This window comes from Clostridium mucosae (genome assembly GCF_024622765.1).
GTDB lineage: Bacteria > Bacillota > Clostridia > Clostridiales > Clostridiaceae > Clostridium.
In genome coordinates, this window is record NZ_JANKAF010000018.1 from 1 (window position 1) to 57671 (window position 57671).

Annotated in this window: 55 protein-coding genes, 1 tRNA gene, 1 other RNA gene, 2 riboswitches and 1 other annotated feature (1 of these 60 running past the window's edge); of the genes, 43 read left to right on the forward strand and 14 right to left on the reverse strand. The window is 27.6% G+C overall.

Features of this window, described 5'->3' with window-relative positions:
- Positions 1-253: 253 nt before the first annotated feature.
- The 10 genes from yqfC to ppdK all read left to right on the forward strand — a co-directional run bounded on the left by yqfC (position 254) and on the right by ppdK (position 11118).
- On the forward strand, positions 254-532 hold the full coding sequence (yqfC, locus tag NSA50_RS15875) for a sporulation protein YqfC (RefSeq protein WP_195263268.1): 279 nt from the start codon (positions 254-256) through the stop codon (positions 530-532).
- Between the two features lies 1 nt (position 533).
- Positions 534-1673, forward strand: a complete 1140-nt coding sequence (yqfD, locus tag NSA50_RS15880; RefSeq protein ID WP_195263269.1) for a sporulation protein YqfD — start codon at positions 534-536, stop codon at positions 1671-1673.
- Positions 1674-1695: 22 nt separating this feature from the next.
- Positions 1696-3762, forward strand: coding sequence for an HD family phosphohydrolase (locus tag NSA50_RS15885; RefSeq protein WP_195263383.1), 2067 nt, complete (start codon positions 1696-1698; stop codon positions 3760-3762).
- Between the two features lie 87 nt (positions 3763-3849).
- Complete coding sequence (gene ybeY / locus NSA50_RS15890; protein WP_195263270.1) at positions 3850-4350, forward strand: rRNA maturation RNase YbeY; 501 nt, start codon at positions 3850-3852, stop codon at positions 4348-4350.
- Positions 4351-4371: 21 nt separating this feature from the next.
- Positions 4372-5073 (forward strand): diacylglycerol kinase, encoded by a 702-nt coding sequence (locus NSA50_RS15895; RefSeq protein ID WP_195263271.1) that lies wholly within the window; start codon positions 4372-4374, stop codon positions 5071-5073.
- 200 nt (positions 5074-5273) lie between these two features.
- Positions 5274-6164 carry a GTPase Era gene (era, locus tag NSA50_RS15900; RefSeq protein ID WP_195263272.1) on the forward strand — a complete coding sequence of 297 codons (891 nt, stop codon included), beginning with the start codon at positions 5274-5276 and terminating at the stop codon, positions 6162-6164.
- 9 nt (positions 6165-6173) lie between these two features.
- A complete protein-coding gene (recO, locus tag NSA50_RS15905) occupies positions 6174-6923 on the forward strand; it encodes a DNA repair protein RecO (RefSeq protein ID WP_195263273.1) in 750 nt (249 codons plus the stop codon).
- A 6-nt stretch (positions 6924-6929) separates the two neighbouring features.
- A complete protein-coding gene (locus NSA50_RS15910) occupies positions 6930-7553 on the forward strand; it encodes a DUF4342 domain-containing protein (protein ID WP_195263274.1) in 624 nt (207 codons plus the stop codon).
- 204 nt (positions 7554-7757) lie between these two features.
- Positions 7758-8396, forward strand: coding sequence for a helix-turn-helix transcriptional regulator (locus NSA50_RS15915; protein ID WP_195263275.1), 639 nt, complete (start codon positions 7758-7760; stop codon positions 8394-8396).
- Positions 8397-8487: 91 nt separating this feature from the next.
- Positions 8488-11118: a pyruvate, phosphate dikinase gene (gene ppdK, locus NSA50_RS15920; RefSeq protein WP_195263276.1), complete on the forward strand. Its 2631-nt coding sequence runs from the start codon at positions 8488-8490 to the stop codon at positions 11116-11118.
- Between the two features lie 31 nt (positions 11119-11149).
- On the opposite strand, the gene NSA50_RS15925 is transcribed toward ppdK, so the two are convergent.
- On the reverse strand, positions 11150-12211 hold the full coding sequence (locus NSA50_RS15925) for a CotS family spore coat protein (protein ID WP_257446628.1): 1062 nt from the start codon (positions 12209-12211) through the stop codon (positions 11150-11152).
- Between the two features lie 165 nt (positions 12212-12376).
- Here NSA50_RS15925 and NSA50_RS15930 point away from each other — a divergent pair, with 165 nt between their 5' ends.
- From NSA50_RS15930 to NSA50_RS15990, 13 genes are all read left to right on the forward strand, one after another.
- Positions 12377-13405 (forward strand): deoxyguanosinetriphosphate triphosphohydrolase, encoded by a 1029-nt coding sequence (locus NSA50_RS15930; RefSeq protein WP_257446630.1) that lies wholly within the window; start codon positions 12377-12379, stop codon positions 13403-13405.
- A 176-nt stretch (positions 13406-13581) separates the two neighbouring features.
- Positions 13582-15360 carry a DNA primase gene (gene dnaG, locus NSA50_RS15935; protein WP_195263279.1) on the forward strand — a complete coding sequence of 593 codons (1779 nt, stop codon included), beginning with the start codon at positions 13582-13584 and terminating at the stop codon, positions 15358-15360.
- Positions 15361-15390: 30 nt separating this feature from the next.
- The gene (gene rpoD, locus NSA50_RS15940) at positions 15391-16503 is read left to right on the forward strand and encodes an RNA polymerase sigma factor RpoD (RefSeq protein WP_195263280.1); all 1113 of its coding nucleotides are present in this window, start codon (positions 15391-15393) and stop codon (positions 16501-16503) included.
- Between the two features lie 41 nt (positions 16504-16544).
- Positions 16545-17237: a tRNA (adenine(22)-N(1))-methyltransferase gene (locus tag NSA50_RS15945; protein ID WP_257446634.1), complete on the forward strand. Its 693-nt coding sequence runs from the start codon at positions 16545-16547 to the stop codon at positions 17235-17237.
- An 11-nt stretch (positions 17238-17248) separates the two neighbouring features.
- A complete protein-coding gene (locus tag NSA50_RS15950; RefSeq protein ID WP_195263282.1) occupies positions 17249-18040 on the forward strand; it encodes a Nif3-like dinuclear metal center hexameric protein in 792 nt (263 codons plus the stop codon).
- A 73-nt stretch (positions 18041-18113) separates the two neighbouring features.
- Positions 18114-18362, forward strand: a complete 249-nt coding sequence (locus tag NSA50_RS15955) for a hypothetical protein (RefSeq protein ID WP_195263283.1) — start codon at positions 18114-18116, stop codon at positions 18360-18362.
- Between the two features lie 54 nt (positions 18363-18416).
- Positions 18417-18759, forward strand: an RNA gene (gene rnpB / locus NSA50_RS15960) — RNase P RNA component class A.
- 145 nt (positions 18760-18904) lie between these two features.
- Positions 18905-19306, forward strand: coding sequence for a DUF1259 domain-containing protein (locus NSA50_RS15965; RefSeq protein WP_195263284.1), 402 nt, complete (start codon positions 18905-18907; stop codon positions 19304-19306).
- A 259-nt stretch (positions 19307-19565) separates the two neighbouring features.
- Entirely contained in the window at positions 19566-19760 is a 195-nt protein-coding gene (locus tag NSA50_RS15970; protein WP_195429425.1) for a hypothetical protein, read from the forward strand.
- Between the two features lie 381 nt (positions 19761-20141).
- Positions 20142-20438, forward strand: a complete 297-nt coding sequence (locus NSA50_RS15975) for a hypothetical protein (RefSeq protein ID WP_195429427.1) — start codon at positions 20142-20144, stop codon at positions 20436-20438.
- A 225-nt stretch (positions 20439-20663) separates the two neighbouring features.
- The gene (locus NSA50_RS15980; protein WP_195263287.1) at positions 20664-21032 is read left to right on the forward strand and encodes a phage holin family protein; all 369 of its coding nucleotides are present in this window, start codon (positions 20664-20666) and stop codon (positions 21030-21032) included.
- 163 nt (positions 21033-21195) lie between these two features.
- Positions 21196-22239 carry an NADH:flavin oxidoreductase/NADH oxidase gene (locus NSA50_RS15985; protein ID WP_195263288.1) on the forward strand — a complete coding sequence of 348 codons (1044 nt, stop codon included), beginning with the start codon at positions 21196-21198 and terminating at the stop codon, positions 22237-22239.
- A 10-nt stretch (positions 22240-22249) separates the two neighbouring features.
- A complete protein-coding gene (locus tag NSA50_RS15990; RefSeq protein ID WP_195263289.1) occupies positions 22250-22588 on the forward strand; it encodes a DUF1653 domain-containing protein in 339 nt (112 codons plus the stop codon).
- A gap of 51 nt (positions 22589-22639) precedes the next feature.
- Here the strand turns inward: NSA50_RS15990 and NSA50_RS15995 are convergent, their stop codons facing one another.
- Positions 22640-23041, reverse strand: coding sequence for a bacteriohemerythrin (locus tag NSA50_RS15995; RefSeq protein WP_195429429.1), 402 nt, complete (start codon positions 23039-23041; stop codon positions 22640-22642).
- 621 nt (positions 23042-23662) lie between these two features.
- Between NSA50_RS15995 and NSA50_RS16000 the strand changes: the two genes are divergently transcribed.
- The 4 genes from NSA50_RS16000 (at position 23663) to NSA50_RS16015 (ending at position 29233) form a co-directional block, all read left to right on the forward strand.
- Positions 23663-24706 carry an aldose epimerase family protein gene (locus NSA50_RS16000; protein WP_195263291.1) on the forward strand — a complete coding sequence of 348 codons (1044 nt, stop codon included), beginning with the start codon at positions 23663-23665 and terminating at the stop codon, positions 24704-24706.
- A gap of 199 nt (positions 24707-24905) precedes the next feature.
- Complete coding sequence (locus NSA50_RS16005; RefSeq protein ID WP_195429431.1) at positions 24906-25688, forward strand: potassium channel family protein; 783 nt, start codon at positions 24906-24908, stop codon at positions 25686-25688.
- 32 nt (positions 25689-25720) lie between these two features.
- Positions 25721-26860, forward strand: a complete 1140-nt coding sequence (locus NSA50_RS16010; RefSeq protein WP_257446659.1) for a glycosyl hydrolase family 8 — start codon at positions 25721-25723, stop codon at positions 26858-26860.
- 219 nt (positions 26861-27079) lie between these two features.
- A complete protein-coding gene (locus NSA50_RS16015; protein ID WP_257446662.1) occupies positions 27080-29233 on the forward strand; it encodes a YhgE/Pip domain-containing protein in 2154 nt (717 codons plus the stop codon).
- A 138-nt stretch (positions 29234-29371) separates the two neighbouring features.
- Here the strand turns inward: NSA50_RS16015 and treR are convergent, their stop codons facing one another.
- Positions 29372-30085: a trehalose operon repressor gene (treR, locus tag NSA50_RS16020; protein ID WP_257446666.1), complete on the reverse strand. Its 714-nt coding sequence runs from the start codon at positions 30083-30085 to the stop codon at positions 29372-29374.
- 172 nt (positions 30086-30257) lie between these two features.
- Between treR and treP the strand changes: the two genes are divergently transcribed.
- The 3 genes from treP to NSA50_RS16035 all read left to right on the forward strand — a co-directional run bounded on the left by treP (position 30258) and on the right by NSA50_RS16035 (position 33757).
- Positions 30258-31694, forward strand: coding sequence for a PTS system trehalose-specific EIIBC component (treP, locus tag NSA50_RS16025; RefSeq protein ID WP_257446684.1), 1437 nt, complete (start codon positions 30258-30260; stop codon positions 31692-31694).
- Positions 31695-31771: 77 nt separating this feature from the next.
- The gene (gene treC, locus NSA50_RS16030) at positions 31772-33436 is read left to right on the forward strand and encodes an alpha,alpha-phosphotrehalase (RefSeq protein WP_257446687.1); all 1665 of its coding nucleotides are present in this window, start codon (positions 31772-31774) and stop codon (positions 33434-33436) included.
- 235 nt (positions 33437-33671) lie between these two features.
- Positions 33672-33757, forward strand: a tRNA-Leu gene (locus NSA50_RS16035).
- A gap of 84 nt (positions 33758-33841) precedes the next feature.
- Here NSA50_RS16035 and NSA50_RS16040 read toward each other — a convergent pair.
- Together NSA50_RS16040 and NSA50_RS16045 are read right to left on the reverse strand one after the other, a co-directional pair.
- Positions 33842-34339 (reverse strand): DUF3592 domain-containing protein, encoded by a 498-nt coding sequence (locus tag NSA50_RS16040; RefSeq protein WP_195263295.1) that lies wholly within the window; start codon positions 34337-34339, stop codon positions 33842-33844.
- A gap of 86 nt (positions 34340-34425) precedes the next feature.
- The gene (locus tag NSA50_RS16045; protein ID WP_257446690.1) at positions 34426-35514 is read right to left on the reverse strand and encodes a serine hydrolase domain-containing protein; all 1089 of its coding nucleotides are present in this window, start codon (positions 35512-35514) and stop codon (positions 34426-34428) included.
- A gap of 430 nt (positions 35515-35944) precedes the next feature.
- Here NSA50_RS16045 and NSA50_RS16050 point away from each other — a divergent pair, with 430 nt between their 5' ends.
- From NSA50_RS16050 to NSA50_RS16085, 8 genes are all read left to right on the forward strand, one after another.
- A complete protein-coding gene (locus NSA50_RS16050) occupies positions 35945-36841 on the forward strand; it encodes a helix-turn-helix transcriptional regulator (RefSeq protein ID WP_257446692.1) in 897 nt (298 codons plus the stop codon).
- A 112-nt stretch (positions 36842-36953) separates the two neighbouring features.
- Positions 36954-37607, forward strand: a complete 654-nt coding sequence (locus NSA50_RS16055; protein ID WP_195263297.1) for a GyrI-like domain-containing protein — start codon at positions 36954-36956, stop codon at positions 37605-37607.
- On the forward strand, positions 37607-38371 hold the full coding sequence (locus NSA50_RS16060) for an N-acetyltransferase (RefSeq protein WP_257446695.1): 765 nt from the start codon (positions 37607-37609) through the stop codon (positions 38369-38371). The genes NSA50_RS16055 and NSA50_RS16060 overlap by 1 nt, the downstream gene beginning before the upstream one ends.
- Positions 38372-38382: 11 nt before the next feature.
- Positions 38383-39273 carry an SPL family radical SAM protein gene (locus NSA50_RS16065; RefSeq protein ID WP_257446698.1) on the forward strand — a complete coding sequence of 297 codons (891 nt, stop codon included), beginning with the start codon at positions 38383-38385 and terminating at the stop codon, positions 39271-39273.
- A 237-nt stretch (positions 39274-39510) separates the two neighbouring features.
- Positions 39511-40143 (forward strand): pyrophosphatase PpaX, encoded by a 633-nt coding sequence (gene ppaX, locus NSA50_RS16070; RefSeq protein WP_195263300.1) that lies wholly within the window; start codon positions 39511-39513, stop codon positions 40141-40143.
- A 13-nt stretch (positions 40144-40156) separates the two neighbouring features.
- Positions 40157-41116 carry a D-2-hydroxyacid dehydrogenase gene (locus NSA50_RS16075; RefSeq protein ID WP_195429447.1) on the forward strand — a complete coding sequence of 320 codons (960 nt, stop codon included), beginning with the start codon at positions 40157-40159 and terminating at the stop codon, positions 41114-41116.
- 73 nt (positions 41117-41189) lie between these two features.
- Positions 41190-41387: a binding site (T-box leader), on the forward strand.
- A gap of 57 nt (positions 41388-41444) precedes the next feature.
- A complete protein-coding gene (gene leuA, locus NSA50_RS16080) occupies positions 41445-43115 on the forward strand; it encodes a 2-isopropylmalate synthase (protein WP_195429449.1) in 1671 nt (556 codons plus the stop codon).
- Between the two features lie 337 nt (positions 43116-43452).
- Positions 43453-43644 (forward strand): hypothetical protein, encoded by a 192-nt coding sequence (locus NSA50_RS16085; protein WP_195429451.1) that lies wholly within the window; start codon positions 43453-43455, stop codon positions 43642-43644.
- 151 nt (positions 43645-43795) lie between these two features.
- Here NSA50_RS16085 and aspD read toward each other — a convergent pair whose 3' ends face one another.
- Complete coding sequence (gene aspD, locus NSA50_RS16090) at positions 43796-45448, reverse strand: aspartate 4-decarboxylase (RefSeq protein WP_195429453.1); 1653 nt, start codon at positions 45446-45448, stop codon at positions 43796-43798.
- Between the two features lie 291 nt (positions 45449-45739).
- Positions 45740-45819, forward strand: a riboswitch (glycine riboswitch).
- A 2-nt stretch (positions 45820-45821) separates the two neighbouring features.
- Positions 45822-45908, forward strand: a riboswitch (glycine riboswitch).
- Positions 45909-45999: 91 nt separating this feature from the next.
- On the opposite strand from aspD, the gene NSA50_RS16095 reads away from it, so the two are divergent.
- Entirely contained in the window at positions 46000-47394 is a 1395-nt protein-coding gene (locus NSA50_RS16095; protein ID WP_195429455.1) for an alanine/glycine:cation symporter family protein, read from the forward strand.
- Between the two features lie 300 nt (positions 47395-47694).
- On the forward strand, positions 47695-48666 hold the full coding sequence (locus NSA50_RS16100) for a glycoside hydrolase family 73 protein (protein ID WP_195263307.1): 972 nt from the start codon (positions 47695-47697) through the stop codon (positions 48664-48666).
- A gap of 20 nt (positions 48667-48686) precedes the next feature.
- On the opposite strand, the gene NSA50_RS16105 is transcribed toward NSA50_RS16100, so the two are convergent.
- Positions 48687-48956: an acylphosphatase gene (locus NSA50_RS16105; protein ID WP_195429457.1), complete on the reverse strand. Its 270-nt coding sequence runs from the start codon at positions 48954-48956 to the stop codon at positions 48687-48689.
- Between the two features lie 132 nt (positions 48957-49088).
- Here NSA50_RS16105 and ndk point away from each other — a divergent pair, with 132 nt between their 5' ends.
- Positions 49089-49499, forward strand: a complete 411-nt coding sequence (gene ndk, locus NSA50_RS16110) for a nucleoside-diphosphate kinase (protein WP_257446708.1) — start codon at positions 49089-49091, stop codon at positions 49497-49499.
- Between the two features lie 122 nt (positions 49500-49621).
- Here ndk and NSA50_RS16115 read toward each other — a convergent pair whose 3' ends face one another.
- Genes NSA50_RS16115 through NSA50_RS16135 form a run of 5 tightly spaced genes read right to left on the reverse strand, consistent with a single transcriptional unit; the run spans position 49622 to position 53941 of the window.
- Positions 49622-50689 (reverse strand): ABC transporter substrate-binding protein, encoded by a 1068-nt coding sequence (locus NSA50_RS16115; protein WP_195263310.1) that lies wholly within the window; start codon positions 50687-50689, stop codon positions 49622-49624.
- Positions 50676-51488, reverse strand: a complete 813-nt coding sequence (locus tag NSA50_RS16120) for an ABC transporter permease (RefSeq protein WP_195263311.1) — start codon at positions 51486-51488, stop codon at positions 50676-50678. The genes NSA50_RS16115 and NSA50_RS16120 overlap by 14 nt, the downstream gene beginning before the upstream one ends.
- Positions 51482-52336 (reverse strand): ABC transporter permease, encoded by an 855-nt coding sequence (locus NSA50_RS16125; RefSeq protein WP_195263312.1) that lies wholly within the window; start codon positions 52334-52336, stop codon positions 51482-51484. The genes NSA50_RS16120 and NSA50_RS16125 overlap by 7 nt, the downstream gene beginning before the upstream one ends.
- The gene (gene potA / locus NSA50_RS16130; RefSeq protein WP_374940980.1) at positions 52329-53357 is read right to left on the reverse strand and encodes a spermidine/putrescine ABC transporter ATP-binding protein; all 1029 of its coding nucleotides are present in this window, start codon (positions 53355-53357) and stop codon (positions 52329-52331) included. Before potA ends, NSA50_RS16125 begins: the two co-directional genes overlap by 8 nt.
- 44 nt (positions 53358-53401) lie before the next feature.
- The gene (locus tag NSA50_RS16135) at positions 53402-53941 is read right to left on the reverse strand and encodes a helix-turn-helix domain-containing protein (protein ID WP_195263314.1); all 540 of its coding nucleotides are present in this window, start codon (positions 53939-53941) and stop codon (positions 53402-53404) included.
- Between the two features lie 467 nt (positions 53942-54408).
- On the opposite strand from NSA50_RS16135, the gene NSA50_RS16140 reads away from it, so the two are divergent.
- Together NSA50_RS16140 and pflA are read left to right on the forward strand one after the other, a co-directional pair.
- The gene (locus NSA50_RS16140; protein ID WP_195429459.1) at positions 54409-55479 is read left to right on the forward strand and encodes a GNAT family N-acetyltransferase; all 1071 of its coding nucleotides are present in this window, start codon (positions 54409-54411) and stop codon (positions 55477-55479) included.
- Positions 55480-55747: 268 nt separating this feature from the next.
- Positions 55748-56461 carry a pyruvate formate-lyase-activating protein gene (gene pflA / locus NSA50_RS16145; RefSeq protein WP_195263316.1) on the forward strand — a complete coding sequence of 238 codons (714 nt, stop codon included), beginning with the start codon at positions 55748-55750 and terminating at the stop codon, positions 56459-56461.
- A gap of 60 nt (positions 56462-56521) precedes the next feature.
- Here pflA and NSA50_RS16150 read toward each other — a convergent pair whose 3' ends face one another.
- Both NSA50_RS16150 and rocF read right to left on the reverse strand, forming a co-directional pair.
- The gene (locus tag NSA50_RS16150) at positions 56522-57151 is read right to left on the reverse strand and encodes a 3'-5' exonuclease (RefSeq protein ID WP_195263317.1); all 630 of its coding nucleotides are present in this window, start codon (positions 57149-57151) and stop codon (positions 56522-56524) included.
- A gap of 138 nt (positions 57152-57289) precedes the next feature.
- Positions 57290-57671: the 3' portion of an arginase gene (gene rocF / locus NSA50_RS16155; protein WP_195263318.1), read on the reverse strand. Its footprint extends 524 nt past the window's final position; 382 of the gene's 906 nt are visible here — the last part of the coding sequence; its start codon lies beyond the right edge, outside the window — the gene reads right to left on this strand; the stop codon is at positions 57290-57292.

The following is a 57671-nucleotide window of genomic DNA, read 5'->3' on the forward strand; positions in this document are numbered from 1 at the left end:
AATTGTTGATTAGTATTGTATAAACTGAATAGTTTCATGATTTAAGTTTATGCAAAAAAGGTGGATTCTATTGAATCCACCTTTTCCCATTTATTCGGCTAGTTGCTTTTGCAACAGCCCCTTTTTTGTTATTCAGAAATATATTTTATAAGGCATTGAAATTCTGACTTTATAAACTCAAATAAATTATAAGTAATTTTCTGTATATCTTTATCATAAAGTACTATTAGGAAAGATATAAGGAGAGAAGATTATGCAAAGAAAAATGGAGAAGAGCAGAGAAATAATAGCAGAAACTTTTGACTTACCTAAAGATATAGTTTTAAATGTTCCTAAAATAACTATTATAGGAAATGATGAAATAACAATAGAAAATCATAAAGGAATAATACTATTTGAGAGAAATATTATAAAAGTAAATACAAAAGTAAAGACAATTAATATTGAAGGAGAAAATTTTGAAATACTTTATATTGGAGACTCTACAATAACAATTAGCGGAAAATTTAAATCTATATCATACGAGGTGTAATATGGCAACAGGAGTTTTTGATAGTGGAAAAGTAGTAGTTGAAGTTAACATATTAAAACCAGAAAGACTTTTAAACATATTGTGGAGCGAAAATATAAATGTTATTAATGTTAAGAGGATAGATATAGCAACGATTAGAGTAACAATTGATTATAATGATTATAGTGTTTTAATGGATGCTGTAAAAAGACTGAATGGAAAAAGTAGAGTTGTAGGAAGTACTGGTATCTTATTTTTTATAGGAAAATTAAAGAGTAAATTGTTTTTAGCCATAGGAGGAGGAATATTTATAGTAATGTTATTATATCTTTCTACTTATGTATGGAGTATAGAAATAACTACTAAAAAGAATGTATCACCTTATGAGTTAAGACAACAATTATATGAAATAGGAATAAAGCCAGGAATAAGCAAAGATAAAATAGATGTTAAAGATGTAGAGAAGAAATTAGAGGACGTGAATTCAGATATTTTATGGTTAAGAGCCAGAATAGAAGGTTCAACACTTAAGATATTTATAGAAGAGAAGGTAAATCCGCCAGAAGTTAAAGAAGCAAAACAAGGGAATTTAGTTGCAAAGATGGATGGAGAAGTAAGTAGGGTTTACGCTTTTTCTGGTAGATCAGCAGTTCATGTTGGAGATATGGTGAAAGCTGGAGATGTCGTTATAGAAGGAATTAACGGTAAAGAGGAAGATCCATATGAAGTTGTACCAGAAGGTGTAGTTATGGCAAATACTTTTTATGAAAAGAGTATGACTACTAAAGTAGAGGGAACAGAACTAAAAAGAAGTGGTGAGAAAGATAGTGATATATATATAGAAATATTAGGAAAAAAAATTTATCTGAAAAAAGCTATAAAAGATTTTGAAGAGTATGATAAAATAGAAGAGAGTGGAAAAATTATAAAGAAGGACAATTATTTTGAAAAGAAAGAGTTTCCGGTTACATACACAAAAGAAGAGGCAATTGATAATGCAGTAAAGCAATTAGAGGAATCTCTTTATAATAATTTAACTAGAGAGGCTAAAGTGGTCGATAGAATAATAAGCACAAAGGACAGTTCTGATGGGAATATAATAGTAAATGTAGTATTTGTTGTAGAACAAAATATAGTAAATAATGAGCCAGTAGATTATTAAAAACAAAAGGGATTAGAGGGTGATGGACTTGTTTTGGAATAAAGAAAAGAGAAAAGATGATATAAAATACAAAAGAGGATTTACTTATCTAACTGTATTCTTAGCAATATACTTACTTTTATTAACAGTTATTGCACCTAAAAGGCATAATCTTTCAGTAGGAGATATAGCAACTGTAGATATAAAAGCACCTATTGATACTGTTGATGAAATTGCAACTAAGCAAAAAGAAGAAGAGGCTATGGCCAAAGCGAGAGAAGATAAGCAGTATATAGTTAAAAGTGAGGTAAAGACTCAAGCAATTGAAAATGTTAATAAACTATTCAATAAGATTGTATCTGAAAATTCTTCTAACAAGGAAGAAAAGGATAAGATAGCTGAAATAAAAAAAATCGAAGAATTTAGTTTAACTGATGATGAGTATAAAATATTAGTTGAATTAAAGGAAAAAGCATCTGAAATACAACATTTAGTAGTAGATGTACTAGAGACAGTTTATAAGGAAGAAATAGAAGAAAATAAATATGAAGATTTATTAGAAGCAAAATCAATAGCAGATAACCAATTATTTAATAGTAATATAGACAGAGAATTAGAAGATGTTTTGAAGAATATATGCCATACGCAAATAAAACCAAATAAGTTTGTTGATAATGATAAAATGGAGGAAGCTGTTAAAGAAGCTCAAAAGAGCGTTCCAAAAGAAATAATAAAGAAAAATCAAATAATAGTAAAAGAAGGTGAACCTGTAACTGAAAGACAAATAGAAGTTTTAAAAGAATTAGGTCTTTTAAATAATGGTACAACAAAAAGTTATTTATTTTCATTTATTTCTTTAGGAATATTAGTTGCTTTAGTATTAGCTATTCAGTATAGATATATCTTTAAGGAAAAGCCTGAAGTATTTAAAAATACTAAAATGATAATACTTATAAGTAGTATAAATCTTATAATAATTTTGATTTCAATTGGATTAAATGTAATTTCTCCATATTTAATACCATTAGTTTGTAGTGCTATGCTTATGACAATATTAATTGATTATAAGATATCTTTAGTTATAAACTTATTAAACATAATATTTATAGCTATAATAGTTGGATTTAATCCATCGGTAGTTGTTTTATCTATATTAAGTGTTGTTCTTGGATCAACTGGTCTTAAAAAAGTTCAACAAAGAAATGATATTATATATTCGACTGTTTATATAACTGGTATATTAGCCTTATTCTCATTTACTTTAGGGATGATTTCATCCAATAATATAAAAGAGATATTGATTCAAACTGGATATACAGCAATAGGAATTTTGCTTTCAGGAATTCTAGCAGTTGGATTATTACCTTTCTTTGAGTCAATATTTGATGTAGTTACTAATATAAAGTTATTAGAATTATCAAATCCAAATCAGCCATTAATGAAAAAACTATTAATGGAGGCACCAGGCACATATCACCATAGTATGATGGTTGCTAATTTAGCAGAAGCTGCTGCGGAGGCTGTTGGAGGAAACCCAGTTGTTGCTAGAGTAGGTGCTTATTATCATGATATTGGAAAAACGAAAAGACCATACTTTTTTGGGGAAAATCAAATGGGAAAAGAAAATCCACATAATAAGATAACACCTAATTTAAGTACATTAATTATCTTATCTCATACAAAAGATGGTTTAGAAATGGCTAGGGAGCATAAAATTCCTAAGGTAATTCAGGATATGATAGAACAGCATCATGGAACTACGTTAGTTAAATACTTTTATTATAAACTTAAGAATTCATCAGATAAGCCCGATGAGATCAAGGAAGAGGATTTTAGATATCCAGGTCCGATTCCATCTTTTAAAGAATCAGGGATTTTGATGCTTTCAGATAGTGTAGAAGCTGCTGTAAGGTCAATTAATGAGCCTACAAAGGGTAAAATAGAAGAGATGGTAAATAATATAATAAATGATAAACTTAACTCTAGACAGCTTGTGAATTGTGATTTAACATTAAAAGATATAGAGATTATAAGAAAGACTTTTCTTAAGACATTAGATGGAATATATCATCATAGAATTGAATATCCAACTGAAAAGAAAGTTAAATAACTAAGTAATTAAATTTTATAAGGGATTTGATAGGGGAGGGTATCATACCTTTCCCTTTAATTTTAGAAAATAATAAAGGAGATAAAAATGTTATATACTGAAAATAGACAAGATAAATTAGAGGTTACAGAAGATTTTATAGAAAGATTAAGTGATGTATGTGATTTTGCATTAAAAGAAGAAGGGGTAGAATGTCAATATCAAATTTCTTTATTGTTTGTTGATAATGAAGAAATAAGAGAAATTAATAATGAAACAAGAAATATTGATAGAGCAACAGATGTACTATCTTTTCCTATGTTAGATTTTGAAGATAAGAAAGTTTTTAATGAAATGTATTTAAACTATGATTTTGATGAGACTTTCAAAGATGGAGATGAATTAATTTTAGGAGATATGGTTTTATCTTTGGAAAGAGCTTTAGAACAAAGTGAGGAATATGGTCATTCATATGAAAGAGAAGTTGGCTATTTAGTAGTACATTCAATTCTTCACTTATTAGGTTATGATCATATGGAAGAGGATGATAAAAAAAGAATGAGAAAAAGAGAGGAAGAAATATTAAATAAATTGCAAATTAGAAGATAATACTATAAGTGGGGGTAGCTTATGAAAATAAAGAAGATGGTGGAGAGCTTTAACTATGCGATAAATGGGATTATAGAAACTGTGAGAACACAAAGGAATATGAAAATTCATATATTTGCAGCATTATGCGTACTTTTATCATGTTTTTTATTCGATGTATCGAAGATAGAATTTCTTATTTTAGCAATCACAATCACATTAGTACTCGGAGCTGAAATAATTAATACAGCAATAGAAGCAACTATAGATATGTCTACAAATCATTATCATCCTTTAGCAAAGATAGCAAAAAATGCATCAGCAGGAGCAGTATTAGTCACGGCTATAAATGCTTTGCTTGTAGGATATATAATATTTTGGGATAAGATATCTGATTTGTCTTATGATGTAATACACAAAGTAAAGCAATCAGAACCTTATATGATATTTATAGCATTAGTATTTGTAATTTTAGCTACTTTAATAATAAAATCTATTTTTGGAGAAGGAACGCCGTTAAGAGGTGGAATGCCTAGTGGACATAGTGCTCTTTCATTTTCAATAGCAACAGCAATTTCGTTGATAACAGAAGAACCTATATGTATAGTATTAAGTTATTTAATGGCATTAATAACAGCGCAAAGTAGAGTAGATTCTAACATTCACTCTATCTGGGAGGTTATTGTTGGTGCTCTATTTGGAACTTTATTAACATTATTGATATTTGTTATATTTAAGATATAATATAGTATCTCGGTACTTATATAAATCTTATTAACAATGCTTTAATTTTGTAAAAGTAATGATATAATAAAAGATACAATAATTTTGAAAATACAAAGAGCAAATAATATTAATAAAAATAAGGATAAATATCTAATTAAAACTTTTGAAAAGTAATGCTAAAAGCATTGATTAAAAGAATTAGATAATTAGGAGGAAAAATGTTTAAATCAGGATTTGTAACAATAGTAGGGAGACCCAATGTAGGAAAATCAACTTTATTAAATCATATAATGGGAGAAAAACTATCCATAGTATCAAATAAACCACAAACTACTAGAAATAATATACAAACAATATTAACAGGGAAAGATCATCAATTAGTATTCGTAGATACACCAGGAATACATAAACCTAAGCATAAATTAGGAGAATACATGGTTAACTCAGCAAAAGATTCTATAAAAGAAGTAGATCTTGTATTATTCTTAATAAATCCTGAAGAGGAGATAGGAAGAGGAGATAAATTTATAATAGAGACTTTAAAGAATCAAAAAGCTCCTGTATTTTTAGTAGTAAATAAAATTGATGAATTTACTCAAGAGAGAGTTGCAAAGACTCTTCAAATGTATTCATCAGAATTAGATTTTAAAGAAATAATTCCTATTTCAGCACTTAGAGGGAAAAATGTTGATAAATTAGTTGAATTAATGATTGAAACAATGCCAGAAGGACCTAAATACTATCCGGATGATATGATAACAGATGTACAAGAGAGGTTTGTTGTATCAGAGATAGTAAGAGAAAAGGCTTTAAGAACATTAAGAGAAGAAATTCCACATGGAATTGCAGTTGATATAATTCAAATGAAACAAAGTCCAAGTGGAACATGGCATATTGAAGTAGATATGCTTTGTGAGAAGGATTCACATAAAGGAATAATTATAGGTAAGAATGGTCAATGCTTAAAGAAAATAGGCGAAAGTGCAAGATATGAGATAGAGAAATTTTTAGGTGCTAAGGTTAATCTGAAAATTTGGGTAAAGGTAAGAAAAGAGTGGAGAGATAATCAAAACCTATTAAAAGAATTAGGATATAAAAAGGTTAAATAAAATAAGGGGATGGTGTTTCTGTCACTACATAAGTTAAATGCAGTAGTAATAAAAACTAAAGAATTTAAAGAAAATGATAAACTAGTATGGTTATATACAAATAAATTGGGAAAAATAACAGCTATAGCAAAAGGATCAAGAAAAAGTAAGAGTAAGCTTTTATCTCTTACTTTACCTCTATGCTATGGGGAATATGTTTTATTTAAAGGAAAAAGTTTATTTAATCTTCAAGAAGGTAAAATAATTAATTCTTTTCAAGGTTTATTAGATAATTTAGATAAATTGACTTATTCATCCTACATATGTGAGTTAATAGATATATGTGTAGAAGAAGGAGAAACTAATGAAGAGTTATTTAGAGATTTTCTAACTTGTATGTATCTACTTAATACAGATGCATTAGATTATGAAATGCTTATTAGATCCTTTGAACTTAAATTATTAAAAGCAACTGGGTATGGGTTAAACTTAGAAAGTTGTATAAGTTGTAGGAAAAAAATATCGGTATCAAATTATATATCTTTATCACATTATGGTGGGGTTTGTGAGGAATGTTCAAGAGAACATGGAATTTATATTTCAAAGCCTGCATATAATGCTATAAGGTTTTTGATGAAGACTCCTATGGATAAAATATATAAATTAAATGTAAATGCAGACGTAAAGAGGGATATAAGTAAGGTCACGACATTTATTATATCTTCAAACTATTCTAAAAAGCCAAAAAGCTTAGAAATGTTAAATTATATAAAGGAGTGAATAAATATGGGAATAACTTTAGAAAAGGTAGATCAAGTTAAAGAGAGAACTGGTGTAAGCTATGCAGAGGCAAAATATGCTCTTGAAGTAAGCAATGGAGATGTACTAGAAGCGATAATATATATTGAAGGAATAAAGGGAATTAAGCCGGATTATATAGAAGATAATCCAGGAAAAGAAAAATATGAAACTATAGATGAACTTAAAAAGTGGTTAAAAGACTTAATAAATAAGGGAAATGTCACTAGAATTAGAGTTAGCAAGGACGGAAAAGAACTTGTAGATGTTCCTGTTAATGCAGGGATAGCAGCAGGGGTAATTGCTATTATTATTCCACCTATATTAGCTTTTGTTGTTATTGCAGCAGTTGTAACGCAAATAACTATAGAAATAACTAAAGCTGATGGTAGTGTTGAAGTTGTTAATAAATATATAAGTAAGGCTGCAAATGAAATAAAGGATGCTGCTACAGATGTTGCTTGTATGGTTAAAGATAAAGTAAGTGAAGTTAAAAATGAAAAATTTAATAAGGCTAGTGACAATAATAATGAGAAAAAGCAATACGATAAAAATAAACAAGTAGATGAAAATGTATTTACATATACTGTAAATTTCGAAGATGAGGACTAAATTGAAGCAAAATTGAGATAAACAGGAGATACAGTAGAATAAAATAAACAGAAAAGGAATATTCAGCTAATATGACTAATTTTTCGGGAAATTAACTATAGTCAAAGTTTTATAAAATGTTATAATTATAGTGTAAATATCACACTAATCAAACAAATCAAAATTATCTGAATATTCCTTGTAAATGCAGAAAGAGGGATAAATTTGAAATTATCACAAAGGCAAGAGGAAATCATAAGGATAGTAAAAGAAGGACAGCCTGTTACAAGTGAATCTTTAGCAGAGCATCTTGGTGTAACTAGAGCAGCGTTAAGAGCAGATTTAGCTATTTTAACAATGATAGGGATACTTGATGCTAGACCTAAGGTTGGTTATGTATATTTAGGAGAGGCACAAAATACTAGAATATTAGAGAATATTTCTAAGGTTTTAGTTGGGGAAATTATGTCTAAACCGGTTACAGTAAGTGAAGAAACTACGGTGTATGATGCAATCGTATTCTTATTCTTAAATGATGTAGGAACATTGTTTGTAGAAAGTAACGGAGTTTTAGTTGGTGCAGTTTCTAGAAAAGATTTCTTGAAAAATGCTATAGGGGGAACCGATATTCATAAAGTTCCTGTTGGAGTTATAATGACTAGAATGCCAAATATCATATGTGGATATGCGGAAGATAGTGCTTATAGCTTAGCAAAGAAAATTATTGAGCATGAGATCGATAGTATCCCAATAGTAGAAAAAATAGAAACAACAGCTAATGAGAAAAGTCAATTTAAAATAATTGGGAAAATATCAAAAACTAACATAACAAAGCTTTTTGTTAAGCTTGGAGAAGGCAATTAAGAGAAGACTATGGGTAATTTATTAGGGTAACTACAGTGCAAAAGTACTGTTAGTATATATATTCAATTTGATTGAACGGAGGAGTATTGAGATGGAGAAAAAGAAGTACGTTTACCTTTTTAGTGAAGGAAATGGTTCAATGAAGAACCTTCTAGGAGGTAAAGGGGCAAATTTATCAGAAATGATTTTACTAGGAATTCCAGTACCACAAGGATTCACAGTTACAACAGAGGCTTGTAATAAATATTACGAGGATGGAAAAATAATATCACAAGAAGTTATTGAAGAAATCCACGAAAAAATTACAGAACTAGAAAAGCTAACAGGAAAAGAGTTTGGTAGTTTAACAAAACCATTATTAGTATCTGTAAGATCAGGTGCAAGAGTATCAATGCCAGGTATGATGGATACAGTATTAAATCTTGGACTAAATGATCAATCAGTAGTTGCAATGGCTGATTTAACTAATAACCCAAGATTTGCATATGATTCATATAGAAGATTCATTCAAATGTTCTCAGATGTTGTTATGGGTATTGAAAAGAGATTATTTGAAAATCTAATAGATGAGATAAAAGAAGAAAAAGGTGTTGAATTTGACACTGATTTAACAGCTGATGACTTAAAGGTATTGGTTGGAAGATATAAAGAGCTTTATAAAAAAGAAATGGGAGAAGAGTTCCCACAAGATCCAAAAACTCAATTAATTGAAGCTATTACAGCAGTATTTAGATCATGGGATAATCCAAGAGCGATAGTTTATAGAAGATTAAACGATATTCCAGGGGAATGGGGTACAGCAGTTAACGTACAAGAAATGGTATTTGGTAATAAAGGAGAAACTTCAGGTACAGGAGTTGTATTCTCAAGAGACCCAGCTACTGGAGAAAACAAAATATATGGTGAGTACTTAATGAACGCACAAGGTGAAGACGTTGTTGCAGGTATAAGAACACCACTTCCAATAGCTAAATTAGAAGAGCAAAATCCAGCAATATATAAACAATTTACTGATATAGTTCATACATTAGAAAATCACTATAGAGACATGCAAGACATGGAAATAACTATAGAAGAAGGAAAGTTATATTTCTTACAAACTAGAAATGGTAAGAGAACAGCTCAAGCAGCTTTAAAGATAGCTGTTGATTTAGTTGAAGAAGGAATGTTAACTAAAGAACAAGCAATATTAAAGGTTGAGCCAAATCAATTAGATTCTTTACTTCACCCAGCTTTCCATACAGAAGATTTAAAGAAAGCTACACCAATTGCAAAAGGACTTCCTGCATCTCCAGGAGCTGCTTGTGGTAAAATAGCTTTCACAGCTGAAGAAGCTAAGGAAAGAAAAGAAAAAGGTGAAAATGTTGTTTTAGTTAGATTAGAAACTTCACCAGAAGATATAGAAGGTATGATAGCAGCAGAAGGTATATTAACTGTTAGAGGTGGTATGACATCTCATGCAGCGGTTGTTGCTAGAGGAATGGGAACTTGCTGTGTTGCAGGTTGTGGAACTTTAAAAGTTGATGAAGAAGCTAAGACTTTAGAGGTTAACGGAAAAGTTTATACTGATAATGATTATATTTCAATAGATGGTTCAACAGGAAATATATATGGAGAAGCTGTTAAGACAGTTACACCAGAAATATCAGGACATTTTGCTACATTCATGGGATGGGCAGATGAAATTAGAAAATTAAAGGTTAGAACTAACGCTGATACTCCAAGAGATACTAAGCAAGCAGTAGAGTTTGGAGCAGAAGGTATAGGTTTATGTAGAACTGAGCATATGTTCTTTGCAGAAGATAGAATAATGGCAGTTAGAGAAATGATTGTTGCTAAGAATGAAGAGCAAAGAAGAAAAGCTCTTGAAAAATTACTTCCAATGCAAAGAGAAGACTTTATTGGAATATATGAAGCTTTAGGTGGAATGCCAGCAACTATAAGATTCTTAGATCCACCACTACATGAATTCTTACCACATAACGATGAAGACATAACATCATTAGCTAAGGAAATGGGATTAACATTTGAAGAGTTAAAATCAACTGTTCAAGAATTACATGAGTTTAATCCTATGATGGGTCATAGAGGATGTAGATTAGCAGTTTCTTATCCAGAAATAGCTGAAATGCAAACTAGAGCTGTAATTGAAGCAGCAATAGAAGTTAAAAACTCAAAAGGCTTTGATATTGTTCCAGAAATAATGATTCCACTTGTTGGAGAAATAAAGGAATTAAAATATGTTAAAGATATAGTTGTTAAGACAGCAAAAGAAGTTATGGCAGAAAAAGGTGTTGAATTAGAGTATAAAGTTGGTACTATGATAGAAATACCAAGAGCTGCATTAACTGCTGATTCAATTGCTAAGGAAGCAGAGTTCTTCTCATTTGGAACAAATGATTTAACTCAAATGACATTTGGATTCTCAAGAGATGATGCTGCTAAATTCTTAAAGGATTACTATGAAAAGAAAATTTACGAACAAGATCCATTTGCTAAGCTAGATCAAACTGGAGTTGGAGAATTAGTTAAGATTGCAGTTGAAAAGGGTAAATCAACTAGACCAAATATTAAACTTGGAATATGTGGAGAACATGGTGGAGATCCATCATCAGTAGAGTTCTGTCATAATATTGGATTAGATTATGTATCATGCTCACCATTTAGAGTTCCATTAGCAAGACTAGCAGCTGCACAAGCACAAGTTAGAAATAAAAGATAATTTATAAAAGAGGAGGTGTTAAACCTCCTCTTTAAAATTTTACATTATAATGTTTTTCAAATGAATTCATAAGCTCATAAATAAATTCTAATTGATTAGCTGTCCTATCTAAACCTTTTTCAAGAAGCTGAATAAAAGCATTTTTATTACATTTCCTTATATTTTTATAATAATCTCTTGATAATTTCCAAAATTTTTGAGGAAAAGCAATATAGGCTAAGATATATTTTAGGTCTGAACTAGTTAAAGTATTTTCCTCCATATATTTATCAAGAACTTCTAAAGTTAAATTTATTTGCCAATTAGTACTTTCTCTTTTCAATAATCTTCTTAAAAAATATGATATATCTCTAGAACAATAATCCATTTTACACTTATCAAAATCAATAAGAGATATTTTATTGTTGTCTATTAGTATATTTTTATTTACGTAATCTCCATGACAAAGAGATTTTGAAAGTTCATTAGGAATAATTGATGATGATACTTCAAATGAAATTTTGGCAAGTTCTAAGTTTTCATTAATATTTTCTAGGAATATTTTTGAAAATCTATCGTTGTATTTGTGAGCATTATTAATGCTTAATAGTAGTTGGTTAAAATGTTTTGATATAGTTTCGTTATAATTTTCAAAACCTTCTCTTAAGCTACTGCCAGCTATTGGAGAAAAGTTTTTAGAAGCTATATGTAGTTTGCCTAATGTTTTCGATGATAATAAAACATGGTCTAAGTTATCAAAATCACATTTTTCACCCTTAAGCCAAGGTGTCAATATAAATAGCATATCTTTATATTTAACATATCTATTTCCATCAATAGTAGGTAATAATTTAGGAACATTGATTCCATTCCTATAGCACCATTCCATAGCAGAATATACATATAAAAGATTTGCTTCATTATAATAAACTTTTTTCAAACAATAACTTTTGTTATTAAAATCTATTCTATATACAGCCCTTTGTTTTTCTGTATCTTTAAATTTAATACTGAATATAGATGCTTTCTGAAGGTTATAATGAGATAAAATATTATTCTTTATTTCATTAACAGGAAGCAGTTCATCTCTTAAATCTGATAATAGGTTTTCCATTACTATCTCCTTATATAATTATTCATTATTAAGATATTAGTAAAAAAAGGAAAATATACTTGATATAAAGAAAATATAATTGGTATTAAATATATTATTATAAAATATGTTTAAATAGAGGAAAAAAGAGAAAAATATAGAATATGTAATATAGAGGTGAGATATATGAATGTAAGAGAAAAAATAGAGAATTTCGAAAGGTTGACATTAGTTCCTCATGCTACTTTTAGTACCTCAACTTTAGGAAGAAAAAGAGATGAAAAAAGTGATGCTATAAGAACCTGCTTTATGGTTGATAGAGATAGAATCATTCATAGCAAGTCTTTTAGAAGATTGAAACACAAGACTCAGGTTTATATAAAGACTTTTGGTGATCATTATAGAACAAGGTTAACCCATACATTAGAAGTATCTCAAATTGCAAGAACAATAGGCAGTGGAATTGGCTTAAATGAATATTTGATTGAAGCTATATCATTAGGACATGATTTAGGGCATGTAGCATTTGCACACAATGGTGAAGAAGTATTGAATGAGTTTTTGGAATGTGGATTCAGACACAATGAACAAAGTGTTAGAGTAGTTGAAAAACTTGAAAAAAACGGCTTAGGATTAAATTTAACAACAGAAGTTATAGATGGAATATTACATCATAGTGGTCTTGATAATGGAAATAATAAAGCTAAAACATTAGAAGGAAGAGTAGTAAAGGTAAGTGATAAAATAGCATATCTAAATCATGATATCGATGATTCGATAAGGGCTGGACTTTTAAGTGAAGATGTATTGCCAAAGGAAGTAATAAAGGTATTAGGTAAAACTCATTCTCAAAGGATTGAAACTTTAGTTACAGACGTAATAGAAAATACTACACAGGCGTTAAATAACAATGAAGTTGATATAAAATTTAGTACTGAGGTCTGGGAGGCTATGACAGAGCTTAGAAGATTTATGTTTAAAAATATTTACTTAGGGGATATTTTAAAAGTAGAGAGAAATAAAGCAAAATTTATTTTAGAAAACATTATAAATTATTACTATACTCATGTGGATGAATTACCAACTATATATAAAGAAATAGCTAAAGAAGAAGGATTAAAAAGAGCAGTTGCAGATTATATAGCTGGAATGAGTGATGATTATTGTTTAAATAAATTTAACTCTCTATTTGTACCAAAATTAGTAATATATTAAATAAATGGGTACAATAAAAAGTGTAGATTTAAAAGGAATTTTGAATTTGATAAAGAATATAAATAAAGAAGATTTAATAAATTTTCATAAAAAATTTCCTTTAAAGAAGGAAATAGAGAAAAAATGTCGAAATGAATATAAGTTGACGAAAATTATTAGTAAGGAGGTGAATCTCCTTGCAGATTTCTGAAGAGATTCTAGAAAAGGTAAAAGAACAAAATGATATAGTAGATGTAATATCTGAGTCGGTTAGACTAAAGCGATCTGGAAGAAACTTTTCAGGACTATGTCCATTTCATAATGAAAAATCACCTTCATTTTCAGTATCACAAGATAAACAAATATATAAATGTTTTGGGTGTGGAGAATCAGGAAATGTAATTACTTTTGTTATGAAAAATAAAAATATGCCTTTTGTTGAAGCAGTTAAGTATTTAGCTGATAGAGTTAATATTACAATAGAAAGTGATAAAGGGAGAATAAGTCCGGCTGCTAAAAAGAGAGAATTACTCTATAAAGTTAATGTTGAAGCAGCAAGGTTCTTTTATTCAAACTTAAGATTAACAAAAGAAGCAAAGGAATATTTTTTAAATAGGGGTATTAAGGAAGAGACAATAAAAAGATTTGGATTAGGATTTGCAAAGGATAGTTGGAATAATTTATTGTTTCATTTAAGAAAGTTAGGTTTTAAAGATGATTTACTGCTTGAAGCTGGATTAATATCAACATCTGAGAGAACAGGCAATAAATATGATAGGTTTAGAAACCGGGTTATATTTCCCGTATTTGATTACAGGGGGAAGGTAATAGGTTTTGGAGGAAGGGTTTTAGATGATTCAAAACCTAAATATTTAAATTCTCCTGAAACCTTGGTCTTTCAAAAAGGAACTAATCTTTATGGACTAAACTTTGCAATAAAAAGCAAGATGCAAGAAAGATATTTCATTATTGTCGAAGGATATATGGACTTAATAACTTTGCATCAGTATGGAATAACAAATGTGGTGGCTTCATTAGGTACAGCTTTAACTACAAATCAAGCAAGATTATTAAGACGGTATGCAGATAAGGTAATAATCTCATATGATGCGGATATAGCAGGGCAAGCAGCAACTATGAGAGGTCTAGATATATTAAAAGAAGCAGGATTTGACGTTAGAGTTTTAAGTATTCCACAGGGAAAAGATCCAGACGAATATGTAAGAAGTAATGGAAAAGATGCATTTATAAAATTAATAAATAATGCTGAAGGCTTAATTGATTATAGGCTTAAGAAGGCAGAAGAAGGGATTAACATTAAAGATAGTAACGATTTAATTAAATATGGAAAAAGAGTTACAGAGATATTAGCAAGTGTTAATTCTATAGAAAAGGATGTTTATATTAAAAAAATATCTGAAAATACAGGTATAAGAGAGCAAACATTATATGATTTATTATCAAAAGAAATGACAAAAAATATAAAAGAAAATAATTTTATGAATAATAAGGAAGAAAATGGAACAAAATTATATTTAGAGCCAGCGTTTATAAAAGCTGAGAGATCTTTAATGAAATTATGTTTAAACGAGGAGTATTTTGATTATATTAGTCAATTAATAAGCCAAGATGAGTTAATTCTTCCAGAACATAAGGAGATTTTTTCTATTATTAAAGAAGCTAAAAAGGGAAATATAAATAATATAATTACTTTTTTAGAATCAAAATGTACAAATGTAAAGACAATCGAAGAAATTGTAAAAATAAAAGAACATCATGTACTAACAGGTAAAGATAATAAAAAATTAATACAGGATTTTATCAAGCAATTGGATAATTATAAATTGAATCAAAAACTAAATGAATTAAAACGCAAGCAAAAAGTATTGGAATCACAGGGGAAAATTGAAGAATCTATACAAATCGCAATTGAATTAAAAAGTGTTAATGATCAGTTAAAGAGAGGTGCAAAGTAGTAGGTGGCAATAACGGAAGGAGGTAACAAAATGGTAGATGAAAAAACAAAAGCTAAACAAGGCAAAAAAGAGAATGAGGACAAAAATAGCAAAATGACTATAGTTAAAAATCTACTAGATAAAGGAAGGAAAAGTGGTACTTTAACATATAAGGAAATAATGGATGAGGTTGAGCATATTGACTTAAGTCCAGAACAAATAGAAAAAATTTATGAAGTGCTAGAATCAATGGGAATTGAAGTTATAGGTGAGCCTAATGGAGCAGATGAAGTTGAAGAAGAATTAGACTTAGACTTAACTATTCCAGAAGGAATTGCAATAGATGACCCAGTAAGAATGTACTTAAAAGAAATTGGAAAAGTTCCTTTATTATCTTCTGAAGAAGAAATAGAATTAGCAAATAGAATAGAACAAGGGGACCAAAGAGCTAAGAAAAAATTAGCTGAAGCAAATTTAAGACTTGTTGTAAGTATTGCTAAAAGATATGTTGGAAGAGGAATGCTATTTTTGGACCTTATACAAGAAGGAAATCTAGGGCTTATAAAAGCAGTAGAAAAGTTCGATTATAGAAAGGGCTTTAAATTTTCTACTTATGCTACATGGTGGATAAGACAGGCAATTACAAGAGCTATTGCTGACCAAGCAAGAACTATTAGAATACCTGTACATATGGTAGAAACTATAAATAAGCTAATAAGAGTTCAAAGACAATTGTTACAAGAACTTGGAAGAGATCCATTCCCAGAAGAAATATCAAAGGTTATGGATTTACCAGTAGATAAAGTAAGAGAAATTCAAAAGATAGCTCAAGAACCAGTATCTCTAGAAACTCCTATAGGTGAGGAAGAAGATTCACATCTTGGAGACTTTATACCAGATGACGATGCTTTAGCACCAGCAGAAGCAGCTGCATTTACAATGCTTAAAGAACAATTAATAAATGTATTAGATACTTTAACTCCTAGAGAGGAGAAAGTATTAAGACTGAGATTTGGGTTAGATGATGGAAGAGCAAGAACTCTGGAAGAAGTTGGTAAAGAGTTTAATGTAACAAGAGAAAGAATAAGACAAATAGAAGCGAAAGCTCTTAGAAAGTTAAGACATCCTTCAAGAAGTAAAAAATTAAAGGATTATTTAGATTAGCACCAAAAGGTGCTAATTTTAATTTAGCAAGGAGAAGAATTATGGAACTAAGCGAAAGATTAAATTTTATAATTAAACACATTGAAAGCACATCAGTATTAGCAGATATAGGAACAGATCATGGATATATTCCTTTATATGCACTGAAAAATGGAATTTGTAGTAAAGCAATTGCAGTAGACATAAATAAGGAACCTTTAGATAAAGCAAGATTAAATGCTATATTAGAAGGCATGGGAGATGAATTAGAGTTTAGGCTAGGTGATGGGCTTAAAGCATTAGAAAAAGATGAAGTTGAAGTAACTGTAATTGCAGGTATGGGTGGGAATTTGATTAGAGATATACTTGAATCACAAATTGAAAAAGTTGACTCTATGAAATACTTAATACTTCAACCAGCACAAAATCCGGAAGTGTTGAGAGAGTATCTTTATAATAATAATTATGAAATAATAAGTGAAGATCTTTGTTTAGATGAAAATATATATTATGAACTTTTTAAGGTAAGACGAAAAGAGGGCGAAGCTACTAGTTTAGATTCAATATATTATGAAGTAAGTCCAAAACTTTTAATGCAAAAACATCCTTTAATGAAGGAATACTTAATTTCAAAAGTTGAAAACTATAAAAGAATTATTAGTTTTATTACAGAAAGTACTGTTAATGCAAGTGAAAGAAGAAAATCTATACAAGAAAAAATAGATGTTATTACTAATATGATTAATTTTCTATAAGGAAGATGCTTATGAAAAACGTTAAAGATATTATTAAGATAATGGAAGATTTTGCTCCTAAAACATTAAAAGAAGATTTTGATAACGTAGGATTAATGGTAGGGGATAAAGAAAAGAAGGTAGAAAAAATACTTTTAGCTTTAGATTGTACCTTAGATGTTATAGAAGAAGCAAAGGAAAAAAAGATAGATTTAATAATAACTCATCATCCTCTTATATTTAGAAAACCTAATAGTATAACTACTGATACTTTAATAGGTAGAAAAATAATAGAACTTATTAAAAATGATATCAGTTTATATTCTAGTCATACTAATCTAGACTCAGCTGAGAAGGGTTTGAATGAAACTATAGTAAATATATTAGGGTATGAATCTAAAGAACTTCTAGAGGTTAATAAGAGGGCTAGAAATAGTAATGAAGGTCTAGGAAGAATTATTAGATTAGAAGATTATATTCAATTGGAAGATTTAATTAAAGATATTAAAGAAAAGTTAAACATAAAATCTTTAAAGGTTGTTAGAGGTAGCGAAAAAGTAAAAAATATTGCAGTTATAAATGGAAGTGGCAGTGACTTTTTTGAAAGAGCATACCAAAAAGGAGCAGATTGCATAATAACTGGTGACACAACTTATCATTATGCATCTGATTATAAAGAAATGGGAGTATCTATAATAGATACAGGTCATTTTTCATCTGAATGGATTGTTTTTTTAGAAGTTATAAACAAAATAAAAGATAAATTACAAGACTTAGAAATATTAATATCTACTAAAAGTGAAGATCCTTACACGTTTGTGTAAGGTCTTTTTTTATACACAAAATTTTGAGGTTAAGCATAATATTAATAATAAGAATATTATTGGGAGATGAACTATGAGTAAATCATATTATAAAAAGAAAAACAAATCATGGACAAAAGTATTTCAAGATGGTTTTAAAGATATATGTGATGGTATAGGTAAAAATATTGGAAAGGGTGGAGTCTTTTTTAAAAACTGCGTAAATCCAGGCGCTAGGTTATGTATATTCATACTTATATTATTAACTTTATTACTTTCTGGAATAGGATTTTACTCTTGGGTTATATTAATTATGTTAGTATTAATACTACAATTTGTGTAAATTGTAAAAAATATCATTTGCATTATTAATTAAATTATGTTAAGATAATCTTCGCGAGTAAGACATGCAATCGCTGCTAGACTAGATCTAGGAGAGGAAAGTCGGAGCTCCATAGGGCAGGGTGCTGGATAACGTCCAGTCAAGGCGACTTGAAGGAAAGTGCAACAGAGAGATACCGCCTAAATTTTTAGGTAAGGGTGGAAAGGCGAGGTAAGAGCTCACCAGCATCATGGTGACATGATGGCTATGTAAACCCCACCTGGAGCAAGGTCGAATAGGGAAACAATTAGGAGTTGCCCGCTCCGTTTCCGGGTGTACCGCTTGAGCTTATTGGCAACAATAAGCCTAGATAGATGATTGCTTAATACAGAACTCCGCTTACGGCTTATCTCGTAACATGAAAAACACTAGGTTAATGTCTAGTGTTTTTCTTTTTTTATGCACCATAATGTTTAACAAATATAAGCATAATATCATATTATGTTTATATAGATGAATCCTTTTAGTTATTAAGGAGTTTATCTAATTATGGAGGGAAACTTATGATGAATTTTTGTAGAACTTGTAATGAATTTGCTAGGATACTTGGTGCTAATATTTTAAGTAAAGATAATAATGTCTGTACAGTAACATTTATGAGAAATATAAGAGCAGAAATATTAGGAAGAAGAACACGATCACCATTAGCTTTGTCAGCATTATTTTCTTTTGAGTCTCCAGATAATAATGGTAGAACTCTTAATTTAGGAGAAACAGTTATACTTCAAAGTGAAATAAATGATTTTATATCTGCGTTAAGAGCGAGAGGAATACTAGTAACTGCATTGCATAATCATTGGCTATTTGATAATCCTAGACTTATGTATATTCATTTTGAATCAATAGATAGACCATTGGATTTTGCTAGAAAGGTTGCAGAAGCTTTAAAGGTATTAAGGAGATAGTATAATAGTTTAAACAATTTTTATGGGATATCTATATTTTTAGATATCTCATTTTTAATAAAAATAATAGAGAAAAATAATATTTTTTTATTAAAAAAATATCAAATTACATAGGCTATATTAGGATAAGTGTTAATTCGCTTAAGAGTATTAATGAGTATATTTTTACTAGCATAATATTTATCATTATTAGAAATATATTAGTTTTGTTTAAGCATATTAAAATTGTACACGAGATATGTAAAGGAGAATGATATTTATGAAAGTAAAGATTGTATGTGATAGGGATAATGAAACAAAAGAAGTGGATTTGCCTATGAATGAAGATATATTATTAAAAATTCAAGGCAGTGTACTTGATAGAGATACAGTAGGATACATAGCAGGAGCAAATGTGAAATATTATGATGAGAATGGTAATGAGATAGAAAATATTTTTCTTTTAAATAGATAGTTGAAAAAGTGAATATTTAGCATATAAATTTAATTTTGACTTGATAAAAATAAATAGCACTTAGGATTGATATCCTAGGTGCTATTTTTAGTTGAACTTTAAGTATCTTAGAATACCAGGTAGAAAGCAGTATGAAAAAAATCTACCTGGAAAATAATTAACTACTTGATATAGATAATAAATCAAAGACAAGTTTTATGTCAATTAGAACTTTAATAAATTAAGAAATTTTAGTTTTAATAATAATAAATTATGGTTATAAAAAGTGTATTTAAATAGTATTAAATAATGTATATAAATTATAAAGGAAGGGTACCTAATATTAGAATATAACTCGCAATATTAAATAAGTTAAAGAATATAAAAAGAGGTGAGTTTAATATGGAAAATTTGATAATATTAATTTTTGTTTCTTTATTAGCAGAAAGTGTTTGGGAAACTTTAAAAATGATATGGCAAAATGGTAAATTATCCATAGATAAAATAGGAGCGCTTTGTATAGCTTTAGTAATAACTTTTTCAACTAAATTAGACTTATTAGAGCTTTTAAGTATAAAGTCAAGTATACCATTTCTGGGAATAATACTGACTGGAATATTAATAAGCAGAGGATCAAATTTTATACACGATCTTTTAGTTACTATAGGAACAGTGAAGATAAATAAAAATGGAAGCTAGTTTTATATAAGGAATAATATGAAGTTTAATAATTTTTTGTAGTAGTATCTAGAATTAAATATAGTAACAAATTTAATTATTATATTAAGTGTATTTAAATAATAAAAATATATATTAATAAATTTATATTAAAATTAGATTTTAAGTTTTTTATTTAAGAAATAATTTTTTTAATTTAGTTAATACTATAAATAACTAATAAAATCTTACGAAGGAGGAATTATTATGGGACAAAATAATAATGTAAAAGAAAAGAATAATAGTAGCATCTTGGGATGGATTGGAAGATTAATATTAGTAGCAGTTATTTTAGGAATAACATCATTTTTAACTCCTGGATTTAGTATTCATGGATTATGGTCTTATTTATTAGCAGCAGTTGTTATAACTGTGTTAGATTATTTAGTAGAGGCATTTATGGGTGTAGATGCATCTCCATTTGGAAAAGGAGTAAAAGGGTTTGTAATTGCAGCTGTGATTTTATATTTAGCACAATTTTTGGTACCAAATATGAGAGTATCAATAATTGGAGCGTTAATAGCTGCAGTAGTAATAGGAGTATTAGATGCTATATTCCCATCAAGAGTTATGTAGATTTAATTAGTTTAATTATTATAAAATTGTAAAGTAATAGAACTCTCAGTTAGAGAGTTCTATTACTTTAGAAGTATACTAACTTAAAAGTGCGTACTTGATTTGTAAAAGTATATTTCTTATACTAAATATAGATTAAACTTATAAAGAAAGGTGATTAGAGATGAAGGATTTATTTACACCCTATAAGATAATGGGTTTAGAATTAAAAAATAGAATAGTTATGCCACCAATGTGTCAATACTCAGTTGAAAAGAAAGATGGAATAGCAACAGAATGGCATTATATGCATTATGTAAGCAGAGCAATAGGTGGAACTGGTTTAATAATAGTAGAAATGACAGATGTTGAACCAGATGGACGTATTACAGATTATGATTTAGGATTATGGTGCGATGAGCAAATAGAACCATTAAAGAGAATTATAGATGAATGTCATAAATACGGAGCAAAGGTTGCAGTTCAAATTGCTCATGCTGGAAGAAAAGCAGAAGATGCTGAAATCCCTGTAGCACCTTCACCAATACCATTTGATGATACTTGTAAAACTCCAAGGGAATTATCTACAGAGGAAGTAAAGGAAATGGTAGAAAAGTTTAGACTAGCTGTTAGACGTGCTGTTAAAGCTGGATTTGATGCTATAGAAATTCATGGAGCACATGGGTACTTAATACATCAATTCCATTCTCCATTAACAAATAAAAGAAATGATGAATATGGAAAAGATTTAACAAAGTTTGGTTCAGAAGTTATAAAAGCAGCTAAAAGTGAAATGCCAGAAAACATGCCTCTAATAATGCGTATTTCAGGAAGAGAGTATGTTGAAGGTGGATATGGAATAGAAACAGGAATAGAACTTGCAAGAGCATATCAAAAAGCAGGAGCAGATATGTTCCATATAAGTGCAGGTGGAGAAGGTCCAATAGCAGCAGCAGGAAGACCAGGTACTCATGCAGCTTATCAAGTTCCATATGCAAGAGCCATAAAAGAAGCGTTAAACGCAGAAGTAATTGCAGTTGGAAAGTTAGACGAGCCAGATCTTGCAAATGCTGTAATAGGTAATGAAGAAGCAGATCTTGTAGCAGTTGGAAGAGCTATGTTTAGAAATCCATATTGGGCATTGCAAGCAGCAGTTAAACTAAATAAGAAAACTGATTTACCTAAACAATATGAGTTAGGCTTTCCAAGAAGCATTCAAAATAAATAAGGAGAATGATATGAGAGATTTAAAATATCCAGCTATTTATAAGCATTTTAAAAATAATTATTATGCCGTTATGGGAATTAGTAATATTCAAGAAGATAAAAATATTCTTAATGATAGTGAGATACTTCAAGCTTTTCATACCGAATTAAATTCAACGATAGATATTTATAAAAAAGGAAATTTATATTTTCACTTAGAAAATTACTCAAAAGAATTGGTATTATATAAAGCACTTTATGATGATAAGGGAATATATGCAAGACCTATTGAAATGTTTTTAAGTGAAGTAGATAGAAAAAAATATCCAAATGTAGATCAAGAGTATAGATTTGAATTATTTAGATATTAATTAAAAATAGCTGATAGTAATGTTATTACAAGTACTATCAGCTATTTTTTGTTACAAACTCAAATATTTATGTATATTTTTATCTGTCTCTAGTATATGTACTTTTATCCAGTTAGAAACAACATCTAGTATATTATTAATATACTGTTTTTGATCGATATCTATTGAATAAATATCAAAAGAATTAATTTGTTCTATAAATGAATCATGAGCAAATTTATGAGATAAAAATTTGGAATACCCATTTTTTAGCATAAATTCTTCCTCAGTTTTAAAATGATAAATAGTATAATCTTTTAGTTGCTCTAAAATTGCTATTATCTTATCATATTTATCATCGTCATGATTCTTAAGTAATAGTTCATAGCAATTATCAAGGATATCGAATAATTCTTTATGTTGACTATCGATAACCTCTATGTTTACAGAAAAATTTTCGGACCAAGATCCCATATTATTATACCCCCCAGTATAATATATATGATTCAATTTTAAAATGATATAAAGTTTAATTTTAAATTATAAAAAATTATAGCATTTAAATAGTGTGCAAAATTGAAACATATATTTTATTTTTTATGTTAATCATTTAAGTGTATACTAAATGTTTAGTAAAAGTTTATAATATTAGTATAGCTTAAATAATTTACAAATTTATTATAATATGTGCAAATTAAATACACAATGATAAAAGAAGAACATAACAAAGAAGTTATAAATTAGGATAAATTAGTAATATATAATAAATTTTTATATAATTTAATTTAAAATATGGATTTGATATACATAATATAAAATATAGTAATAATTTACTATATAGAAAATATATCTATAGTAGATAATTAAATTATTATGAAAGAAGTAAAAAGTAATAAGAGAATATAGTAACTTTACTGAAAAATTAATTAACTAATTGACTCTTCTATTTTATGGGTATATATTATGGATATGGTAATAAAATTAGGTATAGAAATAAATTATAAATCCTTCAAATTTAGTATTAAAGATGAAGAGTAAGAAATCGAATATAGTTTAATAAAATATTTAAAAAGTTTAAGTTTTAGGAGTGAAACTATGGAAATTTTAAAGGTATCAATTGGAGAATTTAATGGAAGAGCTGTTGAAAGCTATAATCTAAGGAACTCAAAAGGATTTGGCATAAATGTATTGAATTATGGAGCGATATTAACTGATTTATTGGTGCCAGATAAAAATGGAGTAATAGAAAATGTAGTTTTAAAATATCAAGATTTAAATAAGTATGAGGAAAATCCTTCATATTATGGAGCTTTAATAGGTAGGACTGCTGGAAGAATAGCAAATGGAAAAGTTCATCTAAATGACAACGTTTTATACTTTAATAAAAATTATGGAGTAAATCAAGGGCATGGAGGAAATATAGGATTTAGTAAGAAGTTTTTTGAAATTGAAACATATGCAAATGAAAATGAAGCATATGTTGAACTTTATTACTTAAGTCCATCTGGTGAAGAAGGGTATCCAGGAAATTTAAATTTAACTGTAAGATATACTATTACAGAAAATAATGAATTTAAAATATCATATAAAGCAAAAAGTGATGCAGATACGCTAGTTAATTTAACAAATCACAGCTATTTTAATTTAAGTGGAAATTGCAAGGAAGATATACTAAGTCATTATTTATATATAGATAGTGATTTCTTAATTGAGCTTAATAAAAATTCAGTTCCAACTGGAGAAATTATAAATATTGAAGGAACTCCATTTGACTTTACAAACCCTAAGACAATAGGAAGAGATATAGAAGATGATGATTATCAACTTGAAATTGGACAAGGATACGATCATCCATGGGTTTTAAATGGAGGAGATGATATAAAGCTTAGATTATATCATAAAGCATCTGGTAGACAAATGGACGTTTATACAAATCAAAATAGTGTAGTGCTATATTCACTTAACTTCCCTGACAATGAGCTTTTAGATTGTGGGAAAAAGCCAGGAAGAAGAGGTGCATTGGCTATAGAAACTCAATGTCCACCTATAGGAGAAGATAATACTTTTGCTAAATACTCTATTTTAAGAAAAGGTGAAGAATATAATAAAGAAACAATATATAAATTCTCTATTATATAAACTGTAATATATAATAAGATAAAAGGCAGTACTATTAAAGTATTGTCTTTTTTTATAAAGAGAAATATTTGGTATTAAGAAAAAATAATTTAATCTATAGTGGTTTACTTAATTTTTTTAGTTATATTTTTGTTAAATATCATTTTTTCTAAAGTTACTATATAAAATATAAGTATATAACTGTGGGAGAGGTATTTATATGCAAAAGAGATTAGCTTATGATATATTTATTGGTTTACTATCGCTAATGAGTGCAATAATGATAATATTAGATCTTATGTATAAGCTTCCAATTAGTGTAATAGAAACCTTTTATTATATAAATTTAATAATTTGCTGTATATTTTTTATAGATTATTTATTAAGATTAGTTTTATCTATGAATAAGACTAAGTTTATAGTTAATAATTTCATAGATTTAATTTCTATAATACCTATTATTGGAGTAGGTAAATTTATTTATGCTTTAAATATAGGAGGAGCCATAGACTTAAAATTATTATTAAAGTTATTAAAAGTTATAATGTTGATAATTCTAATAATTAAGTTTAAAAATAAAATAAGGGAATCTATAAGATTAAATAAGTTTAATCATATGTTAATTCTAACAACTATTATAATAGTACTGGCAGCTGTAATTATTTCCTTATTAGAAAATATGAGTTTTGCTGATGCTATTTGGTGGAGCTTTGTTACATTTACAACTGTTGGATATGGGGATGTTTTGCTTACAACCAATTTAGGTAGAGTAGTTGCAATTTTTTTAATGGTTTTTGGAATTGGGTTTATAGGGGTAACGACAAGTACCATAGCTGCCTATATAATAAATAATGATGGAAAAAAGAAGAGAAAAAAAGATTTTAAGACTGAAACTATAGATTTTATTAAATACAAAATAGATAACCTAGATTCTTTATCTGACTCTGAACTTGATAATATATATAAAACATTAAAGACTTTAAAATCAGATAAAAAGAACTAATTAGAATAACATTTATAAGGAGAAAAAGATATATGAAAAAAACTAACAAATTAATTAGTATAGTAGCAGTAATATTACTATTTGTAACAATCTGCATCTATTTAAGTTATATATATTTATTTAAATATATAAAAAATATTGAAATAAACTCAGTTATATCAAGAGAAGAAGTAAGTAAAGAAGAAAATATATTAAATGAGTTTATAAGCAAAAAGTTAATGAGTGAATTAGGTGGTATATACACTAATTATAATAATATTTCTACAGAAGGAGATTTAACTAAAGGCCATGATATTTTATCTGAATCTCAAGGACTTATATTAAATTATTATTTATATAAAAATAATAAAGATGAGTTTTATGATTCATTTAAATACATAAAGGAAAATATGTTTTTAAAAAATGGACTTATTAGCTGGAGAATAGAAAATAATAAAAGTTCAGAAGTATCTGCAACTATAGATGATTTAAGAATAGCAAGAGCATTAATAATTGGAGCAGAGGAGTTTGATAATTTAAAATATAGATATTATGGAATAAAAATATCAAATGGAATTTATAAAAATTTAATTCAAGAAAATAGATTAATAGATTTTCATGATGGATATGGGAAAAGTAATGTAACTACACTATGCTATTTAGATTTATATGCATTAAAGTTGTTTTCTTTATTTGATGATAAATGGAATGATGTGTACAATAAATCAATTCAGATTATAAATGAGGGATATATAAGCGATAAATTACCTCTATATAGAAAGTACTATGATGGTAATGTAGAAAGTTTTGATAATGAAGAAAATATCGATACTTTACTATCAATTTTAGTTATTCTTAATAAGGCTGAGGCTAATGAAGATATAAGTAAAAGTGTTGCTTGGATTAAAGAAAGATTGAAGCATATTGGTTATATATCAACATCTTATAATGTAAATACTATGGATGAAAGCAGAATAGAATCTACATCAATTTATGCAAATATAGCGCAAATAGCAAAAGTTATAAATGATGAAGAACTTTATGATATGGCAATTAACAAAATGAAAAATTTTCAAGTAACAAATGAAAAAAGTAATATATATGGAGCATTTGGTAATGAACAAACAGAAGATGTTTATTCTTATGATAATTTAAATGCTTTATTAGCATTTAGAAGAAAATTTAATAAATAAAAAGTAAAAAAAATTTAATTATAAATCCATAATATTATTTAATTTTTATATTATTTATTAAGAAGATAACTTTATTAATATATTATTGTCTAGAGAAATTTTTATTGTCTAAAGAAATTTTAGCAAAATAAAAAATCTTTATTTGTACTTATATAATAATTTAAATGCAAAATGAGAAAAATAGTACTGGTTGCAGATAACATTATTGGAGGATTACAAATGAAGAACATATTTAGAATATTTTCAAGAGATATAAAAAGCATAGCAACTAATTGGGTTGCATTAATAATTATTGTTGGACTTATGATATTACCATCTTTATATGCATGGTTTAATATTAGAGCTAGTTGGGATCCTTATGGAAATACAGGAGGAATAAAAGTAGCTATAGTAAATAAAGATAAAGGTGGTAGTCTTCAGGAAAAAAATTTAAATGTAGGAGATGAATTAGTAAATAAACTTAAAGAAAATGGTAGTCTTGGATGGAATTTTGTTAGCGAAGAAGAGGGGAATCAAGGCGTAGAAAAAGGAAAGTATTATGCAACGATAATAATACCTGAAAACTTTACAGAAGAAACATTATCTATAATTAGTAAAGAGATTAAAAGGCCTACTTTAATATATAAGGTAAATCAAAAAAGTAATGCTATCGCACCTAAGATAACTGATAAAGGTATAACTACAATTAAATCTCAAGTTGATAGTAATATAATTGAAACTGTAGATGGAACTATCTTTAAAATATTAAATGAAGCTGGGGTTAGTCTTGAAGGATCAAGAGATAAAATATTAAAGCTAATAAATGGTGTAATAAATATTAATAGCAGAATGCCAGAAATAGAAAATATAATAAATCAAGCTTATGATGGCAGTGCTAAAGCTGATGATTTAGTTAACAAAGTAAAGGATACTTTGCCTTTGCTACAAGATACATTAAAGACTAGTAATGATTTATTAGCTGACACTAAAAATGCATTAGAAAAGTCTAAAGAAGGTTTAAAAGAAGTTGCACCAGTAATAAAAGAAGATTTGGAATTTATAAATAATGCGTTAAGTGGAATAGAAGCTGGTATTGATGGTCTTATGAATATTAATATTGATAAGGATGCTATAATAAGGAGACTTGATAATGTGAGTCTACATATTACAGAGGTTAGCGATAAGATTAGTAATATAATAAAGGTTTTAGAGCCGTTATCAAAATTTAATGATAACTTAAAAGCTGTGATAAATGATTTAAATTTAGCAAGCTCAAAATTGCAATCAATTAATAGTATTATAGGTGAAATTCAAAACTCAGTAGGTAACAATAACCCGATTGATAAAAATAAACTTCAGCAAATTAAGGATTTAGTGACAAGCAATAAAAATATAATTTCTAATATTTTAAATAATTATGATTCACAATATATTCCTGCTATTAATAAAGCAATTGATCAAATGAATACAATTGCTGATAACAGTATTAAACTAGTTGGAGAAGCTACTACTTCTATTCCTGATATAGCAAGTTTATTAGAAAAGTTAGATAAAGGACTTAAAGTAGGAAGAGAAGATATAGGAAAGCTAAAAGAAGAAATGCCAACTATAAAATCAAGTTTAGCTAATATATCTTCAAAATTGTCTTCTATAAATAATGAGGAAGAAATAAATAAAATATTAAGTTTAATGAAGAATGATTGGCAAGCGATAAGTGATTTTTTAGGTAGTCCAGTAGAAATAAAAGAAGAAATATTATTTTCTATTCCTAATTATGGTTCTGCAATGTCTCCGTTTTACTCAACACTTGCTTTATGGGTGGGGGCCTTAATTTTAGTTTCTTTATTAACAACAAATCCGCATGGATTTAATGAAGAAATAAATTTTAAACCTTACGAAAAATATTTTGGAAAGTTTTTAACTTTTGCATTTATAGGAATATGCCAATCTTTAATATTAAGCTTAGGAGATATATATTTGTTAAAATGTTATGTGTTAAATAAGTGGTTATTTATAGGAATAAGTATTTTAAGTAGCGTAGTATTTATATTAATAGTTTATACTCTAGTTTCTATATTTGGAAATGTAGGTAAGGCAATAGCAGTTATACTATTAGTTATTCAAGTTGCTGGAGCAGGAGGAACTTTCCCAGTTGAAGTTATGCCTAGCTTTTTCAAAAAGGTAAATCCATTTTTACCATTTACATATTCAATTTCAGCTATGAGGGAGTCTGTAGCAGGAATTGTAAGGTCAAATTTAACTAGAGATATAACTATGATAGTTATTTATGGAGTAATATCTGTAATAATAGGATTATTCCTAAAGGGACCTATAAATAAGATAAGTAAAAAGTTTATTGAAAAATTAAATGAAAGTGGATTAGTAGGTCATTAATAATTAGTAATAATAAAGAAATATAAGGAATTCAGAATATCTGAATTCCTTATATTTCTATTAGAGTTTAGTAGAACATATCAATTAATAATTTTAGAAGTGATTTAATATTTTAATTTTACATTTGTACCTTAGATTTTAAAGTCTTTTTGCATAAGTAGAAAAAGTAAATTTATCTGGTCTATGGCGTGATTCAGTATATTCAAACAAAGTTCCATCTTCTAAATATACATAATTTTTTATTATAGCAACTAAATTGTAATTATTTAAATCTATAAATTGTATATCTAGCTTAGAAGCAGGTTCTACCGAAACTATTTTTTGAGCTCCAGCTATTTTTAATGAAAGATCATTTTCTATATATTCATAAATTGATTTACTTGCAATATTTTCATCTAAATCTTTAATCATGTCTTTTAAAAAGTAATTTATATCTAATATACTTTCTTCTCCATCTATATTTCTAGATCTTATTATGTAAAGAACCTTTGCTCCCAACGAAAAACCTGTTTTTTTTGAAAGTTTTTCATCTACTATTAACTCTTTAAAATTATGTACATGTGTTGAATAATCCATATTGTTAGTTATTGAAGCTTCTTTAAAACTTTGAAGTCCACCAACTAAAAACTTAAGTTGTTGTTTTTCTAAAATAAAAACTCCTTTTCCATGAACGCTTGCAACAAGGCCTTCAAAAGATAGTTGATTTATTGCACGTCTAACTGTATTTCTACTTACATTAAATAATGATGTTAATTCATTTTCAGAAGGGAGTTTTTCACCTGCTTTAAACTCATCATTTAATATTTTATTTTTTAAATACTCATATATTTCTGTATATTTTACTTGTTTCATATAAGCTAAAATCTCCTTTAGAGGTTGATATATAGTATATTATAGCACTAAGAGGCAAAAATAAAATATAAAAAGGAAAATAAACTTGTTTAAACAAGTGTTGACATACTTGTTTAAACAAGATATAATGTAATCGTAATCAAAAATAAAATATTTAAAAGGAGAGAGAGCTATGGGAAAGTTTAAACAAGAAGCATTAGACTTGTTAGAACTTATTGGAGGAAAAGACAACATTGCAAGTGCAAGTCATTGTGTAACTAGATTAAGGTTTGTATTAAAGGATGAAAAGATCGCTAAAGAAAGAGCAAAGGATATTGAAAAATTACCATCAGTTAAAGGTACTTTTATAAATGCAGGTCAATTTCAAGTTATCATAGGAAATAATGTACAAGCTTTTTATGATGATTTAATTCAAGTAACAGGATTAAAGGCACAATCAAAAGAAGAAGTTAAAAAAGCAGCTCAAAAAAATATGTCAATAGTTCAAAGAATTATAGCTGGACTTGCTGAAATATTTATTCCTATTTTACCAGCAATTATAACAGGTGGTTTAATACTAGGGTTTAGAAATATAATTGGTGACTTAGCTATTTTTGGAGATGGTACACAAACACTTACTCAATTGCATCCAGTTTTAGCCGAAATTCATAGCTTTTTATGGGTTTTAGGAGAAGCTATATTCCACTTCTTACCTGTAGCAGTAACGTGGTCAACTGTTAAAAAGTTTGGTGGTTCAGAAATATTAGGAATTGTATTAGGAATAACTTTAGTATCTCCTCAGCTTTTAAATGCTTATGGTTATGCAGAAGCAGTACAAAATGGTTCAGTTCCATTCTGGAATTTTGGATGGTTTACAATAGATAAGGTTGGCTATCAGGCTCAAGTTATACCAGCAATTTTATCAGGTATAGTTTTATCTAAAATTGAGCTTACATTACGTAAATATATACCAGATGTATTAAAGCTTATAGTAATACCATTTGTAACACTTTTAATTACAGTTTTATTATCATATATAATCATTGGACCGATTTCAAGAGAGCTTGGTAACTATATAGCAATTATCTTTAATTATTTATTAACAGGTCCATTTAAAATATTAGGTGCAATAATATTTGGGCTAGCTTATGCACCATTAGTAATAACAGGTTTACATCATACATTTATTGCGCTAGATTTACAATTAATAGCTAATGGTGGGACAATGATTTGGCCATTAATAGCATTAAGTAATATAGCTCAAGGAGCATCAGCAGTTGCAATGTTAATTATATATAGGAAAAATGCAAGAATAAAATCAATTGCAGCATCAGCTGGAATATCTGCATGGCTTGGAGTTACAGAACCAGCTATGTTTGGAATTAATCTTAAGTACAAATATCCATTTGTAGCAGCAATAATTGGTTCAGCAGCTGCAGCAGTTGTATCTATAATTTCAGGGGTGCTAGCAAATTCTATTGGAATAGGTGGACTACCAGGATTTTTGGCGATACAACCTAAGTATTGGGTGCCATTTATAATAGCAATGGGTGTAGCAATAGTAGTTCCAATAGTATTAACTTTCATATTCAATAAAAAGTTTGGAACAGATATAGAAAATTTAGAATAATAGAAATTGGAGCTGTCGCACAATTAGAATTAAATGGACGCTTGCGGTAGCCCCATAGTTATTAAGAGGTGAAATAAATGAAAAATCAAAATTGGTGGAAATCATCAGTAGTATATCAAATTTATCCTAAAAGTTTTAAGGATAGTAATGGAGATGGAATTGGAGATATAGTCGGAATAATAGAAGAGTTAGATTACTTGAAGAGTTTAGGGGTGAAGGTACTTTGGCTTACACCTATATATGTGTCACCTCAAAATGACAATGGATATGACATAGCAGATTATTATAATATAGATAAGATGTTTGGGACTCTTGAAGATTTTAAAAGATTATTAGAAGAAACTCATAAAAGGGAAATGAAATTGATATTAGATATGGTAGTGAATCATACTTCTACAGAACATTTTTGGTTTAAAGAGGCCATTAAGGGAAAAGATAATCCATATCACGATTTTTATATATGGAGAAAAAGTTCTAATAATTGGAGATCTAAATTTGGTGGATCAGCATGGCAATATGTAGAAAGTTTAGATGAATATTATCTTCATTTATTTGATGTAACTCAAGCTGATTTAAATTGGGAAAATCCGATTCTTAGAGAAGAAATATTTAAAATGATGAGATATTGGCTTGATATGGGAGTAGATGGATTTAGATTAGATGTTATAAATTTACTTTCAAAAGATACAAGATTCTTAGACGATGATTTTACATCAGCAACTAGAGACGGTAGAAGATTTTATACAGATGGGCCGAAGATTCATGAATACCTAAACCTTATGAATAAAGAGGTATTTTCAAAATACGATGAAATAATGACTGCAGGTGAAATGTCATCAACTACAATAGATAATTGTATAAAATATACTAATCCTGATAATGAAGAATTAAATATGACATTTAATTTTCATCATTTAAAAGTAGATTATCCTCAAGGAGAAAAATGGAAGTTAGCTCCGTTTGATTTTGGAAAATTAAAAGATATTTTATTTAAATGGCAAGTACAAATGGAAGAGGGAAATGGTTGGAATGCTTTATTCTGGTGCAATCATGATCAACCTAGAATAGTATCTAGATTTGGAAATGATACAGTTTATAGAGAAGAATCTTCAAAGATGTTAGCAACAGCAATACATTTAATGAGAGGAACACCATATATATATCAAGGTGAAGAAATTGGAATGACAAATCCAGGCTTTGATAGTATTGATGATTATAGAGATGTAGAATCATTAAATGCCTATAATATTCTATTAGATAAAGGAATAAATAAAGAAGAAGTTTTAAATATATTAAAAAATAGATCAAGAGATAATTCAAGAACACCAATGCAATGGAATAATGAAGAAAACTCTGGATTTACAAAGGGAACACCTTGGATAAAGGTTGCAAATAACTTTAAAGATATAAATGTAGAGCTTGAAAAGAAAAAATCGAATTCAATAATAGATTATTATAAATCTTTAATAGATTTAAGAAAGAATAATGAAATAATATCTGAAGGAAGTTTTCTCCCTGTATTAGAGGACCATTCAAAGATACTGGCTTATATTAGAGAGTATGAAGGTGAGAAAATCTTAGTTGCATGTAATTTTTATGGAGAAAAGACTATGGCATCTTTAAAGGAGATAGAAAATATAAAAACTACTGTAATGTTAAATAATTCAGACGAGAATAAAATTGTTGAAGATAAGATATTTTTAGCACCTTATGGATGCATAGTGGTTTCTTTAAATAAATAAGTGTTGTTTTAAACATATTTATAAATGAACAACCATGTATGAAAAAGTATATTAATCTTTCTTATACATGGTTGTTATATTTTTTATATAAGGATTTTATAAGTTAAATAATTTAATAAATGATTGAAAAGTTGTATTAGATAAATTAAAATAGACTATATAAGTTGTAGTAAATATTCTACATTTATCTTTACTATATTTATAATTGATAGTATTTAAGTAAAGTAATTATTATGCAGATGTGGCGGAATGGCAGACGCATCATCTTGAGGGGGTGACGGGGAATTCCTCGTGCGGGTTCAAGTCCCGCCATCTGCACCAGATTTATAGGAAGCTCGAACTTTCTATTCGAGATTAATAAAAAACTAGACGTTATCGTCTAGTTTTTTATTTTTTGTACTAGTATTACTTTATTAAAGCAGTTGGTAAAAACACTAAACCAATAAATGACAAGACAATAAATAATATACTTACTATTAAAAATATTTTTATACAAGGACTTTTTAGAAATCTTAATACATAACTTTCTTTTGGATTGCTTGGATTATAGTAAACATCTAATTCAGTTCCTATTGGAAATTTATCTTTTAATACATTTGTAGAAGTATGAACATTTTTACTAATAACTAAATTAGTATCTGAAATGTTATTTTCAACCTCTGAATTCACATTTTTAAAAGATGATGATTTGCTAATAACGAAGCTATATCTTAAACGTTGATTATAGGTTATATTATTTACAATGTATTCAACAATAGGAAAATATACTCCATTATTACTCCATAATGTATATTTAACAACTTTTCCTTTCGCAACTTGAGTACATCTTTTAAGAATATTTGTATCTCTATTCTTAAAAATTAGTGCTAACAATAAAAAAACTAACCCATCAATAAAAAACATTATAAAAAATAAAATGTTTATTTTTATAAATTCTCCCTATCTTTCTATAATAAATTTAACAGAGAATCATAAAATTTTATCCTAAATTAGTAAATGCAATTTAGTTCGTTCATTATTTTTGCACCTATAGCAGTCATAGGTATTTTTTTCATTGGAGACGTATTAGATAAAATAACTACTCCAGTATTTTTTTCTTTATTAAATGCAATATAACTATTAAAATTACTCGTTCCTCCATTATGCCAAATAATATCATTTTTTGTGTCAATAATCCAAGCCATTCCTATCTTATCCATTTTTATATTCATTTTTTCATACATAAAATTATTAGCATTTATTTCTTTTAATTCTTTACTAGTATTATTTATATAATCTGTATCAGAATTCATATATAATTCCAAGTATTTTGCCATATCTTCTATATCAGATATAATCGCTCCAGCTGGAATATATCCATCATCTTGCTTCCAATTCCAATAACCTTTTAAATTTCCAGTACAAGTAGCAACTTTTGTATTTTCAAGATTTAATTCGTTGGTAATAAATTCATTCATTAGAGTTACAAAGTCTTTGTTATAGACTTTTTCTAAAACAAGTCCTATAACAGATATGCCAAAGTTTGAATATTGAAATTTATAATCTTTATCCTCTAAATCAATATTTTTTACTTTGTTTAGTATATTTTCTTTGCCAATACCATAAAAGTCGTTATCTTCATTAAACTGATTATTTATCATTTGTTTATCAAAATAATAGGATTTATAGCCAGATGTATGGGTTATAAGTCTTTCTATTGAAGGATAATACTTATCTTTGTCAAGTTCTAAATATTCATTAATAGAATCGTTAATGTCTATTTTGTTTTCACTCATAGCCTTTGAAAGAATTAGAGATACGAAAGTTTTACTAATTGAGCCAATTTCATAATCATATTTTGTATATTTTTCTTGTTTTCCATCTTTATTATAAATTTCATAATCTATTGTTCCATCTTTTATTATAGCAACAGAAATTTTACTATTATCATCATCTTTAGTTACATATTTTATCATATCCTTCGAACTCATTTTTTCTAGCCGACTTAATTGATACATTTTGTTGATAAATATTATTATTCCGATTAAAACAACTATTCCTAATAATATTAAAATAACTTTTAAAATCTTTTTTTTCACTCAAATACAACTCCACGTTAAATTAATTTTTTAATTAGTAATTAATATAAATATATTATTAAATTTGAATATATTTCCAAATTATATTACTTATACTATAATTTATTTAGTGATTGATATTTAAGGTTATGAATCAACAGGCGGTCCTAAAATTCTTTGGAACGAGGTCCAGACACAAGTAAGAAGGATTTTAAAAGTGAAATTTGGATACCAGTAGTAAAATCTAATAATAATTTTTAAAATATTATAAATATTAAGAGTTTATAATATGAACATTACTATATTTATAATATAATATTTAATATGGAAAAAATAAAAAATGAATTTTATAGACTACATTTCTAATAATTAATTATAGAGTGTAGTCTTTTTAATATATGGGAAAGGATAGAACCTATATATTATTAATAAATTGTGTTTGGGTGATAATATGAAGGGAAATAGGCTATTTGAAATAATATATATTTTACTAGATAAGAAGAATGTTAAGGCAAAAGAGTTAGCAGAGTATTTTGAAGTATCACAAAGAACTATTTATAGAGATATAGAAGATTTATCTCAGGCTGGGGTTCCTATTTATATGACTAAAGGTAAAGGTGGAGGAATAAGTCTTTTATCTGACTTTATATTAAATAAAACAGTTTTATCACATGAAGAAAAGAAAGAGATATTAGCAGCTATGCAAGGTCTTAATGCTGTTAACCAAAATGAGTTTAATGGAGCATTATCTAAATTAAGTTCATTTTTAGGCGGTAATAATGAAAATTGGATAGAAGTTGATTTTTCAAATTGGGATAAAAATAATGATTTAGGAGATAAATTCACATCTATAAAGAATTCTATAATAAATAAAAATTTAATATCCTTTGAGTATTTTAATTCAAAGGGAGAATCACTAGAACGAAGTGTTGAACCTTTGAAATTAGTTTTTAAAGGCCAAGGATGGTATTTATATGCTTATTGTAAGCAAAGAAAAGATAATAGATTCTTTAAGCTTACAAGAATGAATAATGTAAAGATTAGTTCAGAGAAGTTTACTAGAACTGCTCCTAATAAATTATTTTCAGAAGAAGATATAGGATATTCTAATAAATTAATACATCTTAAATTAAGAGTAAATAAGAAGCTAGGCTTTAGGATATATGATGAATTTCAAAATCATTCTTTAGATGATAATGGTGATTTTATAGTTGATTTAGATTATCCATCAGGGGATTGGCTATTTGGATATCTAATGTCTTTTGGAGAAAATATAGAAGTTCTTGAGCCTTTACATATAAGAGAAGAAATAAAAAAAAGGCTAATATCTGCTTTAAATAAATATTAATATGACAGAATGGTGTCATATTAAAGCTTATATAATATAACTATAGTTACTAAAATTACTTTATCAATTGATACTTAGATATATTATAAAAGATAAGCTAGGGGGAATAGAAATGGAAAAATTAGATTATAAAAAAGCTTTTAAGGATTTATACTTACCTAAAACACAACCTATGGAAATAACTGTACCTGCAATGACATTTATAATAGTAGATGGAAAGGGAAATCCGAATGATAAAGATGGAGAATATCAAGCTGCCATTGAATTATTATATTCTTTGTCTTATACAATAAAGATGAATAAAGACATAAGAAATAAAATAGAGAACTATTTCGATTATGTTGTACTACCTCTTGAAGGACTATGGTGGTTAAAAGATGATGATATGGATTTTAGTAAAAAGGATAAATATATTTGGACTTCTATGATAAGACAACCGGATTTTGTAACAAAGGAAATATTTAATCTTGCTTGTGAAGAACTTAAAAAGAAAAAGTCTAATATTGATGTATCGAAAGCTAGATTAGAAATATTTAATGAAGGATTATGTGTTCAATGTATGCATATTGGACCATTTGACCAAGAGCACATAACTACTGAAAAAATTGATAAATATATTGAAGAAAATAACTTAATTAATGATATTTGTGGAATTGACGGAGAGGGTAAAATTAGAAGACACCACGAAATTTATTTATCAGATCCAAGAAAAGTTAATAAAGAAAAGATGAAAACTATTATAAGACATCCTGTTAGGAGGAAGTAATGGAGGAAATTATAACATTAAGTTATAACAATATTGATTGTGAACATATTTGCTGCTCTTTATCAGATAAAAAAGGTGAATGTGGAGTATATTTAAAGAAGGAATGGTTAAAAGAAAGATTTAATGATGGATTGATATTTAATAAAATAAATGTGAGGGGTAAAGCATTTATTGAATATATTACAATAGAAAATGCATGGGTACCTATTGAAGGCGATAATTATATGTATATAAATTGTTTTTGGATATCTGGAAAATTTAAGGGCAAAGGGTATGCTAACAGATTATTAAATGAATGCATTGACGATTCAAAAAGAAAAGGAAAGAATGGTATTATAACTCTTTCATCAAAAAAGAAAATGCCATTTTTATCAGATCCAGAATACCTAAAGTATAAAGGTTTTAAAGTATGTGATATAGCTAATCCTTATTATGAGTTATTATATTTACCATTTTCAGATGAATATAATGTACCTAAATTTAAAAGTTATGCAAAGTATGGAATATGTGATGAGAATGGACTAATAGTATATTATTCGGATCAATGTCCTTATACAAGCAAATATGTTGATTTAATAAAGAAGATTTCAAGAAAAAATGGAATTGATATAAAGGTAATTAAGTTTGAAACTAAAGAACAGGCACAAAATTCTCCATGTCTATCTACAACTTATAGCTTATTTTATAATGGAGAATTTATAACAAATGAAATATTATCAGAAAGCAAGTTTAATAAATTTATTATAGAGAAAGGGCTTGTTTAGGAGAGATTTATATGGATTATATAGCTTCAAAAAGTATTATATCAGGATATAGGGAAAGTAATAATTGGTTTGGGATTAATTATAACATGAATATATACAAGGGATGCAGTCATGGATGTATATACTGTGATAGTAGAAGTGAGTGCTATGGAATAGAAAATTTTGATATTGTTAGAATTAAAGAAAATTCTTCAGAAATAATAAGAAGAGAATTAAAATCTAAAAGGAAAAAAGGAGTTGTTGGAACAGGGGCTATGAGTGATCCTTACAATCCTTTTGAAAAGAAGCTTTCTTTAACACGCAGTGCATTAGAAAGCATTGATAATAATGGATTTGGAATAGCAATTGCGACAAAAAGTGATTTGATTGTAAGAGATATTGATGTTTTAAAAAGAATTAAAAATCATTCACCTGTGCTTTGTAAAATTACAATTACAACAGCAGATGATGATTTATGTAAGAGGATTGAGCCAAATGTTGTAGTTACATCTAAGAGATTTGAAGCAATAAAAAAATTATCACAAGAAGGCATTTATACTGGAATTTTATTAATGCCGATTTTACCATTTATTAATGATACAGAAGAAAATATAATTAATATTGTAAGGCTAGCAAAAGAAAACGGAGCTAAATTTATATATCCTGCATTTGGTGTAACTTTAAGATCTAATCAAAGAAACTACTTTTTTGATATGATAGATAAATCTTTTCCAGGAGTTAAAGACAAATATATAAGAAATTTTGGGAATGAGTATAGATGTAGTAGCCCTAATGCTAGAAACTTATATAAAGTTTTTACAAATGAATGTAGAAGATTGGGGTTACTTTATAATATGGAGGATATAATTTATGTCTATAAAAGGGAATATAATAATGAGCAATTAAGCTTATTTAATATTTAAATATAAGGTTTAAGTATTTTAATTATGTATTCCTTATTTATAATTTCATTACTTCATATTTGGGTGGATATATGTAAATTTGTACTTAGTTTAAGTCACTAGGTAATAAGCCAATTTACATATGTCCATCTTTTTATTTCAATTAATATAGTTAATTTTGTACAAGCATCTTTTATATGTTATTATAATTATAAAGTTTATTAGCATATGATAAAGGTTAAATTTAGGAGGATAAACATGATTAAAGCAGTATTATTTGATTTGGATGGAACATTACTAGATACAAATGAATTAATATATAATTCATTTGATAAAACTTTTAAAGATAGATTAGGAATAGAATTAAAAAGAGAAGAAATAGTAGACTTTTTTGGAAGGCCTCTAGGAGAGCCATTTAAAAAGCATGCTAAAGAAGAAGATGTTGCAGATTTAGTAGCTTATTATAGAGAGTATAATGAAGCAATACATGATACTATGTGTTTTGCTTTTGATGGAGTTAAAGAACTTTTAACTAGTCTTAAGGAAAAGAAAATTAAGATAGGTATAGTAACATCAAAAAGAGCTGAGCTTGCTATAAGAGGAATGAAGATAGCAGGAATATATGATTTTATGGATATAATTATAACTCCAGAATCAACAGAGCTTCACAAACCAAATCCAGATCCAGCACTTAAAGCATGTAGTGAATTAGGAATAGAACCAAATGAAGCTATTATGGTTGGAGATAGTCATTATGATATATATTGTGGAAAATCAGCAGGATGCAAGACGTGTGCAGTAAATTATACTTTTATAGGAATAGATAAATTAGAAGAATCTGAGCCAGATTATTTTATAGATAAGCCAATGGAGATTTTAACTTTATTATAATTAGGAGGATAAAATGAAAAAAATAGTAATTTTAGATGGAAAAACTTTAGGGGAACTAGATTTTACTAAATTAAGAGAATTTGGAGAATTAGCTTATTATGATACTACGAGATCAGAAGAGGTAGTAGAAAGAATAAAAGATGCTAATATAATTTTAACTAATAAAGTAGTATTAAATGAAAATAATCTAAAAGAAGCTAAGAACCTAGAACTTATATGTGAGACTGCTACAGGCTTTAATAATATTGATATAGTTTATGCAAAGAAGAATGATATTGCAGTTACAAATGTTGCAGGATATTCAACAAATACAGTAGCTCAACATACTTTTGCAACAGTTTTATCTTTATATGATAAATTATCTTATTATGATAATTATGTTAAATCCGGAGATTATGCAAAGTCTGGTCTTTTCACTAATGTTAGTAAGCCATTTTATGAATTAGAAGGTAAAACATGGGGAATTATAGGTTTTGGAGCAATAGGAAAAAGAGTAGCAAAGATAGCAGAAGCTTTTGGAGTTAATGTAATTTACTATTCTACTTCAGGAAAAAATTCAAATAGTGAGTATAATAGAGTAAGCTTTGATGAATTATTAGATAAGTCTGATATAGTTTCTGTTCATGCGCCACTAAATAAAGATACTCAAGGTTTAATTAACTATGATGCTATTAAAAAGATGAAAAATTCAGCTATATTAGTTAATATGGGGAGAGGTCCAATAGTGGTTGAGGCAGATTTAGCAAAGGCAATGGATGAAGAGCTTATTGCTGGTGCTGCTTTAGATGTATTTGAAGTAGAACCTATTAAAGAAGATAATCCATTAATATCTATGAAAAATAAAGAAAATTTAGTTTTAACACCACATATTGCTTGGGCAAGTGTAGAAGCAAGAGAAAGATTGTTTGAAGAAGTGATTAAAAATATTAGAGCTTTCTATAATGATGAAATAAGAGGAAGAGTAGAACTATAAATATAATAGAATTATAGTTAGAAATATTTGACAAAAAAATAAAATTATAGTATATTACTAATTAACTCAATATTGAAAGGCTTAGAATGAGAATAGTAGAAAGTAAGAGATGTTAAAGAGAGTAGGGAGATGGTGAGAGCCCGCATATTATCGCTTTTGAACTCGCTCAGGAGCTACAAGACTGAATGGGGAAGTAGGTTTTGTCGGCATTGTTATGCCGTTATTTCAATTAAGTTAAAACTTGGATGGTACCGCGTAAATCGCTCCAATTAGGAGTGTGTTTATGCGGTTTTTAACTTTCCGTATTTATAAATAAGGGGGCATTAAAATGAATTATCAAAAGTATAAAAGGTTTCAAACAATCAAGTTAAAGGAAAGAACATGGCCAGATAATGAAATTAAAAAAGCGCCTATATGGTGTAGTGTTGATCTTAGAGATGGAAATCAAGCATTAATTAATCCTATGACAGTAGAAGAAAAAATAAAAATGTTTAATCTTTTAATAGAATTAGGATTTAAAGAAATAGAAGTTGGATTTCCATCAGCATCTCAAATAGAGTTTGATTTTTTAAGAACTTTAGTAGAAAATAACTTGATTCCTGAAGGGGTAAAGGTTCAAGTTTTAACACAAGCTAGGCCACATTTAATACAAAAGACTTTTGAAGCTTTAGAAGGAGTAAAAGAAGCTATAGTTCATATATATAATTCCACATCTATATTACAAAGAGATGTTGTATTTAATATGAGCAAAGATGAAATAAAGTCTATAGCAGTAGAGGGAACAAAATTAGTAAAAGAGTATGCAAACTCTTTTAATGGAAAGTTATACTTAGAATATTCACCAGAAAGTTTTACAGGAACAGAGGTTGATTATGCACTTGAAGTATGTGAAGCTGTATTAGATACATGGGGAGCTAGTAATGATAATAAAGTAATAATAAATCTTCCATCTACAGTAGAAATGGATACACCTAATGTATTTGCAGATCAAATAGAATGGATGTCTAGAAATTTTAGTAATAGAAATAGATTAATATTAAGTGTACATCCACATAATGACAGAGGAACAGGAGTTGCAACTGCAGAGCTTGCAATGTTGGCAGGGGCAGATAGAGTTGAAGGAACTTTATTTGGAAATGGAGAACGAACAGGAAATGTTGATATATTAAATTTAGCATACAATATGTTTTCTCATGGCATAGATCCTGAGCTAAAATTAGACAATATAAACAAAATAATAGATATATATGAAAAGTGTTGCAAAATACCTGTTCATATAAGGCATCCTTATGCAGGAGAACTTGTATTTACTGCATTTTCAGGTTCTCATCAAGATGCAATAAATAAAGGAATGAAAAAGTATATAGAAAGAAATAGTGATATATGGGAAGTACCATATTTACCTATAGACCCTAGTGATTTAGGAAGAGAATATGAAGCCTTAGTTAGGATAAATAGTCAGTCAGGAAAAGGTGGAGTAGCATTCGTTTTAGAAAGCCATTTTGGGTATAAGATGCCTAAGAGTATGCATAAGGAGTTTGGAGATATAATACAAAAGATAACAGAAAAACGTGGAGAAATATCACCAAAGGTAATTATGGAGAAATTTAAAGAAGAGTATTTAGATGTTGAAGGACCATTTAAATTATTAAAATTTAAGATAGAAGATAGTGATAGTTTAAATATTGAATCACAAAATACTAAAATAGATGTTACATTCTTATTCAATGGAGAAGAAAAGAGTTTTATAGCAGAAGGAAATGGACCAATAGATTCATTAAAGAAAGCATTAATTAAAAGTAATTTAATTAAAACTACAATACTAGATTATGCAGAACATTCTTTAGGAGAAGGATCAGAGGCTAAAGCAGCTGCTTATGTTGAGATGAAAAGGTTAGATAATTCTAAGGTTACTTTTGGAGTAGGGGTAGATAGTAATATAACTATAGCATCAATAAAAGCAGTATTTAGTGCTATAAATAGACTTTATAGAAATTAGAAAATTAGATATTAGATTATTTCAGCGAGCTCAAATTTGGGGTTGAAAATTTAAAAGCACATTAAATTTAGCATTAAAATTCAAATTCAAATAGCTCTAAAGCAACTATTTAACTAGTTTTAATGCTATTTTTTATAAAAAACACATGTAAATTAAAAACAAGTTCGCAGCGTTAATAAATTTATTAATGTTGTGAACTTTAATGTGATTTTTTAATGTGAATAAATTAGAAAAAATAAATGGAATATATTTGAAAATTGTGTTATTGTAATATTAAATAAGCATTTCGAAAGAGTATTAAATTATTCTCTATTTATATTTAAATGTGAGGAGTTATATGGTAACTAAAAAGAAAATAGAAAAATTAGGATATAAGTTAGCGATAATTTTTTTTGTAATACAAATAATAATTCTTTGCACATATAAAGAAATAACTGTTATTTCTAATGTGTTCTTAACTATCGCATCAATTTTATTAGCTACTACAACTGTCTATAAATATTTTTTTAACAAAAATGATTTCCAATAAAATATGTATCATAAAAGTAAGATTCAGATAATATTTTTATCGAAGGCTATGATAATAAACAACTTTAATATATTACAAACTAGAAAAGGTCGAGCATAAACCCGACCTTTATTTTTGTGATTTTTATTATATATTAAAGTATTAAATAGTTTTATAAATTTTCAGCTTTTTCTTCTGACCATTGATTTTCTTGCCATTCTTTAAGTAAATCATCAAGAATTTTTCTTAAAACTTTACCTATTATATAGTAGCAATTATCATTTAGATTAGCTAGTGAAACTCTTAGAGACCATTCAGAAGAAGCAAATCCATCTCCATTTAATAGAATCACAGAGTAATTTTTAGCTAAATCATATAATATATCAAATGGCGTATAATTTGATAATATATAGTTAGCAAAATCTTCATTAAATTTACTTCTTGCCCAATCAATTATGTTTAATTCAGTATAATAAGAAGCATCATTAGGATTTTCTACTAGGTCTAATTCCATACCTTCAAATAATAAAGCTTTACGTTTTTTGCATATCTCAATAGTGAAATTTTTATACCTATTATTAGAATCAACAAGAGCAAATGCACAAAATAATGCCATTTGAACTTGCTGTGGAGTTGATAAACCAGCAGTATGATTTAAGGCAACTTGTCTACTATCTGCAACTAATCTGTCAATGAATTTTATATAATTAGGATTAGATGACATATGTTTATATCTTTTATTTATTTCAATTTTATCATCAGAAGAAAGATTTAATAAAAGATTATTAAATACATTATTTTCACTTAATAATATTGTACCAAGTCTCCAACCTGTAACACCAAAGTATTTTGATAAAGAGTACACTCCTAATGTATTGTATGGTAAATGTGCAATTATAGATTTGAAATTATCTATAAATGTACAATAAACATCATCAGTTATTATCATTAAATTTGGATTGTAGTTTTTAACTACATTAACTAAGTTGTTTTTACATTCATAACTTAATGCTATTGAAGCAGGATTATTTGGATTAACAATAAATAATGCTTTTATGCCAGTATCTTTAAGTTTTTCTAATTCTTCAATTGGATACTGCCAAGTTGGATTATTATTTTCATCTAATTCATTTGCATGAATTCTTACAACTTCAAAATTATAATTAGGTAAGTGAGGAATTTCTAAGTATGGTGTAAATATAGGTGTCATTAAAGCAATTTTATCACCTTTATTTAACAGCTTGTTTGCTGTTAGAGAATCAAAAATATAACACATTGCAGCAGTTCCACCTTCTACAGCAAAAACATCAAATTTATTATTAAATTTAGTATCACCACATAATTCCTTTAGTAAGTATTTATTAACTATCTTTTCCATATGTATAAGCATTCTATCTGGAACTGGATAGTTATCACCAATAATTCCATCAGTAATTTCAAATAAAAAATCATCTGGATTAAAATTAAGTTCATCAATACAATAGTTTATTATTTCTTTTAATAAATGAATTCCTGGTAAATTAGTATTCTTATTATAATAATCTAAAAATCTTTCATAAATACCAGATTTGCTAACCATACCTGCTAAATCATCCATACATAAGTTTCTTTGGCATTCTAATACTGCAAATTGCCCAAGAGTGAAGAAGGCTTGTCTAGGTGTTGAAGAAGTCCAGTTAGGATTACCTCTACCAGCATCTAAAATATTTCCATTAAATTTTTCTTTATTAAGGTTAGCTAATTTTATTAATTTATCTTTAAATTCGAAAGGGCTTATTTTACCATAAAGGTTTGATAAGTAATCCTTTGTTAATGTTATATCCATTATGGGTACTCCTTTTCAAATATACTATTAATTCCTACTAAATAGTATATAGCCATATTCTAAAAAATCAAGGAATTCTTGCAAAAAATATAATTACTGAAATAAAAGATGCAAAAAATGCTAATTTATTAAAATATATAAGTCATAAAAGATATAAAATTATTAATATGTTAAATGTTAATAATTATAAAATTAAAAATTATTAAGTTGATATTTTATAATTAATACAAAGAATAGTTGAAATTTTTAGTATAAGCGTATATAATTATAATACAATTTAATAATGTTCGGTTGAAGGTAGTGGGAGAGAGATTTTTAGATAAATCCACCGAAGAAGTAAATCTTTCAGGTATTAGGACCGCTATTGGACGAACCTCTGGAGAGACTCAGAGATGAGCACCGAAGGAGCAAGATAATTTAAATTTTAAATTATTGAAACTCTCAGGTAAAAGGACAGGGGATAAGATAGGTCTATAAAGTTTTATTATTTTTTAGGGCTTATTTACCTATCTATTCTCCTCCGTAAATTTCAATTTAAGGGGGATTTTTTTATGTTAAATCAAATTCAATCAATTTTAAGTACTATTGATAGTATAATATGGGGACCACCTTTATTAATACTGCTAGTAGGGACAGGAATATATTTGACATGGAGATTAAAGCTTCTGCAAATATTTAAATTACCTTTAGCACTAAGATATATATTTTCAAAAGAGGAAGATAATGATCAAGATGCAAAAGGTGATGTATCTAGTTATGGAGCATTATGCACCGCTTTATCAGCAACTATAGGAACAGGGAATATAGTTGGAGTCGCTACTGCAATTAAAGCTGGAGGACCAGGGGCATTATTTTGGATGTGGATAGCAGCATTTTTTGGTATGGCAACTAAATATGCAGAAGGATTACTTGCTATAAAATATAGAGAAGTAGATGAGAATGGACAAATGTCTGGTGGACCAATGTATTATATAAAAAATGGTTTAGGATTAAATTGGTTAGCTAAATTATTTGCAATATTTGGGGTAGGAGTTGCTCTACTTGGAATAGGGACATTTGGACAAGTAAAGTCAATTGCTGATGCTGCACAAATAGGATTTAATATTCCATTAGTAGTAACAGCAATAGTAGTTACTATATTAGTTGCTTTAGTTACTCTAGGAGGAATAAAAAGAATTTCAAGTGTATCAGAAAAAGTTGTTCCTTTCATGGCTATACTATATATAGTAGGAGTTATATTGGTTTTAGGTTTTAATTTTACAAAAATACCGTCAGCTATTAGTTTAATAATAAGGAGTGCATTCAATCCTGAAGCAGCCTTAGGTGGAGCTGTAGGAATAACAATTTCAATTGCTATGCAAAGAGGAATTGGAAGAGGAGTATTTTCAAATGAAGCAGGGCTTGGTAGTGCTCCTATAGCAGCTGCGGCAGCAAAAACAAAGTCCCCTGTTAAACAAGGATTAATTTCAATGACAGGAACATTTATTGATACGATAATAATTTGTACAATGACAGGGCTAGTTATAGTTGTTACAGGAAGCTTTAGTGGAAATTTGGAAGGTGCCGCTTTAACTACAGCAGCTTTTGAAAATGGATTACCAATAGCTTTATTAGGAAAGTATATAGTTAATATAGGACTGATGTTCTTTGCATTTACAACTATATTAGGATGGAATTATTATGGTGAGAGATGTATAGAATATCTATTTGGTGTAAAGGGAATAAAACCTTATAAAGTTATTTTTATAGCCTTTGTAGCAGTAGGACCTTTTTTACCATTAGAGATGATTTTTATTATAGCAGATATAGTTAATGGACTTATGGCATTTCCCAATCTAATTGGATTGATAGGATTGAGACATGTAATAATTTTAGAGACAGAAAGATTTTTTCATGATTTAAAAGAAAAAGATAATTCAGCAGTTGAAGAGAAAATGACAGTTTAAGGTGGAGAAATCCACCTTTTTTATATAAATAAAAGAGTGATTAACTTAGAAAGCTAAGTAGTAATTTATAGATATTGAATTTTATATTTTATATGGTTTGATTAATAATCTATATAAATAGAATTGGTAGAATTTTCAAGAGTTAATAAACATATTTTAGTAAATTAGCATAAATTTAAGTAAATATAATATTAGTTTATTAAATATTAATTAAATTTTTATAATAAACTTTATATAAATAAAATATTGTTTATAATGGATGTATATATTTATATAGAAAACTATTTTGGAGGTGAGTTTTTGGAGTATAAAGGTACATATAAAGGTATAGGTGATTATAAGGAGAATTATATTAAAGGTGGTATAAAGAAAATATTATTAATGATAATTTTTATTGTTACATTTATAAGCACATTAGTATTTATAACATCTAAATTTATTAATAATGGTAGTGAAGAAACGTTACTTTCAAATGATGATATAATTAAATATATAAATATATGTGATGACGCAAGTAGTGGAGGATTTCAATTAAATTGGCAAGAAATAGCTTCAATAAGTGGAGCCATAAATAATGGAAATTTTGAGATAGATAATGATGTTATAAGTAAAATAGTAAATTCATTTTATAAAAAGGATAATAACGGGAATGTTGCTGACTTAAATAGCTTTAAATCAGTAGTTAAATCCTTAAAATTAAATAATGAGGAAGAAGAAAAAGCGAATAAATATCTTGAAGGACTAAAAAATAATTATATTAATAGAGAGTTAGTAAAAGATAATTCTAAACTTGAATTCATAGATAATATATCAGAGATTGCTTTTGATAATTATGAAAGCTATGGGATACTACCTTCAGTTACGATTGCTCAAGCTATTTTAGAATCAGGATGGGGAGAGTCTAAATTATCATCGCAGTATAATAATCTTTTTGGTATAAAAGCTGACGAAAGATGGAGCGGAGATAGTGTTGATCTTGAAACTAAAGAAAATTATGATGATGTTATTGTTGGAGCATTTAGATCATATAAAGATATAAAATCATCTATAAAAGATCATGGTAAATTTTTATGGGAAAATGAAAGATATTCTGCAAATGGATTATTTGAAGCTAAAAGTTATAAAGAACAAGCACAAGCTTTAGAAAATGCCGGCTATAGTACTGCAAAAGATGAAGAAGGGAATTTAATTTATGGAGATAAATTAATAAGAGTTATTCAAGAAAATAATTTAATGTTATATGATACTGAGGTACAAAGAAAGCAAAAATAGAGCATTGGAAAACTAATGCTCTATTTTATTTTAAATTTAGTTTCTGATGGAACTAAATCAATTTCTTTCTTAGATATTGAATCTATTCTTATAAAATAATTTCCTTTACTTATTATACTAATAAATTTCACTAATATCTTATCATCACCTTGAACTTCCATTTCTACCATACCATTATCCATATTACGAACCCATCCTGTTAAGTTAAGGTTAGTTGCATTCATTTGACAAAAATATCTAAATCCAACGCCTTGAACCCTACCTTTAACAATAATATAATATCTGACCATAATCTCACTCCTTTATTAGAATAGTTATAAAAATTATAACATATCTACAATATTATTATGAAGAGAGGATTATTATTTTATATAAAAAATGGTATAATTTAGATGAGAATTTAAAAAAAGAGGGGGAGTTTTATGGAAAAGTCATTAGTACTTATAAAGCCAGATGCTGTAGAGAAAAACCTAATAGGAAAGATTATTAGTAAATATGAGGAAAATGATCTCAAAGTAACTGCGCTGAAAATGGAAACGATATCTAAGGAATTTGCGTGTAGACATTATGAAGAACATATTGGAAAAAGTTTTTTTGAACCATTGATAGTTTTTATTACTAAAGGACCACTATGTGCATTAATATTAGAGGGAGACAATGCAATTGAAAAAATAAGAAAAATTAATGGAAGTACCAACCCGAAAGAAGCTAAAGAAGGAACTATAAGACAATTATATGCAGCAAACAATAGAGAAAATTGTGTTCATGCTTCTGATAGCATAGAAAGTGCTAAAAGAGAGATTAAATTATGGTTTGGAAATTCAAATTTATAAACTTAAAAAATATATTGTAGAGAATACTTAATTTAGTATATAAAATTTTAAAAAATATGGTAGCATTTCTTAATGAAAGGCTACCATGTTTTTGTTATTTAAAAAACTACTGTTAAAAGTTTTTAGTCTATCTTTACTTTTAACCATGCATCATCATATAGTTTTATTTTATTTCCTAAATCTTTAAATATTTCACATTTATCAAGAACTTCTTCAGCTGGATAAACAGTTTCATCTTCTTGAGTTTCTTCATCTAACAATTTATAGGCAGCTGTATTAGGTGTTGCATAACCTATATATTCAACATTTTCTTTTGCATTTTCAGGATCTGATAAGAAGTTTATAAATTCTTCAGCTTCTGATTTATGCTTAGCGCCTTTTGGTATAACCATAACATCAAACCATTTATTAGAACCTTCTTTTGGAACTATATATTGAAGGTTTAAATCAGGAGCTTCTTCTTGAATAAAAATAGCATCGCCAGAATAAACAGTAGCAAAAGTAGCTTCTCCATTAATCATTTTATCCTTAACTTCATCCATGACATACGATTGAACTAAAGGCTTTTGTTTAATTAATTCATTTGCAGCTTCATCTAATTCATCTTTATCAACTGAATTTAAAGAATAACCAAGTTTAACTAAGGAAATAGCAAGCGTATCTCTTATTGAATCAAACATAAATATTTCACCTTTATATTTAGGATTCCATAAAATATCCCAGCTATCTACAGGATCATCAACTTTATCAGCATCATATATTATTCCTATTGTTCCCCACATATAAGGAACAGAGTATTCATTGTTAGGATCATAAGGAAGGTTTTTAAAGTCTTCACCAATATTCACATAGTTAGGTATGTTATTAAAATCAATTTTTTCTAACATATCTTCATTTATCATTTTTTCAACCATATAATCAGAAGGGAAAATTAAATCATATGTTCCAGGGCTATTTTTCACCTTTTGATACATAATTTCATTAGACTCATAAGTATCATAAATTACATCTATACCAGTTTCTTCTTCAAATTTTGCAATTAAATCTTCATTTATGTAATCTCCATAATTAAATACATTAAGAGTTCTTGTGCTTTTAGAACTATCTTCATTTTTAGAACATCCTACAAAAGATGAAGATATTAAAAATAATGAAGATAAAATAGCAATAGACTTTTTAAGCTTCTTCAATTTTATCACCTCTTGATGTAAATTCTTTTCTATTAGCAATTAATAGAAGAGTTAGAACAGTCACAAACATTAAAGTAGAAAGAGCATTAATTTCAGGTTTAATACCTCTTCTTGCCATAGCAAATATTTCTATAGAAAGGTTTGTAACTCCTGGACCAGCTGTAAAGAAACTAATAACAAAATCATCAATAGACATTGTAAATGCCATTAGCATACCAGCAAAGATACCAGGCTTAATTTGAGGTAATATTATTTTTCTTAATGTATAAGATGGTGTAGCACCTAAGTCTAATGCAGCTTCTTCAACATTCTCAGGTAATTGTCTAAGCTTTGGCAAAACAGCTAAGATTACATATGGAATATTAAATGTAATATGAGCTAGCAGCATAGTAGTAAATCCAAAATCTAATTTTGTAAGTGGTCTTATGAATATAAATAAGCTCATTAAGGCAATACCGGTTACTATATCAGGATTTAATACAGGTAAATAATTTATATTTAATAAAAGAGCCTTCTTAGGTCCTTTCATTTTATTTATACCAATAGCTGCTAATGTACCAATTACTGTGGCCACGACAGAAGAAATTATAGCTATAACAACTGTAAAGAATAAAGCTTGCATGATTCTTTCGTTCTTAAAAAGCTCGCCATACCATTTCAATGTAAATCCAGACCATTTTCCCATAGTCTTAGAATCATTGAAGGAGAAGACTATTAAGGCAACTATAGGCGTATATAAAAATATGAATACAAGTAATAAATAAAATTTCTTAATAAAATTTTCAAACTTTTTTACCATAATTGACCGCCTCCTTCTTTAGAATCAGAATTATCAAATTTACTCATTATAGCCATAGAAATTAATATTATTATCATCATAAATATTGAAATAGATGAACCAAAGTTCCAATCACCCATCATAGTAAATTGTTGCTCTATTAAGTTACCTAAAAGCATATATTGTCCACCACCAAGTAATCTTGAAATTACAAATGTAGAAACAGCAGGCATAAATACCATAGTTATTCCTGAAACTACTCCAGGCATGCTCAATGGAAGTACTATCTTTCTAAATACTTCACTTCTATTTGCACCTAAATCAGCAGCTGCATTTAATAAGTCCTTATCCATTTTTGATAAAACAGTATATATTGGAAGTACCATGAATGGTAAGAAATTATAAATCATACCAAGAATTACAGCGCCATCATTATATAAGAAGGTAAAAGGACCAACTCCGAAATAGCCAAGAATATTATTTATAAATCCGTTTTTACCTAAGATAGGTAACCAAGCATAAGTTCTAAGTAAGAAATTCATCCACATAGGTACTATAAAAAGCATTATTAAAATGTTACCTTTAGAAGGCTTCATTTTAGATATAATATATGCAACAGGATATCCTAAAACTAGGCACCAGATAGTAGATAATAAAGCAAGCCATAAGCTTCTTCCGAAAACTTTTATGTATTGAGGTTGAAGTAGTCTTGTAAAGTTTTCTAGGGAGAATGCATAATCTCCTTCAGGTGTTGTTACAGTAAAGCCGAAGAATAAAACTATTAATAAAGGAATTACAATAAATAATGCACTCCAGATTATGAAAGGAGATGCAGCAAAGTTTCTATTAGCTTTTTTTGCTTTACTCATTATTTGCAACCTTTCTCATAATATGAATATCTTCTGGATAAATATCTAATCCTATAACAGAATTTACTTCTGCAAATTTAGTATTATGGATTATCCATGTATTGTTTCCTTCTTCAACTTCTATTTCATAATGAACACCTTTAAAAATTATAGATTTAACAATTCCTTTTAGCATTCCTTTATCAGGAGATACGATTTTTATATCCTCTGGTCTTATAACTACATCAATTAATTCGTTTTGGTCAAATCCTTTATCAACACATTCGAAAGTTGTATTACAAAATTCTACTTTAAAATCTTCTAACATAGTACCATCTAAAATGTTACTTTCACCTATAAAGTCAGCAACAAAAGCATTAGCAGGCTCATTATAAATATCTTCAGGAGAACCCATTTGTTGAATTTTACCTTTATTCATAACAATGATAGTATCAGACATAGTTAATGCTTCTTCTTGATCATGTGTTACAAATATGAAAGTAATTCCAAGTCTTTGTTGTATTCTTTTAAGCTCAATTTGCATTTCTTTTCTAAGTTTTAAATCAAGTGCGCCAAGAGGTTCATCTAAAAGAAGAATTTCAGGTTCATTAATTAGAGCTCTTGCAATGGCAACTCTTTGTTGTTGTCCACCACTTAAAGAATCAACGCTTCTTTTTTCAAATCCTTCTAAAGAAACTAATTTAAGCATTTCTTTAACTTTTGAATCTATTTCATTTTTAGGAGTCTTTTTAATTTTTAATCCAAAAGCTACATTTTCATATACATTCATATGAGGAAATAAAGCATATTTTTGGAATACGGTGTTTACTTGCCTTTTATATGGAGGTAAAGTTGAAATATCAGTTCCATTAAATAAAACTTCACCTTTATCTGCATCTTCAAATCCAGCAATTATTTTTAATGTTGTTGTTTTTCCACATCCACTAGGGCCAAGTAATGTTAAAAATTCATTCTTTTTAATGTTTAATGAAAGGTTGTCTAAAACACAATTATTTTCAAAAGTTTTAGAAACACCTTTCATTTCAATTATATTTTGTTTCAAAATAAACACCTCTTTCTATAGATTTAAAATGATGGTGGAGTACTTACCCAAATAACTTTGGCTTGTGTTTTTCCCCCATTTGAAATATAGTGATTAGACCTAGGCTTAAAATAGAAGCTTTCGCCCTTTTTAACTTTGAACTTCTTTTTGCCTAAATGTAATATTATAGTTCCAGATAAAACAAAACCAAATTCTTCACCCTCATGAGGCTCTTCTTCTATATATTGCCCACCTGGTTCTAAAGTTATCATAATTGGTTCCATTTCATTTTTTTGAGCATTTGGTATAAGCCACATTAGCTTATATCTTAAATCTTCATTTTCAGTTTCAAACATATCTTCATATGTATATGTAACCTTTTCCTCGCTAGCATCACTAAAGAACTCTGTAAGATTAGTTCCTAGTATTTCTAATATATCTATTAATGTTGCTATTGATGGAGAAGTTAAATCATTTTCTACTTGGGATATGAATCCTTTAGATAATTCACATCTATTAGCAAGTTCTTCTTGAGTTAATTGCTTTTCAATACGTAATCTACGTATCTTTTCTCCGATTTCCACAACTACACCTCTACTTTAATAAATTTTATAATACTAAACCTTAGGTTTAAAATTACTAAACAAACAATAGATATTATATATTTTAATTTGATATAAATCAATATTTTTTATAAAAAAACATATAAAAAATTTCCTCTAAAATTTTTCTAGAAGTGTTGATTCTATTAAAGTATATTAGATTGCTTAAAAATTTAGTTTAATAAAACAACACTAAAAGTTTAGAAATACTAAATAAAAAATAAGGTGTTTGAAATTACTGAAAATTATTATATCTTTAAAATGCAGAAGAAATCAATATTTTCAAATTATTACCTCTAATAAGATTAATTAGTATTATTAAAAAAATATTAAATTTAAATTACTTAGTTCTTATATTAAGTCTATATATCTTGATAAAACGTGGATTTTATGAGATAGTAGACTATATATTAACTGGAAGAATAAAGTAAATATTTATAGGTGAGATAATGAATGAAAAGTTAAGTTTATATAGAAGAAATGGAAAGATAGCGTATATAAGGAAACCTAGCTTTGAAGAGCTATCTTTTGTTAAGGAATTATGGGGAAATAAAGAGAATATGGGTGAGGTTGGTGAAGCATATTCATTTCCAAGAGAAAAATGGGAAATGTTTTACAAGAAAATGGTGCAACCTACCGATGGAAAAAACTTTTATTGTTTGGTGTATACTACTGATGATAAGGCCATTGGGGAAGTAAGTTTTCATGGATATAATTCTGCAACTAAGGTGGCAAGAATAAATATAAAAATACATCATGAATATAGAAGAATGGGATATGGAGAAGAAGCCTTAAGATTACTTTTAGAGTATTATTTTTTAGAGTTCGGTGGAGAAGCAATAATAGATACAGTAAAAACAAGTGAAGCTAAATCTTTATTGAAAAAAGTTGGATTCGAAGAAATAAATAATTTTAGAAAGCAATACACATATAAATTAACTAAGAATAATTTTTTAAATTGTAAAATAAATAATAAGAAAAAGATTGCTCTTTTAGTTTACGATGATATAGAGATAATGGAATATTCAATTGCATTTAGTATATTCAATAAGATAAATGAACTTTTGGAAGATGATTACTTTGAAATACATTCCGTATCAAGTAAAGCAAAAATTAAATCAAATAATATAGATATAGCAGTTGATAAAATAGCAAGTAAAGATATGTATAATCCTAATATAGTTATAATTCCTGGGGGCGTAGGGGTAGCTAGTGCTACTAATGATAGTGTGCTGATGAATTATATAAGAGAAAGATATAATGAGTGTGATTATATAACTACTTTTTCTAACGGAATCTATTTTCTCGATAAGTTTAATGATATAAATGGAGTTGCAATTCCTGAATCTAAATGGAAAATAGAAGGTGCAATAGAAATTAAGAAATCATTTGTTGATAACGGTAAATTAATGTTTGCTTCAAATATGGTTGGAATTATAGAACTTTGTGTAGAAATTGTTAAAAAGTTTGCTGGTGAAGATATAAGCAAGGAACTATATAAAGAATTAGGAGCTATATAAGGATCTTGGAGCTATATAATATAGAAAGTTATTTATGAAATTTAATAGAATATATGGAATCATATGAGATATATTTATTAGATGTAGATATATCTTTTCTATTAAAAATATAGTAACTAAAAAAAGCAAATGAATTCAGATAATTTTTAATGAAACAGGAGAGTCTTAGACATCCGCTTTAAATAATAGACAATTTGTTGTATAAAAATTATAATAAATAAGACAATATGATTTTGTTGTTAGTTGTCCAAAAGAGGAGAAGATAAATATGCTAAAAGGTAGAATTCATTCAATTGAAAGTATGGGGCTAGTTGATGGACCAGGGATTAGAGTAGTAGTATTTTTTCAAGGGTGTAAATTAAGATGTCTTTATTGTCATAACCCAGATACATGGAGTGAAAATGAAGGTGATGAGTATACTTCAGAAGAATTAGTTAAAAAAATAAAAAGATTTAAAAGTTATTTTACGACTTCAGGAGGAGGAGTTACTTTTTCAGGTGGAGACCCATTAAGACAATCAGAGTTTTTATTAGATGTTCTTAAGGAATGTAAGGGAGAAGGAATACATACGTGTTTAGATACATCAGGTGTAGGATTCGGAGAATATGATGAAATTTTAAAATATACTGATTTAGTATTATATGATGTCAAGCATTTATCAGAAGTTGGATATAAAGACATGACAGGTTTTAAAATAGATGAAACAAATAAATTTTTAGAAGCATGCAAAAATGCTGGTACTAAGCTTTGGATAAGACAAGTAGTTGTACCAGGAAAGACAGATAGTGAAGAGTACATGCAAGAACTTAAAGAGTTTGTTAATTCATTAAAAAATGTTGAAAAGGTAGAATTATTGCCATATCATTTATTAGGTGTAAATAAATACGAAACATTAGGATTAAAATATAGATTGGATGGAACGCCAGCTATGGATAAAGAAAAGTGTAAATTACTTAAAGAAAAGTTTTTTAGTGAATTTTAAAGCTTATTTTAAGTAATAATAAATCCCTAGAAATTTTTCTAGGGATTTATTATTAAAAAATTATTTTTTTAATAGATTTGAAAAATATCCTGCAGGAATCAATCCTTTTTTCATACCTTGTATAACTGTCAAATAAGTAGCTGCTGTATCAAATCTAGCATCATGATAGTTTCCACTACCCTCAAATAGTTCATTTGCCTTATTTGCTATTTGATCCTCAGAAATTTGAAGAAAATCTATAACTTCTGCAAGTTTAGGATTTTTTATATTTCCAGATGGACTTGGTAAATTGCAAAGAGACTTATAATATGCCATAGTACAAAATGTATTTTTAGGCTCCCAAGTTGTATCTATAAGACCTGCTTCCCAAAGTTGTTGTAATTCATGTTTTAAAAATTTTATATCGAATTGAACATTATGTCCTATTATAAAATCTGCATCAAAGAAATCTGGCATAAACTCATGGACACAATCTAAAAATTCTTTACCTTCTGAAAGGTCATATAGTTTTTCAAGTGAAAATCCATGAATAGCTTCAGCACCTTCATCCATACTATCAACTGTGAAGAAAAAGTTTTTTCCTGTAGTTTTTTGTGGTTTAACTGAAGCATCTATAACTATATAACTTAACTGACATATATTACCTGGCTTTATGCTAGTTGTTTCTGTATCAAAAAATAGTAGTTTCATTTTATCCTCCTAAGATTAAGTTTCTTATTATATAATAACATAAATTTAAAGAAAGTCCTAAAACATAATTATGGAACTAAGAGATATATTTAATAATAAAAAAATAACTAATAGAAATCTATTAGCTATTTTTCTTATTTATTTTCCTTCAAAAGCTTTAGAAATTACCTTTAATAATTCAAGACAAGTTTCTAATGTCTTTTTATTATCATCTAAGGCTGGATTAAATTCTACAAAATCCATAGCTCTAACTAATGAAGTGTTTATTATAGTTTCAATTACTTGTTTTCCTTCTGAGAAGGTTAATCCATCTTCTACTGGAGTTCCTGTTCCTGGAACATAAGAAGGATCTAGGCTATCAATATCAAAGCTAAAATGAATATTTTTTACATTTCTCATTTTTAAAGCTTCTAAAAGTTCTTTTAATACAATGTCTATGCCCTTAGTTTTAATATCTTTCATGGTCCATACGTTAAGATTATATTCCTTGATTAATTCAAGTTCACCTAAATCTAAGTCT

Coding starts and splice junctions, on each gene's coding strand:
- NSA50_RS16010 (WP_257446659.1), top strand. CDS start 25,721: ATGAAAAAAACTAACAAATTAATTAGTATAGTAGCAGTAATATTACTA.
- NSA50_RS15985 (WP_195263288.1), top strand. CDS start 21,196: ATGAAGGATTTATTTACACCCTATAAGATAATGGGTTTAGAATTAAAA.
- NSA50_RS15930 (WP_257446630.1), top strand. CDS start 12,377: ATGAATGTAAGAGAAAAAATAGAGAATTTCGAAAGGTTGACATTAGTT.
- NSA50_RS15970 (WP_195429425.1), top strand. CDS start 19,566: ATGAAAGTAAAGATTGTATGTGATAGGGATAATGAAACAAAAGAAGTG.
- NSA50_RS15965 (WP_195263284.1), top strand. CDS start 18,905: ATGATGAATTTTTGTAGAACTTGTAATGAATTTGCTAGGATACTTGGT.
- potA (WP_374940980.1), bottom strand. CDS start 53,357: ATGAAAGGTGTTTCTAAAACTTTTGAAAATAATTGTGTTTTAGACAAC.
- rpoD (WP_195263280.1), top strand. CDS start 15,391: ATGGTAGATGAAAAAACAAAAGCTAAACAAGGCAAAAAAGAGAATGAG.
- NSA50_RS16075 (WP_195429447.1), top strand. CDS start 40,157: ATGAAAAAAATAGTAATTTTAGATGGAAAAACTTTAGGGGAACTAGAT.
- yqfD (WP_195263269.1), top strand. CDS start 534: ATGGCAACAGGAGTTTTTGATAGTGGAAAAGTAGTAGTTGAAGTTAAC.
- ndk (WP_257446708.1), top strand. CDS start 49,089: ATGGAAAAGTCATTAGTACTTATAAAGCCAGATGCTGTAGAGAAAAAC.
- NSA50_RS15885 (WP_195263383.1), top strand. CDS start 1,696: ATGGACTTGTTTTGGAATAAAGAAAAGAGAAAAGATGATATAAAATAC.
- NSA50_RS16015 (WP_257446662.1), top strand. CDS start 27,080: ATGAAGAACATATTTAGAATATTTTCAAGAGATATAAAAAGCATAGCA.
- era (WP_195263272.1), top strand. CDS start 5,274: ATGTTTAAATCAGGATTTGTAACAATAGTAGGGAGACCCAATGTAGGA.
- NSA50_RS16055 (WP_195263297.1), top strand. CDS start 36,954: ATGGAAAAATTAGATTATAAAAAAGCTTTTAAGGATTTATACTTACCT.
- treC (WP_257446687.1), top strand. CDS start 31,772: ATGAAAAATCAAAATTGGTGGAAATCATCAGTAGTATATCAAATTTAT.
- treP (WP_257446684.1), top strand. CDS start 30,258: ATGGGAAAGTTTAAACAAGAAGCATTAGACTTGTTAGAACTTATTGGA.
- NSA50_RS16105 (WP_195429457.1), bottom strand. CDS start 48,956: ATGGTCAGATATTATATTATTGTTAAAGGTAGGGTTCAAGGCGTTGGA.
- NSA50_RS16095 (WP_195429455.1), top strand. CDS start 46,000: ATGTTAAATCAAATTCAATCAATTTTAAGTACTATTGATAGTATAATA.
- NSA50_RS15945 (WP_257446634.1), top strand. CDS start 16,545: ATGGAACTAAGCGAAAGATTAAATTTTATAATTAAACACATTGAAAGC.
- ppdK (WP_195263276.1), top strand. CDS start 8,488: ATGGAGAAAAAGAAGTACGTTTACCTTTTTAGTGAAGGAAATGGTTCA.
- NSA50_RS16005 (WP_195429431.1), top strand. CDS start 24,906: ATGCAAAAGAGATTAGCTTATGATATATTTATTGGTTTACTATCGCTA.
- NSA50_RS15980 (WP_195263287.1), top strand. CDS start 20,664: ATGGGACAAAATAATAATGTAAAAGAAAAGAATAATAGTAGCATCTTG.
- NSA50_RS16120 (WP_195263311.1), bottom strand. CDS start 51,488: ATGGTAAAAAAGTTTGAAAATTTTATTAAGAAATTTTATTTATTACTT.
- NSA50_RS15955 (WP_195263283.1), top strand. CDS start 18,114: ATGAGTAAATCATATTATAAAAAGAAAAACAAATCATGGACAAAAGTA.
- NSA50_RS16140 (WP_195429459.1), top strand. CDS start 54,409: ATGAATGAAAAGTTAAGTTTATATAGAAGAAATGGAAAGATAGCGTAT.
- NSA50_RS16000 (WP_195263291.1), top strand. CDS start 23,663: ATGGAAATTTTAAAGGTATCAATTGGAGAATTTAATGGAAGAGCTGTT.
- NSA50_RS15950 (WP_195263282.1), top strand. CDS start 17,249: ATGAAAAACGTTAAAGATATTATTAAGATAATGGAAGATTTTGCTCCT.
- NSA50_RS15995 (WP_195429429.1), bottom strand. CDS start 23,041: ATGGGATCTTGGTCCGAAAATTTTTCTGTAAACATAGAGGTTATCGAT.
- aspD (WP_195429453.1), bottom strand. CDS start 45,448: ATGGATATAACATTAACAAAGGATTACTTATCAAACCTTTATGGTAAA.
- NSA50_RS15975 (WP_195429427.1), top strand. CDS start 20,142: ATGGAAAATTTGATAATATTAATTTTTGTTTCTTTATTAGCAGAAAGT.
- NSA50_RS16060 (WP_257446695.1), top strand. CDS start 37,607: ATGGAGGAAATTATAACATTAAGTTATAACAATATTGATTGTGAACAT.
- NSA50_RS15925 (WP_257446628.1), bottom strand. CDS start 12,211: ATGGAAAACCTATTATCAGATTTAAGAGATGAACTGCTTCCTGTTAAT.
- NSA50_RS16150 (WP_195263317.1), bottom strand. CDS start 57,151: ATGAAACTACTATTTTTTGATACAGAAACAACTAGCATAAAGCCAGGT.
- NSA50_RS16065 (WP_257446698.1), top strand. CDS start 38,383: ATGGATTATATAGCTTCAAAAAGTATTATATCAGGATATAGGGAAAGT.
- recO (WP_195263273.1), top strand. CDS start 6,174: ATGGTGTTTCTGTCACTACATAAGTTAAATGCAGTAGTAATAAAAACT.
- NSA50_RS15990 (WP_195263289.1), top strand. CDS start 22,250: ATGAGAGATTTAAAATATCCAGCTATTTATAAGCATTTTAAAAATAAT.
- NSA50_RS15910 (WP_195263274.1), top strand. CDS start 6,930: ATGGGAATAACTTTAGAAAAGGTAGATCAAGTTAAAGAGAGAACTGGT.
- NSA50_RS16040 (WP_195263295.1), bottom strand. CDS start 34,339: ATGTTTTTTATTGATGGGTTAGTTTTTTTATTGTTAGCACTAATTTTT.
- NSA50_RS16085 (WP_195429451.1), top strand. CDS start 43,453: ATGGTAACTAAAAAGAAAATAGAAAAATTAGGATATAAGTTAGCGATA.
- leuA (WP_195429449.1), top strand. CDS start 41,445: ATGAATTATCAAAAGTATAAAAGGTTTCAAACAATCAAGTTAAAGGAA.
- ybeY (WP_195263270.1), top strand. CDS start 3,850: ATGTTATATACTGAAAATAGACAAGATAAATTAGAGGTTACAGAAGAT.
- pflA (WP_195263316.1), top strand. CDS start 55,748: ATGCTAAAAGGTAGAATTCATTCAATTGAAAGTATGGGGCTAGTTGAT.
- yqfC (WP_195263268.1), top strand. CDS start 254: ATGCAAAGAAAAATGGAGAAGAGCAGAGAAATAATAGCAGAAACTTTT.
- treR (WP_257446666.1), bottom strand. CDS start 30,085: ATGAAACAAGTAAAATATACAGAAATATATGAGTATTTAAAAAATAAA.
- NSA50_RS16050 (WP_257446692.1), top strand. CDS start 35,945: ATGAAGGGAAATAGGCTATTTGAAATAATATATATTTTACTAGATAAG.
- NSA50_RS15895 (WP_195263271.1), top strand. CDS start 4,372: ATGAAAATAAAGAAGATGGTGGAGAGCTTTAACTATGCGATAAATGGG.
- NSA50_RS16125 (WP_195263312.1), bottom strand. CDS start 52,336: ATGAGTAAAGCAAAAAAAGCTAATAGAAACTTTGCTGCATCTCCTTTC.
- ppaX (WP_195263300.1), top strand. CDS start 39,511: ATGATTAAAGCAGTATTATTTGATTTGGATGGAACATTACTAGATACA.